Genomic DNA, 57,671 nt, shown 5'->3' with positions numbered 1-57,671 from the left:
GGTCGATGAACTGCCCTCCCGCCATGCCCAGGCTGCCGGATGCGCGCGCCAACACCTGCACGGACTGCACGATCAGGGCCGGCGCAATGGGCATGCCTGCCAGGGTCTCGAAAGCCAGGGGTTGCAGCGCATCGCCCGCCAGCAGGGCGGCAGCCTCGCCATAGGCTACGTGCGTCGTCGGCTTGCCACGACGCAGGGTGTCATTATCCATGCAAGGCAGGTCGTCATGCACCAGCGAATAGCCATGGATCATTTCCACTGCGGCCGCGGCACTTTCCAGCGCCGTGACAATGGCCACCGGCTTGCCCGCCGGCTGGCAGGCATGGCCCGCAGCCAGCACCAGCAGCGCACGCACGCGCTTGCCCCCTCCAAGCACCGCATAGCGCATGGCGCCGTGCAAATGGGCCGGGGCTTCATCATCCTGGGGCAGCAACGCCCCCAGGCGCCGCTCCACCTGTTCCGCACAGGTCCGCATCCAGGCGGGAAAATCCATGGCAGTGCGCGCCTTCATCGCTGATCCTCTCCCAGGGTCGAAGCATCCAGGGGCCGCAGCAACTCGCCTTCCAGCACCTGAATCTGCTGCTCGGCCGCAGCCAGGCGCTGCTGGCAGATGCGCGACAACGCCACGCCACGCTGATACGAAGCCAGGGACTGCTCCAGCGGCAGCGACGCATTTTCCATGGCAGACACCAGGGCTTCGAGCTCTGCCAGCGCGGATTCAAAATCCTGCGGCAGGCCAGTGGCTTCCTGCGCAGCGCTGGCGGCGGCATCGGCCGAATCGGGGCCAAGTTTTCTAGTCATAGGGGGAACAACCATTGCACAATAGGTCCAAGGGCGCATTGTACGGGAACTGACCCCCATCAGGCATTTCCCCAGAGGCTCGGGGCGGGCTACAATCAATCCTTCGACTGGATTACAGACGCGCGCGCAGTGCGCGGACGCGTCCATTGCCTGCCGGCACGCCACGATGATGCTATCGCAGGAGCGCCGGTTTTTTCTTCGTCGCGCCGCCCACAGGCCCGGCGCTCTTGTCCGCGCGGAGGGAACCATGGCTGCCAGCCAACACACCCGCCTGCCCATGCGCTCCTGCCGCATGATATGGCCGGAACTCCCGGACGCCGACGCAGCGCCGTCGCCAGGGCGACAGGAATCCGCAATATGAGCCAAACCCTACTTCTGGCCGCCGAACGCAGCCAGCTGTCCGTCAGCGCCTACTTCGACGAGGCCCGCTTCGCTCGCGAGCAGGCCGCCATCTTCAAGAACTCCGCCATCTACGTGGGCCACGAAAAGCTCGTCCCCGAACCCGGCGACTGGCGCGCACTGGCGCAGGAACGCGGTGGCCGCATCCTGCTGCGCGACCGGGGCGGTGCCGTGTCATTGCTGTCGAACGTCTGCCGCCACCGCCAGGCCCTCATCCTGGGCGGCTCGGCGGGCAACGTCACCACCGGAGAACCACGCGAGGGCAATCTCAAGCAGACCGGCGGCAATCTGGTATGCCCGCTGCACCGCTGGACCTACGACGACCAGGGCACGCTCATCGGCGCGCCGCAGTTCGAAACCACACCCTGTATGAATCTGCAGCGCTTTCCGCTGAAGCCATGCAACGGCCTGCTGTTCGAAGGGCCGCGCAATCCGGCGGACGATCTCGGCGCCCTGTTCCAGCGCCCTGAATTCGATTTCTCGGATTATGTCCTGGATCACGTGGAAGTCCATGAGTGCAACTACAACTGGAAGACCTTCATCGAGGTCTATCTGGAGGATTACCACGTTGGCCCCTTCCACCCGGGCCTGGGACACTTCGTCACCTGCGACGACCTGAACTGGGAATTCTCCGACTGGTTCAGCCTTCAGCGCGTCGGCGTACACCAGGCGCTGGCGCAGCCCGGTTCCGATGTGTACCGCCAGTGGCATGACAACCTGATGCAGTTCCGCGAGGGCCAGGCCCCGGATTTCGGCGCCATCTGGGTCACTTACTTCCCGACCCACATGATCGAGATCTACCCGCACGTGCTGGTGCTGTCCACGCTCTACCCGGTTTCACCGCAGCGCACGGTCAACATCGTCGAGTTCTACTACCCGGAAGAAATCGCAGCGTTCGAACGCGAATTTGTCGAAGCCCAGCAGGCCGCCTACATGGAAACCGCCATTGAGGACGATGAAATCGCCGAACGTATGGATGCCGGTCGCCGCGCCCTGATGGAACGCGGTGTCAGCGAGGCGGGCCCCTATCAGTCACCGATGGAAGATGGCATGAAACACTTCCACGAATGGTATCGCCGCATCATGGGCGAACCGGCGCCCGAATAAACGGCGCACGGCTTGCAAGCCCAACAGCCCCGCCGGCTCAGCCTGGCGGGGCTTTTTTCGCAATGACGCCAGCGCTGCAAGCATCCGTCCTGCGCCAAGGTGCGCCGGGATCGGACCGCCCCCCGCACGCGTGGGCAACGCCATGCCGCACACGGCGACGCCGCCCCTATGCGTCGTCTCCGATAAAGGCTGGCACGCCGCTGGCATGTGTTTACGAGGACAGTTTCATCAGCACCAGGCCGCCCACGATCAGCCCTGCCGCCAGAATGCGCATCGGGCTGGCCACTTCGCCCAGCATGAGAATGCCGACGACAAAGGCGCCGACAGCGCCGATGCCTGTCCAGATGGTATAGGCCGTGCCCAGGGGAAGGGATTTCATCGCCACCGCCAGCAGACCGAAGCTGGCAATCATGGCAACAAGGGTGATGAATGAGTAATTGAGGCGGGTGAAGCCGTCCGACAGCTTCATCGTATAGGCCCAGATGACCTCGAGCAGACCCGCGACGACCAGATAAATCCAAGCCATATGGCTCTCCTGTATCAAAAGAGCCGGGTCGTCCCGGACGGCAGGGAAGCCCGCAGGCCGAGGTCGTCCTCAGCTTCTGATTATATCCGTGTTAACGCCCTGAGCGCAGAGGAACAAACCACTCCGCTGGCATCGTGCGCGCCGGCCCTGTGCAACTGCGCCATGCAGATGCGTTGCCTTGCCCGCGGTCGCTGCCGCGCTTTCCAATGGCTAGGCCGTATGCATCGCGGCAACGACGGCAGCCTCGCTGACAGGCGCAGTTGCTGGACTAAGGTGGAAGGTCGAGGCGCCTGTCCGCCAGAAATCCCGCTTTGCCTCCGAGCCAAAATTGATTTCCCAAAAGAAATTAAATATGTAGAATAAAGGCATATTTAACCGAATAAGATTGCCTTCAAGAAATCTATAAGCGCCATGCCCACCCTAACTCAATCCACCGAAGAACCCGGAGCATTGGAGAATGCGCTCTCACACCTCCAATGCATCCTTGTCGCGCGGCGCACCCGCTATACCCCGGAGGCGGTGAGCTGGGCCCAGTACGACATTCTTGAACTCCTGCGCTTGCAAGGCCCCATGACGCCGTCCCTGCTGGGTGAAAGACTGGGTGCAGCGCGCACGGGCATCTCCAAGTCGCTGCGCGTGCTCAAGGACCTCAACCTGGTGGAGCAGATACAGGGCGATGGCGATCGCCGCGCACAGGTCACCACGCTGACGCGCCAAGGGCGGGATTTCCTTGTGCGTGCGGCCACAGGCAGGCGTGATGCTGCACAGTGCGTCATGGCCACGCTGACGCCCGGCGAACAGGCCATGTTCACCGAACTCTGCGAGAAGGTCAGCGCGGCATTGGGCGCGCATGACGCCGAATAAGAGAGATGCTCATGCCCCCCTCACATTCCCCGTACCGCGACATGGAGATCATCGGGGCGCGTAACAACAATCTGCGCAACGTCACCTTGAGGATTCCCAAGCATTGCATCACGGTGTTCACCGGCGTGTCGGGTTCAGGCAAGTCATCATTGGTATTCGACACGATCGCCGCCGAATCCCAGCGCCAGCTCAATGAAAGCCACAGTGCCTTTGTCCGGCACCGGCTGCCGCATTACGGCCAGCCGCAGGCCGACGCCTTGCGCAATCTGCCAGCATCCATCGTTGTCGATCAAAAGCCCCTGGGCGGCAATGTCCGTTCAACGGTTGGAACGGCGACCGACATCCAGCCTTTGCTGCGATTGCTGTTCTCCCGTATCGGCGCGCCATTCGTAGGTTATTCCAATGTGTTCTCCTTCAATCACCCGCAAGGCATGTGCCCCAAATGCCAAGGGCTGGGCGTGGTGGACGAGCTGGACCTTGATCTCCTGTTTGACCGCAGCAAATCCCTGAACCAAGGAGCGATCCTGTTCCCCACATTTGCTCGCGACACGTTCCGCTGGAAGCGCTACGCCTGCTCCGGCCTGTTCGATTGCGACAAGCCCTTGGCCGACTACAGCCCGGACGAATGGCAGACCTTGTTATATGCAGACGATCTGACCGTGACCAACCCCCTGCCCGGATGGCCGGCATCGGCGCGATTTCAAGGTGTCGTGCCGCGCTTTCGGCGCGCCTATCTGGATCATGAACCCAGTCGCCTGACCCAGGCCGAACGCGACGGGCTCGCCCGCGTCATCACGCGCCAGCGGTGCCCGGATTGTGGCGGCGCACGCCTCAACCCAGGCATCCTGTCCTGCAAGATCAACGGGCTCTCCATCGCCGATTCTGCCAGCCTGGAGATTTCCGAGCTCCTGGAATTTATTTGGGCAATCCGCGCCGAACCCGTCGCAACAGTGCTGGCCGCCATCATCGAAAGGCTGGAGCAGATGCGTGCCATCGGCTTGGATTACCTTAACCTGGGCCGCGAGACCGCCAGCCTGTCGGGCGGCGAATCCCAGCGCGTGAAGATGGTCCGCCATCTGGGCAGCAGCCTGGCCGACATTGCCTATATCTTCGACGAGCCCAGCGTGGGGCTGCATCCGCGCGACGTCCACCAGCTCAACACCTTGCTGCGTGAACTGCGCGACAAGGGCAACACCGTGCTGGTGGTGGAGCACGACCCGGACGTCATAGGCATTGCCGATCATGTCGTGGACATGGGGCCGGGCGCCGGGACGGACGGCGGTCATGTGGTGTACCAGGGCGATGTGGCCGGCCTGCAGCAGGCCGACAGCTTGACGGGACGCTGCCTGCGGCGAGCAGTGCCCATACGGCGCGAGCCACGCCCCGCGATAGGGCAGATCACCTTGCAAGGCCTTTCGCTGCACAACCTGCACAATATCAGCGTCAGCATACCGACAGGCGTACTGACCGTCGTGACGGGCGTCGCCGGTTCCGGTAAAAGCACACTGGTCAACCGCCTGCTGCCCCGCCACTGCCCGCACGCCATCCTGATCGACCAGAAAGGTCTGGGAGGAACACGGCGTTCGTCCGTCGCAAGCTATATCGGCGTACTGGACGAGATTCGCGCGGGCTTTGCAAAGGCCAGCAACGAGCCGGCCAGTCTGTTCAGCAGCAACGCCCAGGGGGCTTGCCCAGCCTGCAAGGGACTGGGAGCCATCCAAACCGATCTGGCCTTCATGGACAGCGTGGAGACGCCCTGCGATGCCTGCGGCGCCACGGGATTCAACAAGACGGCGCGAGGGATCACCTGGATGGGCTGCAATATTGCCCAGGCGCTGGCCCTCTCGGTGGAACAAGCGCAGCGCCACTTCCTGCCCTGCCCGGCCATCGCCAGGCCATTGGATAGGCTCGCCAAGGTGGGATTGGGCTATCTATCGCTAGGACAGCGCTTGAGCACATTGTCCGGCGGCGAGCGCCAGCGCTTGAAATTGGCATCCAGATTGGCCGAGGAAGGCCAGTTGTATGTTTTCGATGAACCGACATCTGGCTTGCATATGTCCGATGTCGACCGGCTGCTTGCCATTTTCGATAGCCTCACACAGCGAGGCGCGACCGTCATCGTGGTCGAGCACAACCTGGATGTCATGGCCCATGCCGACTGGCTGATCGAGATGGGGCCTGGCGCAGGAAAACGAGGCGGAAGAATTATTTTCGCAGGCCCGCCCTCTGCCATGATGAACGCACCGGAATCAGTCACAGGGCCATTCCTTCGGCGCCATCTATCCGGGCGTATGTAAGGCTGGACATGGCGTTCAGGCAACTCTGCTATGCCGGATTCACACCGTCCGGCATGGGCGATGGCTTGTTTGCCATACCTGCATGGCGAGATCCGCAGGTTGTCCCGGTTCCGGCCCCGCATCCCCTACTGCCCCATACGCGCATACCGCCAAAGAAAAACGCGCAGCTGGCTGGCTGCGCGTTTTCATTCATGCTACCGCCCGCTTGCCAAGCCAGGCTGGCAACAGGATACGGTGCTTACTTCTTGGCTTCCGACTTGCCGTCGTAGCGGCGGGCCCATTCGGCCAGGATGCGCTCGCGGTTTTCAGCGGCCCAGGTGAAGTCGTTGTCGATCAGGCGCTCCTGGAAGTCAGCGGGCAGGCCCGGCAGTTCTGCCTTGACATCAGGGATAGCCAGCACAGCAAAGCCCTTCTTGTAAAGCTCGTTGGCTTCGCGCGAGGCCGAGAAGTCGGCCAGCTTCTTGGCGGCGTCCAGGTTCTTCGTGCCCTTGACGATGGCCATGGCTTCGATTTCCCAGCCCAGGCCTTCTTCCGGCAGCACGACTTCAACCGGTGCGCCGTCATCCTTCAGCTTGAGAGCGCGGTATTCAAAGGACACGCCGATCGGGTATTCGCCGGCAGCCGCCAGGTTGCAAGGCTTGGAACCCGAGTGAGTGTAGGTGCCGATATTCTTGTGCAGGGCGTCCATGAACTCCCAGCCTTGCTTCTCACCGAAGATCTGCAGCCAGGCGCTGACATCCAGGTAGCCGGTGCCCGAGGAATTCGGGTTGGGCATCACGACCTTGCCTTCATAGACCGGCTTGGTCAAATCCTTCCAGGTCTTGGGAACCGGCAGGTTGTGTTTGGCGGCCTCGACCGTGTTGAAACACAGTGCGGCGGCAAAGCCGTCCATGCCGACCCAGGCGGGCGGGTTGGCGCCGTCGCGCATCTTGGGAGCAATCTGCTCCAGGCCCTGGGGAGCATACGGTTCCAGCATGCCCTGCCCGGCCAGGACGCCCAGCGAGGAACCTGCCAGGCCCCAGATGGCATCGGCCTGGGGACGATCCTTCTCGGCCAGCAGCTTTGCCGTGATGATGCCGGTGGAATCACGCACCCACTGGATGCGGATGTCGGGGTTGGCCTCTTCGAACGCGGCCTGGTAGGCACGCAATTGGTCAGCCTCCAGCGCCGTGTAGACCGTCAGGGTCACGGGTGCGGCCTGGGCACCGAAAGCGGCAGCGGCCAGCGCCAGCGCGGCGGAAATGCGGAACTTGGACATGAGGATCTCCGGATACGACTTGCTTGCAGTTGTGCCGTGGCGGCCTGATGCCGGCAGCGGCTGGAAAAAGGAAGACGGGTAAAACATGGCCATCAATCGCCAGCTGGACGGCGCCAGGCCTGGGTGCGGGCCATCACGGCGCGGCTGGCGCCGTACAGCAGCAGCGATACGACGGCGCAGGTAATCATGATCAGGGTGCACATGGCGGCCGCAGCGCCAGGGAAACCGGCGTCATCCATGTTGAGAACGGCCACGGATGCCAGCACGGTATCGGGGCGGTAGAGGAACACCACGGCAGATACCGTCGTCATCGCAGAAACAAACAGATAGCGGGCCACGTCCAGCGCGGTCGGCAGGCTCATCGGGAACACGACCTTGAGCCCGGTACGCAGCCGGGCTACGCCCAGCGAGGCAGACACCGATTCGAACTCGCGGTCCAACTGCCCCAGCGCGGAAGTCGCAGCCAGGTGGGCGCTGGTATAGAAGTGCGCCACGGTGCACAGCACCAGCAGGCCCATCGTGCCGTACCAGCCATTGAGCGGATTGCCCGGATGGTTGAAGAAGAAGATGTATCCCAGGCCCAGCACCAGGCCGGGCACCGCCATCGGGATCAGCGCCGCGGCATGCAACAGCGCCACGCCGGAGCGCGCCAGCCGGCCCAGGGGCGCCAGGCGCTCTGTCAGCCATGCGCCCAGGAATACCGTGATGGTTCCCGCCAGCGCCGTCCAGAAGCCCAGTTGCACGCTGTTGCGCCAGGCCAGCCAGCCGCCGCCGTCCATATTCGCAAAGTCATAGGAACGCAGCGACAGCGACAGGTTGTATGGCCACATGCGGATGAAGGAAGCCCAGACCGCAGTACCGGCAATCAGCAGCAGGCCCAGGCAGATCACGACGGCCAGCATCAGGAATGCGTTGTCGCGCACCCGGGACGGCTGCGGCTGGTAGGGCTGGATGCGGCCATCCAGGAAGGAATGCTGGCGCCGGCGCAACCAGGTATCCACCGTGAACGTCAGGATGGCGGGAATCAGCAGCAGCATGGCGAATGCCGCGCCGCGCGGAAAATTCTGCTGCCCGACCACCGCCTTGTAGACCTCCACGGCCAGCACGTTGTAATCGCCGCCGACGACCTTGGGCACGCCGAAATCAGTGATGACCAGCGTGAAGGACAGGCAGCAGGCAGCGAAGATGGCATGGCGCGTTCCGGGCAGAGTCACGGTCATGAACGTGCGCCACGGCCCCGCCCCCATGGCACGCGCGGCGTCATGCAAACGGCCGTCCGACAGCGCCAGGCTGCTGGTCAGCACCATCAGGAGGTGGGGAAAGATATAGAAGGCCTCGCCAATGACGATGCCCCAGAAGCCATAGACCGTTCCTGCGCCCAGCCAGTCACGCAGCAGACCCTGATTGCCAGCCAGGTAGATCAGTGCGATACCGGGCAGCAGCGACGGCGCCAGCAAGGGAATGAGAGCGAGCGAACGCCACAGGCGCTTGGCCGGCATGCGCGTCTGCGCCAGGCCATAGGCAAAGGCATAGGCAGCCGGCACCGCCAGCAGGGTCGTGGTCAGCGCCACGGCCATGCTGCGCCAGAGCATCGAGCCAAAGCCGGGAATATCGAGCGCCTGTTGCAGCGGCGCCAGGCCGGCCCACTGGCCGTTGGTATCCTGCACGGCTCGCAGCAGCACAGCGCCGACCGGCAGCACGAGCGCAATCAGCATGAAGGCCAGCAAGGCCAGTTGCAGGCTGCTCAGGCCCAGCATTTCCAGGCGTGGCGACGAAGGCCGGCGGGCAAATGGAATGGGGGAAGGCGCCGCAGCAGGGGCGGCATCCGGGCGCTGCGCCACGTCCTGTTGCGGACCGGCTTGAATGATGGAAGATCCCACGCTCATGTCCTATGACTCGTAGGCGCGCAAGGCGGAAGGAGCAATACTCAGCCAGCAACGGCGCGCCGCCGTGCGGGCCAGCAACGCATCGCCCTGCTCGGCATTGACGAAGGCATGCAGATCGACGCCAGGCACGCCTTCCAGCGCCAGCCTCAAGCGGTACTGGCGCCCCAGGAAAATGCCGTCCTGGATCTCGGCGGCGAACACGTTGTCGCCGGACGGCAGCGTGCCGCCCGGCAGGATGCGGACCGCTTCGGGACGCGCGAACAGGCGCCCGCGCGGCAATTCCAGATCATTCGCGGTTTGCGCGGTCCAGCGGCCGATGGACACGCGCCCGTCGGTCAGCCGTTCGTACGGCAACCAGTTGGCTTCGCCGATGAAGCCCGCAATAAAGCTGGAGGCCGGGTGCCGGTACAGTTCACGCGGCGTGCCGACCTGTTCCAGGTTACCCCGGTTCATGACGGCAATGCGGTCGGCCATGGACATCGCTTCTTCCTGGTCGTGCGTCACCATGATGGTCGTCACCGACAGGCGGCGCTGCAGGCTGCGCAGTTCGCTGCGCAGGTGTTCGCGCACCTTGGCATCCAGCGCAGACATAGGCTCGTCGAGCAACAGCAGCATGGGCGCCGGTGCCAGGGCGCGCGCCAGGGCAACGCGCTGTTGCTGGCCGCCGGACAACTGGCCGGGATACTTGCGGCCCGAACCGGGCAGACCGACCAGATCCAGCATTTCCTCGACACGGCGCGCCACGGCATCCCGATCGCCATGGCGCGAGCTGAGCCCATAGGCCACGTTGGCGGCCACGGTCAGGTTGGGGAACAGCGCATAGGACTGGAACACAATGCCGTAGTTGCGTTCCTGGGGCGCGGCGCGGGAAATATCCCTACCTGCCAGCTTGAGACTGCCCTGGTCCTGGCGCGCCAGACCGGCGATCACCCGCAGCAACGTCGTTTTGCCGCAACCGGATGGTCCCAGCAGGCAAAGCATTTCACCTGCCGTAACATCCAGGGACACATCGTTGAGCACCCGCGTGGGTCCATAGGACAGACTGATGTCCCGCAGCGAAAGAAAGCTCGGCGGCGGTTCGTTCTGGGAATGTTTCGGCGTATTCATGAGGGTGCAGTATGGGCAGCCCAGGTGTAAAGAATGTGACACCAAATAGAAATACGCTGATAAGCCCATCGCATTTTTTCTTGCCGGACTGGCCCGATGGCGCTAGCCGGGCCGGAATCAGCGGCGCCAGCGCTACACTGTCGGCCAAACTGGCTGCATTTCCGCAGCCCTGGCACCGCCTTAGGGCCTGTAGACATGCTCATTACGGAACTCAAGTCTTTTTATGCCGTCGCCCGCGCCGGCAATGTCACGCGCGCCGCGCAACAGCTTGGCGTCAGCCAGCCGACGGTCACCGGCCAGTTGAAGTCGCTGGAAGCACGCTACGGACTGGAATTGTTCCACCGCCGCGGCCGGGCGCTGCAACTCAGCGAAGACGGCAGGCGGCTGCTGCCCATGGCCGAGCAACTGGTGCAAAAGGAACTGGAAATCGCCTTCCACCTGCGTGACGCCAGTGCGCTCAGCCACGGTTCTCTGCGGCTCGGACTGACCGGCCCCTACTACCTGATGCCCGTCATTGCGCGCTACCGCTCCCAGTTTCCCGGCATCTCGCTCAGCCTGAGCGTCGCCAACTCGCAATCGGTGCTGCAGGCGCTGCGCGACTACCAGTTGGAACTGGCCAGTTCCTCCGTGCGCGCCGAAGGCCCGGAGCTGCATCGCGTCACCCTGGCGCGCGACGACCTGCGCCTGGCCGTGCGGCGCGACCACCGCCTGGCGCGGCGCGGCAACGTACATCTGGCCGATATGGCGCCGGAAACGCTGCTGCAGCGCGAACCGGGCTCCATGACACGCAAGGTATCCGAGCGCCTGCTGGAACGCGCTGGCGTGCAGCCGGCGGAGATCCTGGAAATTGCCAATCGCGAAGCCATCATCCAGGCAGTCGTGCACGGCCTGGGCTGCTGCCTGATCCCGGCGCACGAAGCGCCGCCCCATCCGGATCTGGTCTGTCTGGATATCGCCGATGCCGATATCCAGACCGAGGAATACCTGTACTGCCTCAAGGAACGCATGCAGGTGCAGAGCATCGCGCGCTTCCTGGAACTGGTCACGCCGCTGCCCGATCACTGAGCCTGACTGGCCAGCTATCGCCAGTCGTGGCGCTCAGGCTGCGGCGCTGCCGGTTCAGACAGCTGGAAATGTTGCATTTCCACGACAGTCATATGATACGGCCAGTTGCCCGGCAATGGCCTGGCAAGCGCCCTCTCCCCTCTGCCTGGCCTGCACCAGGAGGCCATAGCCACAAAATCCCGATCAGATGATCGGGATTTTTGTTTGTCCCGTCATGGGGGCTTCATCCCCAGGGGCGAGCATTGCTCCCCGTACAGGCCTTTCTCGGGTCTGTGATTGGAGATGACGAAATGCCCCTCGCACACATGAAGAAGCTGGTTTACTGCCTGGTCGCCGCGTTCGCGCTGGCGGGTTGCGGTTCCAGCAACGATTCGGACCCCGCCCAGCCTACCGACCCGGAAACGCCGCAAGAGCCGCGCCAGCCCAAGACCCTGGTCATCGGCATGGACGGCGTACGCTACGACGCCTTGCTGGCCGGGATCGAGCAGAATCGCCTGCCCAATCTGGCGTCGCTGACGCTGAGCCGCGCCTGGACCGGTGGCACCCTGGAAACCGGCACGCAGCAACCCACGCTGCTCACCCCGGGTTGGGCCACGCTGCTGACGGGCTCCTGGGCCACCGTGCATGAGGTGCGATCCGACGCCCAGAACCAGCAAAGCCGCGCCACCACCCTGTTCGAACAGGTCAAGAACACCCTGCCCGGCAGCAAGACCGGCAGCGCCGTGCACAGCGCCAGCCTGGCCAGCCTGCTGAGCGCCGAGCGCAGCGCGGGCTACCTGGATACACTCACGGACTGCGCGCAGATCGACGCCTGTGTTACCGATGCCGCCGGCCAGATGATTTCCTCCGGCTACGATGTCGTGCTGGCCCAGTTCGCCGCGCCGCTGGCCAATCTGCGCGGCCCGGCCAGCAGCGCCACCTACAAGGCCACTGTCGAGCAGACCGACAAGGCGCTGGGCAGCTTGCTGGACGCCGTGCGCGAACGCCAGCGCCAGCACAGCGGCGAAGACTGGCAAGTCATCGTGACCTCGGCTGCCGGCCTGGGGGACGGCGGCAATTACGATGGCCTGCCGCGCACCAGCAGCAAGACCACCTTCTACGCCACCAGCCTGCCCACCATCCTGGGTGCTGACCAGCAGGCCGTGGACCTGAATGCCGCCTGGGACAACGCCTGGGAAACTCTGCCGTCGGCAGCCGACCTCGCGCCTACCGTCCTGGCCCACCTCGATGCCGCCAGCGGCATGCCTGCCCTGTCGGGCAGCAACCTTGCCGCGCCGGGTGCGCTGCGCCGCCCCCGCGCCACGCCGGCGGAAGACTACAAGAGCGTCACCATCTCCTGGACGACCGTAGGCCAGCCCGCCGGCAATGTCACCCTCCTGCGCGACGGCGAAGTGCTGGCCACGCTCGAGTCCGGCACCAGCGAGTACACCGACGACAGCTTCGCCTTCGAGGAAGATGGCCTGCATACCTTGAACTACGAAATCCGCGCCGACGACAGCTCGCTGTCCATCAGCACGCAGATTCCGTACACCAAGCCCGTGCTGCTCATGCCCAGCCTGAAGGTAGGCGTGCTGATGCATTACTCGTTCGACCAGAACATCAACGACATCGGCGGCCAGACCCAGATCGTGCCGTTCGATGGTTCACAGCAACCGGTGTTCCTGGATGACGGCCCCTTCGGCAAGGCTTTCCGTGCCGAGCGCAAGGACCGCCGCAGCGAGAACATCAATCTGGGCGGCTACAAGCTCGAATACCCGGCCGGCAGCCTGGACTCGCTGGATGCCGTCACCATCGGCCTGTGGTACCGCTCCAAGGGCGATGCCAACGACAAGCCCATCGTCGCGAACAAGGACTACAACAGTGGCGGCAACGCCGGCATCACCATCGCCCAGTGGAACGGCAATGAAGTCCGCTTCAACATCGGCGGCAGCGGCCGCGCCGACCTGAACGGCTTCTACTTCACGCCCAACGAATGGGCTTACCTGCTGTTCAGCATCGACAAGACCAGCAAGAAAATGACGGCAGCGGTCTTTGACCCGACCAACGGCCTGAGCGTGCGCTCGACGTCCACCGGCGCGGTCGACCTGAGCAAGCTGGCGGGTGTCCTGGGCGCCCACTTCGGCCTGAACGAAGACGGCAAGGGTACCTACAACGTGCTGGGCAGCTATGAAAAAGGCGCCTACACCATGGACTTCTCCGACCTGACGTTCTGGGGCCGCGCCCTGAGCGAGGAAGAAATCCGTTCCCTGGCCCTGTCCGGCAAATCCGTGCGCGAACTCCTGCAATAAAGCGAGCAAAGATCATGACCCTCTCTACCCACACTCCTGCCTGGCTGCGCCGGGTTCCCATGGCACTGGCTTCCGCGGCACTGATCACCCTGCTGGCCGCCTGCGGCGGTGGCGGCAGCGACGACGATAACGGCAATGGCAATGGCAACGGCGGCGACCCCGAAACGCCCACCAACCCCACCGATCCGGAAACGCCGCGCCCCGAACTGCGTTGCGCCCCCTGAGCGAGCGGCCACAGCTGAATACGATGACCATGGCAAAGAACAACGCCCCCACTTCCGCTCCCAAGCGGCACTTCCTGCGCAGCGCCCTGTACGGCGCAGGCGGCAGCGCGGCCCTGGCCGCCTTCCCGCCCGCGATCCGCAAGGCGCTGGCCATTCCGGCCAACAACCGCACCGGCACCATCAATGACGTCGAATACGTCGTCATCCTGATGCAGGAAAACCGGTCTTTCGACAACTACTTCGGCACGCTTCCCGGCGTGCGCGGCTTTGCCGACCGCATCACCATTCCGCTGCCCGAAGGCCGCAGCGTCTGGGAGCAGTCCAATGGCAGCCGCATCGTCCTGCCTTATCACCTGAATAGCGAGCAAGGCAACGCCCAGCGCGTCAGCGGCACGCCGCACAACTACCCGGATGCCCAGAAGGCCTGGGACAGCGGCCGCATGGAACAATGGCCACGTCACAAGACCAACACCTCCATGGGTTACTTCAAGGAACAGGAAGTTGCGTTCCAGGTTGCCCTGGCCGATGCCTTCACGATCTGTGATGCCTATCACTGTTCCACCCACGGCGGCACCAACACCAACCGCCTGTTCCTGTGGACCGGCACCAACGATCCGCAAGGCACGCACGGCGGCCCCTCGACCCAGAACCAGGACGACTCGCTGGGTTCATCCAGCAGCGGCTGGACCTGGACCACCTACCCCGAGCGCCTGCAGGAAGCGGGCGTCAGCTGGAAGCTCTACCAGAACCTGCCGGACAACTTCACCGACAACTCGCTGGCCGGTTTCCGCCAGTACCGCCGTGCCAATGAGCAGCACGGCAACCAGAGCAACGGCAGCCCCTACCCCGCCTGGGAACCCGCCTTCGACGCGGCCAACCCGCTCTACAAGGGTGTGGCCAACACCATGCCCGATGGCGGCTTCCTGCAATCCCTGCGCGACGACGTCGCCAACGGCACGCTGCCGCAGGTATCCTGGATCGTCGCGCCGGCCACGTATTCCGAACACCCCGGGCCTTCCAGCCCGATCCAGGGCGCGTGGTATATCTCCGAAGTCCTGGATGCGCTGACCGCCAACCCCGAGGTATGGAGCAAGACCGTCCTGCTCATCAACTTCGACGAGAACGATGGCTTCTTCGACCACGTGCCGCCGCCTGCGGCGCCTTCCATGGATGCCGACGGCAACCTGATCGGCGATACCACCGTGGATTCCACGCTGGACCACCACCTGGTCGCGTCGCGCCAGGATGGCCCGGACGGCAAGGTCTACGGCCCCGGCCCGCGCGTGCCCATGTATGTCGTGTCGCCCTGGAGCCGCGGCGGCTGGGTCAACTCCCAGGCATTCGACCACACTTCCGTGCTGCGCTTCCTGGAAGCACGCTTCGGTGTGCCGGAAACCAATATCAGCCCGTGGCGTCGCGCCGTGCTGGGTGACTTGAGCAGCTGCTTTGATTTCTCCACTCCCAACAACGGCCCGCTACCGGAACTGGTCAAGCTGGAAAAGCAGGCAGTCGATCAAATTCGCGCCGCCCAGGGCAGTCTGTCCCAGGTGCCCGTGCCCAGCGTCAACAACCAATCGCTACCGGTACAACCGCTGGCCATCCGCCCGTCGCGCGCGCTGCCCTATGAAATGCACACCAGCGCCCGCGCCGATGTCTCGGCTGGCGGCATCTGGCTGATGTTCTCCAACACAGGCACCCAGGCCGGCGTCTTCCACGTTTATGACAAGCTGCACCTGGATCGCGTGCCGCGTCGCTACACCGTGGAACCGGGCAAACAGCTCAACGGCTTCTGGAATACGGTGGAACAGGACAGTGGCGCCTACGACCTCTGGGTGCTGGGCCCCAACGGCTTCCATCGCCACTTCCAGGGCAATGTGAACGAACTGGCGCTGCCTGAGGCCGTCAACCCGGAAGTCCGTGTGTGCTACGACATCGCCAACGGTAATGTCTATCTGCAAGTCCTCAACCGCGGCAACACCGATTTCCGCGCACGCATCCAGGCCAATGCCTATTTCGCCGATGCGTCGTGGGAGCTGGACGTCGCTGCGCTGAGCCTGGCAGAGCAGCATTGGGACCTGTCGGACTGCGGCCACTGGTATGACTTCACGGTCACCGTGGATGGCGCCGCCGGCTGGAGCCGCCGCTACGCCGGCCGTGTCGAAACCGGCCGCGACGCCATCAGCGACCCGGCCATGGGCCACGCCTGATCCGCCAGCCCATCCCTTCAAAGTTTATTCGTCCCCTTCCGCCGTCGCCCGAAAGGCACCCGCCAAACTGGCGGCGGCGGCTTTGCAGGCAGCCTCCCGTCCCCTCTGGCCGGGCTGGCTGCCTGCTTTTTTTATTCTGGCACATTGAAAAATACTTGATTAGACGATCAGGATTTTTGCCTTCGCCGTCATGCCTGCTTCACCCGTGACGCCGACCATATGCCCTGACTCCAGACCTTTGCGACGAAACGATGAAACACGAAGCATCCCAGGCATTCTCCCGCCACAAGCGCAGCTTCCTGCGCAACACGCTGTATGGTGCGGGCGGCAGCGCCGCCCTGGCCGCCTTTCCCCCCGCCATCCGCAAGGCGCTGGCCATTCCGGCCAACAACCGCACCGGCACCATCCGCGACGTCGAGCACGTGGTCATCCTGATGCAGGAAAACCGCTCCTTCGACCACTACTTCGGCACGCTTCCCGGCGTGCGCGGCTTTGCCGACCGCATCACCATTCCGCTGCCCGAAGGCCGCAGCGTCTGGGAACAGTCCAACGGCAAGCGCATCGTCATGCCCTATCACCTGGACAGCGAGAAAGGCAATGCCCAGCGCGTACTGGGCACACCGCACGATTACCCGGATGCCCAAAAGGCCTGGGACGGCGGACGCATGACGCAATGGCCAGCCGAGAAAACCGACCGTTCCATGGGCTATTACCAGGAGCAGGAAGTCGAATTCCAGGCTGCCCTGGCCGACGCCTTCACAATTTGCGACGCCTACCATTGCGCCTTCCACGGCGGCACCAACACCAACCGCCTGTTTCACTGGAGCGGCACCAACGACCCCTACGGCCAGGGCAATGGCCCATCCACCCGCAACCGTTTCGATTCGCTGGACTCCCCGCGCAGCGGCTGGACCTGGAAAACCTATCCCGAACGGCTGCAGGAAGCCGGTGTCAGCTGGAAGCTCTACCAGAACCTGCCGGACAACTTCACCGACAACCCGCTGGCTGGATTCCAGCAGTACCGCCAGGCCAACAAGGACCATGGCAACCTGAACGGCGGCCTTCCCTACCCCGCCTGGCAGCCTGCCTTCGACGCCGGCAATCCGCTCTACAAGGGCGTGGCCAACACCATGCCCGACGGCGGATTCCTGCAATCCCTGCGTGAGGATATCGCCAGCGGCATGCTGCCCCAGGTATCGTGGATCGTCGCCCCCGCGTTCTATTCCGAACACCCCTTGCCTTCCAGTCCGATCCAGGGCGCCTGGTACATCTCTGAAGTCCTGGATGCCCTGACCGCCAACCCTGAGGTATGGAGCAAGACCGTCCTGATCATCAACTTCGACGAGAACGACGGTTTCTTCGACCACGTGCCTTCCCCCGCCGCGCCCTCATTGAACCCGGATGGCAGCGTGGCCGGCGACTCGACTGAAGATACCTCCGCCGAATACCACCGCGTCGACTCCGCGCACGACAAGGCCGATGGCAAAGTCTACGGCCCAGGCCCGCGCGTACCCATGTATGTCGTATCGCCCTGGAGCCGTGGTGGCTGGGTAAACTCTCAGGCCTTCGACCACACTTCCGTGCTGCGCTTCCTGGAAGCACGCTTCGGCGTTGCCGAAAGCAACATCAGCCCGTGGCGCCGCGCCGTCATGGGCGACCTGAGCGGCTGCTTTGATTTCAGCAGCCCCAATACCGGCCCCCTGCCGGAACTGGTGAAACTGGAAAAAGAAGCAGCCGACCGCATTCGCCTGTCGCAGGCGCTAAAACTGCCGGTTCCCGTGCCATCGGTCAGTGCGCAGTCGGCACCGGTACAACCGCTGGCCATCCGGCCATCGCGCGCGCTGCCCTATGAAATGCATACCAGCGCCAGGGCTGAACCTGCCGCCGGCGGCATCTGGCTGCTGTTCTCCAATACCGGTACCCAGGCCGGCGTCTTCCACGTTTATGACAAGCTGCACCTGGATCGCGTGCCGCGCCGCTATACCGTGGGCGCAAACCGGCAGCTCAACGGTTTCTGGAATACCGTGGACCAGGACAACGGCCGCTACGACCTCTGGGTACTGGGCCCCAACGGCTTCCACCGCCATTTCCAGGGCAATACCAACCAGCAGATGCTGCCCGGCGTGGCGGCGCCGGAGATTCGTGTCTGCTACGACATCGCCAGCGGCGACGTCTACCTGGAATTGCTCAACCGGGGCAGTGAACCGTATCGCGCAACCGTGCGCGCCAATGCCTATCTCGGAGACGAAGCCACGCGGGAAATCGACGTTCCCGCCGGGGACACACCCGCGCAACTGCACTGGGACTTGTCAGGCTGTGGCCACTGGTATGACTTCAGCGTCACCGTGGAAGGCCTGGAAGGCTGGACGCGACGTTTTGCCGGCCGGGTGGAAACGGGCAAGGATGCCATCAGCGATCCCGCCATGGGCCATGCCGGGGAATAACAGCAGGCGGTGACAGGACGGACGCCAGGCAAGGCCGGCGATCCGTCTGCCTGTTGCCCGGCGCAGCGGCCCAAGCCAGCACCCAGCCAGCAAGCCAGCCAGTTTAAGGCGCGGACACTCGCGCCGCCGGTGCGCCCGGCTCTGCCTCGGCAATCGACACCGTGGACGTTTCCACGACCTCCGCCGCCAGCGCTGCGGCAGCGGAGGCCTCGGCTTCGGCATCGGCCCGGGCCAGGGCCCGCTTGCTTTCCACCATGGTGCGCCAAGCCGACAGCAAGCCGGCGGCAATGATGCCCAGCATACCGGCCCAGGCCATGGCATCCGGAACGTCATGCCACAGCGCCATGCCAGTCAAGGCGGAAAAAATGATCGTGGTGTATTGCAGGGCTGCCGTCAGCAATGCAGCGCCCGCGCCGAAGGCGCGCGTCATGGCCAATTGCCCGACCAGTCCGCTGCTGCCGACCCCCAGCAGCATCAACCAGCCCTTCCAGTCGGTTTCACCCCAGCCGGTGATCCAGAACCCGACTACGCTGCTCAGGCACACCGCACAGGAAAAAAACAGCACAGTACGCCATTCAGCCTCCCCTTCCCGGCCCAACTGGCGGATCTGCAACATGGCGATGGCCGCCAGTGCACCAGAGGCCATGCCGGCGCCAGCGGCCACCAACTGTTGTGGCCCGATGCTGGGGCGCAACACCGCCAAGACGCCCACGAAGCCCAGCAGCACTGCCACTATCCGCATCCAGTCGCGGCTCTTGCCATCCGATACCATCAGGAATACGGCAATGAACAGCGGTGCGGTGTAGCTGAGGCTGGTCGCCGTGGCCAATGGCAATTGCGACAGCGCATAGAACCCCAACCACATGGAGGTCACCCCGGCGAGATTGCGCAGGATATGCGGCTTCCAGCGCTTGGGAGCAATGCTGTAGTGATTGATGTTGGCCCAGATCAACAGAAAGACCACCGAGGGCAGCCCACGCAGCAGCACAACCTGGGCCAGTGATGCGCCATGTTCCGAGGACAGTTTGACGAACGCCCCCATCAGGGCAAACATGGCCGAGGCCAGCAGCATCCACAAGGCCTGCATATTGCGGCGTAATCCAGAAAAATGAGGGGCAGCGGCCCTAAAAATGCGACATATGACCATTGCAAAATGGCATAACGACCCTACTATACTCTTGCTCCGTGTCGAGCGTGAAGCACTCCGATCCAGGAAACGGCGCATGGCTGCCATCGCGCCACAGATGCCCTACCGCCACGCCACGGAACACCTCCAGCCGTAACAGGTCCAACGCGGGAACCTGTCCGACTCAAGCAAAACAGAAAACATGCCATGAAACGAATCGCTCTATTCCTCCTGACCAACCTGGCGGTCATCGTCGTGCTCAGCATCACCTTGCGCTTGCTGGGCGTAGACCGCTACATGACTCAGCAAGGCCTGGATTTCGGCGCGCTGCTGGTCTTTTCGCTGGTTGTCGGCTTCACCGGCGCCATCATTTCGCTGCTGATCAGCAAGCCCATGGCCAAATTCAGCACTGGCGCGCGCGTCATCGACCCGATGGCCCCTGCCAACGGCCGCGAGGCATGGCTGGTCGAAACCGTGCACCAACTGGCTGACCGAGCCGGCATCGGCCGCCCCGAGGTCGCCATCTACGAGGGCGCACCGAATGCCTTCGCCACTGGCGCATTCCGCAACGACTCCCTGGTCGCCGTATCCACCGGCCTGCTGCAAAGCATGACGGAAGAAGAAGTCGCGGCCGTGCTGGCCCATGAAGTCGCGCATATTGCCAATGGCGACATGGTGACGCTGACCCTGATTCAGGGCGTGGTCAATACTTTCGTGGTTTTCTTCGCCCGCATCGTGGCCTATTTCGTGGACCGCGTGTTGCTGAAGAATGACCGAGAGGGTGGCGGCATCGGTTATTTCGCCACCACCATCGTCTGTGAGATCCTGTTCGGCATCCTGGCCTCTATCATCGTGGCCTGGTTCTCGCGCCAACGCGAATTCCGTGCCGACGCTGGTTCCGCCCGCCTGCTGGGCGGACGCGAACCCATGATTCGTGCGCTGCGCCGCCTGGGCGGCGTCGAGGCTGGTGAATTGCCCAAGAACTTCGAAGCTTCGGGTATCACTGGCGGCAAGGGCATCGCTGCCCTGTTCGCCACCCACCCGCCCATCCCCGAGCGGATCGAGGCCCTGCAACAAAACAACCAACCCTGACGCAACTGTCCTGGCGCCAGAACTTGCAAAAAAGCCGGTTCCCCGCTTTTTTGGGGACCCGGCTTTTTCATATGCAGCGGCCAGGCGATGAGCAGGCACGACAAGGCCAGACACACGCCTGGCCCCAGGCACGAAGACTCAGTGCGCGTGTTCCCAATCCTGCCCGGCGCCCACTTCGGCCACCAGCGGCACGGCCAGCGTCGCCACATCGCACATCAGGCCCGGCAATTGCTGGCGCACCCGCTCCAGTTCGGCCTCAGGCACTTCCAGCACCAGTTCGTCATGCACCTGCATGATCAGCAGGCTGTCGAGCTTTTCCTGAACCAGCCAATCCTGTACCGCAACCATCGCCTTCTTGATCAGGTCTGCCGCAGTGCCTTGCATGGGCGCATTGATGGCCGCCCGTTCGGCAGCCTGACGACGTGGACCAGAGCCGCCACGAATTTCCGGCAGCCAAAGACGGCGGCCGAACACCGTTTCCACATAACCCTGTTCACGCGCCTGCTGGCGGATTTCGTCCATGTAGCGGGCGACACCGGGATAGCGATGGAAATAGCGGTCGATATACGATTGCGCGGCGTCGCGGGTAATACCCAGGTTGCCCGCCAGCCCGAAGGCGCTCATGCCATAGATCAGGCCAAAATTGATCGCCTTGGCGGCGCGCCGCTGCTCGGCCGACACCGCTTCGAGCGGCACCCCGAACACTTCCGAGGCCGTGGCACGGTGAATGTCCTTGCCGTCGGCAAACGCCTGCTGCAGGTTCTTGTCGCCAGAAATATGCGCCATGACGCGCAATTCGATCTGTGAATAGTCAGCCGACAGAATGACGCGCCCGGCCGGCGCGATGAACGCCCGCCGCACCCGCCGTCCGGCTTCGGTACGCACGGGAATATTCTGCAGGTTGGGGTCGGACGAGGCCAACCTGCCTGTGATGACGGCAGCCTGGGCATAGTTGGTATGCACACGCCCGGTGGCCGGGTTGATCATGCGCGGCAACTTGTCGGTGTAGGTGGATTTCAGCTTGGCCAGGCCACGGTATTCCAGCAGCACTTGCGGCAGCGGATAGTCCTGCGCCAGCTTGGTCAGCACTTCTTCGTCCGTCGACGGGGCGCCGCCTGCCGTCTTGCGCACCACGGGCAGTTGCATGCGGCCAAACAGGATTTCCCCCAGTTGCTTGGGTGAGTTGAGGTTGAACGGCTGGCCGGCAATTTCATAGGCCCGCTGCTCGAGCGTCACCAGTTGCTGGCCGATTTCGTGGCTCTGGCGCCCCAGTTCGGCGGCGTCTATCAGCACACCGTTGCGCTCCACCTGCCACAACACGTGGAACACCAGCATTTCCAGTTCGTAGATGGCCAACAGGCCCTTCTGCTCGCACACCTTCGGATACAGCGCTTCATGCAGGGCGTAAGTGAAATCCGCATCTTCGCTGGCATAGTGCGCGGCCTGTTCCAGCGGCACCTCGTCGAAACCGATCTGCTTGGCACCTTTGCCGCACAGGTCTTCGTAGGCCACGCCCGAACGTCCCAGCCAGCGCTGCGCCAGCTCGTTCATGCCGACGCTGCGATGTGATTCCAGCGCATAGGCCTGCAGCATGGTGTCGTGCCTGACGCCCAGCAAGCGGACGCCTTCATTGGCCAGCACATGGGTATCGTACTTGGCATGGTGCAGCAGCTTGGCCTTGGACGGGTCTTCCAGCCAGGGACGCAGAGCACCGAGCACCTGTGCCAACGGCAATTGTTCAGGTTGGTCAGGGCCTCGGTGCGCCACCGGAATGTAGCAAGCCTGGCCCGGCCGCACCGCCAGCGAAAGACCAACCAGCCGGGCCTGCATCGCATCCAGCGAGGTGGTTTCCGTGTCCAGGGCCACCAGTTCCGCCTGGTTGATGCGGTCCACCCAGGCCTGCAACTGCTCGGGCGTCGTCACGGTTTCGTACTCGGCCTGCACGGCGGACGGGGCCACCGATTCAACGGCAATGCGGCTATCACCCTCCGGAATGCGTGCCTGGTCGCCGCTGAGGTCGCGCAGCCAGGTACGGAACCCGTAGCGGTCATACAGGGAGATCAGCTTGTCGGTATCCGGCGCACGCATTTTCAGCGCGTCCAGGCTGGCGATGGCCGGGTCCAGCGCACAATCCGTTTTCACCGTCAGCAGTTCTCGGGTCATGCCGAACTGGTCGATGGCCTGCCGCAGGTTCTCGCCGGCCACGCCTTTGATCGTGGCCGCCGCTGCAACCAGCCCGGCGATGTCGCCATGCGCGTCCAGCCACTTCACGGCCGTCTTGGGCCCGACCTTGGTCACGCCCGGCACGTTGTCGACGGTATCGCCGATCAGCATCAGGTAATCGACGATGTGGTCTGGATCGACGCCGAACTTCTGCTTCACGCCTTCCGGGTCCAGCACTTCGCCGCTCATGGTGTTGACCAGCGTGACCTTGGGCGTCACCAACTGCGCCAGGTCTTTGTCACCAGTTGAAACCACCACATCCATGCCGGCCTGCTCACCCTGCAAGGCCAGCGTGCCGATCACGTCATCGGCTTCGACGCCCCCTATGCTGAGCACCGGCCAGCCCAGCGCCCGCACGGTTTCGTGAATCGCCTCGATCTGGGCGGCGAGGTCCTCCGGCATGGAAGGACGCTGCGCCTTGTACTCGGGATAAAGGTCGTCGCGGAAGGTTTTTCCTTTCGCATCGAATATACAAGCCGCATAATCCGCCTGATAATCCTGAGTCAACCGCCGCAGCATATTGATCACCCCATACAATGCCCCTGTGGGCTCGCCCTGGGCGTTGCGCAGATCCGGCATGGCGTGATAGGCGCGGTAGAGATAGCTCGATCCATCGACCAGCAACAAGGTTTTATTCATGACCACTCAAAAAAAACAGACGGCTACACCGGTCGGCCGGCAAACACCCGGCATTATGTCAGAGATAGAAACAGCAGCTGAAGCCCTGGCCCACGTAGGGCCGGCTGTCAGCATTTTTGGCAGTGCCCGCATTCACCGGGACTCCTCCTACTATGCCATGGCCGAAGATATCAGCCAGCGGCTGGCCAAGGCGGGTTTCGCCATTATCGCCGGTGGCGGCCCCGGCATCATGGAAGCCGCAAACAAAGGCGCCATCGAAGCCAATGGCACCAGTATCGGCCTGAACATCGTGCTGCCGCATGAGCAGCATCACAACGGCTACCAGACCATCGCGCTGACCTTCGAGTATTTCAACTCGCGCAAGGCCACGTTTTTCATGCATAGCGCCGCATATATCACGCTGCCCGGCGGCTTTGGCACGCTTGACGAATTGTTCGAGGCCCTGACGCTGATCCAGACCAACAAGATCCCCAAGGGCCCGATCGTGCTGATGGGCAGCGAATACTGGGCCGGCATGATCGAATGGGTCCGCACCAAGATGGTGGAAACCGGCACCATCCGCCAGGAAGAAGCCGATCTGCTGTTCTTGGCCGACGACCCGGAACAGGTAGTCAAGCACATCACCGAATGCTGCAACTGCCTGCCTTCCAGCGTCGACTACGCCCCGACCATGCCCACCTGAGAGGCCCTGCCGCCGCCACGGCAGCAGTCCGCTGCCGTGGCGGCGCCTGCTGCCCTCATTACACCTCGGCCTGTTCCTCGGTCAGGAAGCCGCCGCTCTGGTGCTTCCACAGCCGGGCATAGATGCCGCCCTGGACCAGCAATTCAGCATGTGATCCCATTTCCACGATCCTGCCACGCTCCAGCACGATCAGCCGGTCCATGGCAGCGATGGTCGACAGGCGGTGGGCAATTGCAATCACCGTCTTGCCTTCCATCAGGGTATCCAGGCTGGACTGGATCGCCTGCTCCACCTCAGAATCCAGCGCGCTGGTGGCTTCGTCCAGCAGGAGAATCGGCGCGTTCTTCAGCATGACACGCGCAATGGCAATACGCTGGCGCTGCCCACCGGACAGCTTCACGCCGCGTTCCCCCACTTGCACATCGTAGCCGGTGCGGCCCTGCGCATCGCGCAGCGTCATGATGAAATCATGGGCCTCGGCCTGGCGCGCCGCAGCCATCATTTCCTCGTCGCTGGCATGCGGACGGCCATACAGGATGTTTTCGCGGATACTGCGATGCAGCAAGGACGTATCCTGCGTCACCATACCGATCTGCGCCCGCAGGCTTTCCTGGGTAACGGACGCAATATCCTGGCCGTCGATCAGAATGCGGCCCGCGCTGACATCGTGAAAGCGCAGCAACAGATTCACCAGCGTCGACTTGCCTGCCCCGGAACGGCCGACCAGGCCGATTTTTTCACCGGGCCGGATATCCAGGCTGAGATCGTCCAGCACCAGGCGGCCCGAATAGGGCTCACCGCCCTGCTTCTTGCCAGACTCGTGATCATGCCGGGCATCATAGGCGAAGGACACGGACTCGATCTGCACGTGCCCGCGTGCGATGCGCAGTGGCTGGGCGTCTTTGGCATCGCGGATGCTTTGCTCCCTGGCAATGGTATTCAGACCATCCTGCACCGTTCCCAGGTGTTCGAACAAGGCCGCCACTTCCCACAGAATCCAGTGCGACAGGCCGATCAGGCGCAAGGCCATCGCCGTGGCCGCCGCCACTGCCCCCGGGCCGACCTGACCCTGCACCCACAGCCACAACGCCATGCCGGCGGTAGACAGGATCAGCAGCACCATCAGCGAGTGATTGACGATCTCGAAACCGCTGACCAGGCGCATCTGCCGGTACACCGTAGACAGGAACTCCGTCATTGCCGAACGCGCATATCCCGCCTCGCGACCGGCGTGGGAAAACAGCTTGACCGTCGCAATATTGGTATAGGCATCGGTAATCCGGCCCGTCATCAGCGAACGGGCGCTGGCCTGCGCCGACGCCGTGCGCGCCAGCCGCGGCACGAACCACACGATGCAACTGAGATACAGCAGCGCCCATAGCCCGAAGGGCAACAGCAATATCGCATCGAAGCCGCCGATCACATAGGCCATGGTCGTGGCGGTGATCAACATGAACACCAGCACGTCGCCGATGATGATGCAGATATCCCGCACGGCCAGCGCCGTTTGCATGACCTTGGCCGACACTCGTCCGGCGAATTCGTCCTGGAAGAATGCCAGGCTCTGGTCCAGCAGCCAGCGATGGAAGCGCCAGCGCAGCATCATGGGGAAATTGCCGGCCAACACCTGATGCTTGATGACCGTCTGCAAGGCGATCAGCACAATGCTGCCGAGGATCACCGCCCCCAGCAACAGCAGTGTCCCGCCCTCGTCAGGCCAGAGCCGGTCGGGCTGGACCTTGGCGATCCAGTCCACCAGATTGCCGAGCATTGCATACAGTGCAGCTTCGAAGGCGCCGCAAAGCGCCGTGAACAGCACCATCAACAACAGCCAGCCCCGCGCACCTGCCGTGCAAGCCCATATGAACGACATCACGCCGGTTGGCAAGGGCCGGCCACTGGCCTGCGCCGCAGCGGATTCCGCCGCACTGAAAGGCGGCAGCTTCTTCTCGAACCATCGAAACATGTAACCCCGCTAAAAAAGACCGCGCCCTGTTGGAACCGGCTGTCCGGCCGTGCCGACAGCTTGCCCCAGGATAGTGCCCGGCGACAGGAAAAACCACGCCAGCCGCAGGGACTGGCGAAGAAAACGAAACCGGGCGCCTGTACGGGCGCCCGGTTTCGGATACGGCTGCCGGACGTCCCTGACGGGACTGTCCTGGCATGAGCTCAGCGCGACTGCGCGCGTAACGGCAGCTTAACTCGCGGCCGCTTAATTCGCGCCTTCGCGCGCCATGCGGCGACGCTCATGCTCTTGCAGGTAACGCTTGCGCAGACGGATCGACTTCGGCGTCACTTCCACCAGCTCGTCGTCGTCGATGAACTCGACTGCATATTCCAGCGTCAGCTTGATCGTCGGCACCAGGTCGATGTGTTCGTCCTTACCGGAAGCACGCACGTTGGTGAGCTTCTTTTCGCGCACGGGGTTGACCACCAGGTCATTCTCTCGGCTATGGATACCGATGATCATGCCTTCATACAGGGGATCGCCCGGGTTCACGAACATACGACCGCGATCCTGCAGCTTCCAGAGGGCGTAGGCCACGGCCTCGCCATCGTCCTGGCTGATCAGCACGCCATTGCGACGCTCACCCACGCTACCTTCGCGCACGACGTCATAGCTGTCGAAAATGTGGCTCATCAGGCCGGTGCCGCGGGTCAGGGTCAGGAACTCGCTCTGGAAGCCGATCAGGCCACGGGCCGGAATACGGTATTCCAGGCGCGTACGGCCACGGCCGTCCGGCACCATGTTCTGCAGGTCACCCTTGCGGCGGCCAAGCTCTTCCATGACGCTGCCCTGATGGCCGTCTTCCAGGTCCACCGTCAGCATTTCGAACGGCTCGTGACGCACGCCGTCGATTTCCTTGAACACCACACGCGGGCGCGAAACCGCCAGCTCGTAACCTTCGCGGCGCATGTTTTCCAGCAGAATGGTCAGGTGCAATTCGCCCCGGCCCGCCACTTCGAACACGGTATCGTCGTCGGTATCACGCACGCGCAGCGCGACGTTGGACTTCAGTTCGCGGTCCAGGCGCTCGCGGATCTGGCGGCTGGTGACGAACTTGCCTTCGCGACCTGCCAGCGGCGAGGTATTGACCATGAAGTTCATGACCAGCGTCGGCTCGTCGATGCGCAGCAGCGGCAGCGGTTCCTGGTTCAGCGGGTCCACGACCGTGCAGCCGATACCCAGCTCTTCGATACCGTTGATCAGTACGATGTCGCCAGCTTCGGCCTCATCCACCAGCACGCGGTCCAGACCACGGAACTTCAGCACCTGGTTGATACGGCCCTTGCCCGTTTCGCCGTCGGGGCCGAAACGATAAACCACATCCATCCCGGGACGCACGCGGCCGCGATTGATGCGGCCCACGCCGATCTTGCCGACGTAGCTGCTGTAGTCCAGCGACACGATCTGCAGTTGCAGCGGGCCGTTGGGGTCATCGTTACGTTGCGGCACGTACTTTAGGATGGCGTCGTACAGCGGACGCATGTCGCCGTCGCGCACGTCTTCGGTCAGGCCGGCATAGCCCGACAGGCCCGATGCGTAGATCACCGGGAAGTCCAGCTGCTCTTCGGTCGCGCCCAGCTTGTCGAACAGGTCGAACGTTGCGTTGATGGCGAAATCCGGACGCGCGCCCGGACGGTCGATCTTGTTGACCACCACGATGGGCTTCAGGCCCAGTTCCAGCGCCTTGCGCGTCACGAAACGGGTTTGCGGCATGGGGCCTTCGACCGCGTCCACCAGCAGCAGCACGCCATCGACCATGGACAGCACGCGTTCGACTTCGCCACCGAAGTCCGCGTGCCCCGGGGTGTCGACGATGTTGATATGCGTCCCTTCGTACTCCACCGCACAGTTCTTGGCCAGAATCGTGATGCCACGTTCTTTTTCGATATCGCCGGAGTCCATCACACGCTCATCGAGGTGCTGGTTCTCACGGAACGTGCCCGATTGGCGCAACAGTTGATCGACGAGCGTGGTCTTGCCGTGATCGACGTGAGCGATGATGGCAACATTACGCAATGCGCGGGTCATAGAAAGTCCTTTAGGTTCGAGACGCGGGGGATAGGCCCGCGGGTAATTCTTCCAGGCCGATCAGGGCCTGCTTGGGATCGTCCATGGACTGCAATGCTTCCAGTTCCACGGCACGATCCAGTGTGAAAGGCCCCGCCTGGGTCCGGCGCAATGCCGTCAGGTGAGCGCCGCAGCCCAACTCCCGGCCGATATCCTGGGCCAGTGTGCGGATATAGGTGCCCTTGCTGCAGGCCACCTCGATGACGGCGCTGCGACCGTCGAATTCCAGCAACTCCAGCCGGTGAATCGTGACGGTGCGCGGAGGACGTTCAATTTCAACCCCCGCACGCGCATACTCATACAACGGCTTGCCGTCCTTCTTCAGGGCGGAATACATAGGCGGTATTTGCTGCAATGTGCCACGGAATCGTGACAACACTTCGTCCAGCGCCGCCGCTTCAACACCGCTGAACGACTCGGGCGCCTGGCTGACGATATTGCCAGTCAGGTCGCCACTGTCGGTTTCCTCGCCAAAAGCGAGGGTTGCCACATAGGTCTTGTCGGCATCCAGCATGGCACCGGCAATTTTGGTCGCCTTGCCCATGCAGCAGATCAACAAGCCCGTGGCAAAGGGATCCAGCGTGCCGGTATGACCGGCCTTGGCCGCATCCAGCGCACGCTTGGCGCGCTGCAAGGCGTGGTTGCTGGACAGGCCCACGGGTTTGTCCAGCAACAGCACTCCATCGAGCATCTGCCCGCGTCGTCTGGCCATCTTGTTTGTCCGGAAAGTTTGGAAATGCAAACGACGGCCGCTCAGGCCTTGTCGTCAGGCTCGTCAGGCACGCCGCTGTCGGGACCCGAGCGCATGGCACGGTCGATCAGCTGGGACATTTCCAGGCCGCGGACGATCTGGTCGTCATGCAGGAAATGCAGCGTCGGCACGGTGTGGATGTGCAGCATGCGATACAGCTGCGAGTGCAGCCAGCCAGCCTTCTCGTTGAGCAGGACCTGGGTGGCGTCGGGTTCGGCGCCCAGCACGGTGAAATACACCTTGGCATGGGCGTAGTCCGGCGTCAGCTCGACACCGGACAGCGTGATCAGGCCGACGCGAGATACGTCGAACTCGCGCTGGATCAGGCCGGCCAGATCCTTCTGGATCTGTTCGGCCAGCCTGAGGTTGCGGCCTGGGATGGACTTGCTTTTATGTCGGCTCATTCGTTCTTACAGCGTCCGGGCAATTTCCTTGATCTCGAAGACTTCGAGCTGGTCGCCCACTTCAATATCGTTGTAACCACGCAGCGTCAGACCGCAATCGAAGCCAGACTTGACTTCCTTGACGTCGTCCTTGAAGCGGCGCAGCGAATCCAGCTGGCCGGTCCATTGAACCACGTTGCGGCGCAACAGGCGCACTTGCGAATCGCGGCGCACCAGGCCTTCCAGCACCATACAACCGGCGATGTTGCCCACTCGCGACACACTGAAGATCTCGCGGATCTCGACCAGGCCGATGATCTCTTCGCGCTTTTCCGGTGCCAGCATGCCGGACATGGCAGCCTTCACCTCATCCACGGCGTCGTAGATGATGTTGTAGTAGCGCACGTCCACATCGTTGCTTTCGGCCAGCTTCTTGGCGCTCTGGTCGGCACGGACATTGAAGCCGATGACGACGGCGCCGGAGGCGATGGCCAGGTTGATGTCGCTTTCGCTGATGCCACCCACGCCGGCGTGGACCACCTGCACTCGGACCTCGTCGGTTGCCAGCTTGAGCAGCGACTGCGCCAGTGCTTCCTGCGAACCCTGCACGTCGGTCTTGATGATGAGCGACAGAGTCTGCGTGCCTTCGCGCATGTTGTCGAACATGGATTCCAGCTTGGCAGCCTGCTGACGCGCCAGTTTGACGTCACGGAACTTGCCTTGGCGGAACAGCGCGATTTCACGCGCCTTGCGCTCGTCGTTCAGCACCATCAGTTCATCGCCAGCGGCAGGAACTTCGGTCAGGCCCTGGATTTCCACCGGGATGGCGGGACCGGCCGAGTTGGTCGGCTTGCCCGTATCATCGAGCATGGCGCGGACACGGCCGTAGCTGGCACCTGCCAACACGGCGTCACCACGATGCAGGGTGCCGCTCAGCACCAGGATGGTTGCCACGGCGCCACGGCCCTTGTCCAGGCGGGCTTCGATGACCAGGCCCTTGGCCGGTGCATCGACCGGCGCCTTGAGCTCCAGCATTTCTGCCTGCAGCAGCACGTTTTCCAGCAGGTCGTCGATGCCCTGGCCGGTCTTGGCAGACACAGGCACGAACGGGATATCGCCGCCGTATTCTTCCGGCACGACTTCCTCTGCCACCAACTCCTGCTTGACGCGCTCGGGGTTGGCTTCGGGTTTGTCGACCTTGTTGATCGCCACGACGATGGGCACGCCCGCCGCCTTGGCGTGGTGAATGGCTTCGCGGGTCTGCGGCATCACGCCGTCGTCCGCCGCCACCACCAGGATGACGATGTCAGTGGCCTTGGCGCCACGGGCACGCATTGCGGTAAAGGCTTCGTGGCCCGGGGTGTCCAGGAAGGTCACCATGCCACGTTCCGTATCCACGCTGTACGCGCCGATATGCTGGGTGATGCCGCCGGCTTCGCCAGTGGCAACCTTGGTGCGGCGGATGTAATCCAGCAGCGAGGTCTTGCCGTGGTCGACGTGGCCCATGACGGTCACGACCGGCGCACGCGGCAGCTCGATCACTTCGGATTGTTCCGCTTCCTGGTCGATCAGGAAGGCTTCCGGATCATCCAGCTTGGCGGCGATTGCCTTGTGGCCGAGCTCTTCGACCACGATCATCGCGGTTTCCTGATCCAGCACCTGGTTGATCGTCACCATCTGGCCCAGCTTCATCAATTGCTTGATGACCTCGGCTGCCTTCACGGCCATCTTGTGGGCCAGGTCGGCCACAGTGATGGTTTCCGGCACGTGGACTTCACGCGAAATGAATTCTGCCTGAGCGGGCTGCTGCGCCGAATTGCGGTCACCCTGACCACGACGGCCGCCCTTGCCACCCTTGCCGCCCTTGCCTGCCTTGCCACCGGCACGCCAGCCTTCGCGGGCGCCGGGAGCGGCCTTGTCGGCCGGCTTCTTGCGGGCGCTTTCATCGGACCAGGACGAAGACAGCTCGGCTGCCTTGACGACCTTCTTGCCACCGGTTTCTTCCTTGGCGGCCTTGTCCTTTTCCTTGCCCTTGCCAGCAGCAGGCTTGTGCAGCGTCGTCGCCGGCTTCGTTTCCGGTTCCGGCGCACGCAACACCTTGCGCGGACGGTTCAGCATCTCGCGCAGGGCGGCAGCTTCCGCTTCGGCGCGGCGGCGAGCCGCTTCGCGATCGGAATTGCCACCTTCGTTTTCAGTTGCAGCGGCACGCGGTGCGGAAGCAGGCGGCTCGCCACGGCGCAGATTGCGCAACGGGCTGAGCGCGGGCTTGCGGGCACCGGCCGGAGCGCCTGCCGCAGGCGCGGCAGGACGGCCCGCAGCAGGCTGTGCAGCCGCTGCAGGTTTCTTGTTTTCCTGCCGTGCCTGGGGCGCAGCAGCGCGGCCGGCTTCATGATCTTGCCTGGACGACTGGGTCTCGCCGCGATCCGCGACGGACGGCGCAACAATCTTATTCAAAGGAGCTTCCGGTTCCTGTTTCTCTTCTGGAACTACCGCTGCGGGCTCGGCAGCGGCACTTTCAACCACGGGCGCGGGCTCGGCCAGCACCTCGGGTTGCTTGACGACTTCGGGCGCCGCCGGTGCGGCTTCCACCGCAACGGGTTCGGGCGCCTGCGCCGGCGTCTGGACTTCAGGTTGAGCCACGGACTCAGCCACCGGCGTATCAACCGGTGCGGCCTGGACCGGAGCAGCGTCAGGCTTGGCCGCCACGACAGGTGCGGGAGCAGCCGATTCTGGCGCGACTACCGGTGTGGGAGCAACTGCCGCTTCGGCAGGCGCCGCCGACGTATCCAGCGTATCGCGCTTCACGAAAACCCGCTTCTTGCGGACTTCCACGGAAATCGTGCGCGAACGTCCGCTGGCATCGGCCTGGCGGATTTCGGAAGTCTGCCGACGGGTCAGCGTGATTTTCCGCCCCCCCTCCGCAGAACCTTCCTTGCGGCGCATCCAATCCGACCGCTTCGCCTTATCGCTATCAGTGACGGCATCGTCTACCGATTTGAGGTCAACACCTGCTCCCCTGAACTGCTCAAGCAGCACAGTTGCAGATATTTTCAGCTCACTAGCGAACTGGGCGACGGTATTACTCGACATTCGGCTCTCTCTCAACCTGATGACTTCTATTCTATCTATGGCTCATGACAGCAGACACGCGTCAATCAGCAGACGCGCTGCCCTCATCATTGAACCAGTGGGCCCGGGCGCGCATGATCAGCTCGCTGGCGGTCTCGGCGTCGATACCGGCCAGTTCGGCCAATTCGTCGGTCGCCAGTTCCGCAAGATCATCGCGGTCCTTCACACCATGCGCATCCAGAACTGCCAACAGTTCCGGCGTCACGCCTTCCAGCGTGTCCAGGGCCAGATCCGGCTCCTGGCTGGCGTTGCGCTCGGCTTCTTCTTGCAGCGCATTGCGGGCACGGGCACGCAATTCGTTGACGGTATCTTCGTCGAAGGCCTCAATTTCCAGCAGCTCGTGGATGGGCACATAGGCCACTTCCTCGAGGCCGGTAAAGCCTTCGTCGATCAGGATGTTGGCGATTTCCTCATCCACATCCAGCTTGCCCATGAAGATCTCACGCCAGGCCGCACGTTCGGTCTCGGCACGGTCCTGGCTTTCCTGCGGCGTCATGATATTGATCTGCCAGCCGGTCAGCTCGGAGGCCAGACGCACGTTCTGGCCCTTGGCGCCGATGGCCTTGGGCAGGTTTTCTTCGTCCACCACGACATCCATGGCATGGCGGTCTTCATCGACCACGATGGATTCGACATTGGCCGGCGCCAGGGCACCGATGACGAACTGCGCCGGATCTTCCGACCACAACACGATGTCGACCTGTTCTCCGCCCAGCTCGTTGCGCACGGCGGTCACGCGCGAACCGCGCATGCCAACGCAGGTACCGATGGGGTCGATGCGCTTGTCATAGGCGACCACCGCAATCTTGGCACGCATGCCGGCGTCACGCGCGGCCGCCTTGATTTCCAGCAGGCCCTGTTCGATTTCGGGCACTTCATTCTCGAACAGTTCCTTGATGAATTCGGGCGACGTGCGCGACAGAATGACCTGCTGGCCACGTGCAGCATGATCCACCGTCTTCACATAGGCACGCACGCGGTCGCCGATGCGCAGGTTTTCCTTGGGGATCATCTCGGAGCGCGGCAGGCGCGCCTCAATACGGCCCAGGTCGATGATGCAATCACCCTTGTCCATACGCTTGACCGCGCCGGACACGATGCTTTCACCGCGCTCTAGGAAGTCATTGAGCACCTGTTCGCGCTCTGCGTCGCGGATCTTCTGCAGAATAGCCTGCTTGGCTGCCTGGGCGCCGATGCGCCCGAACTCGACCGGCTCGAGCGGCTCTTCGATGTACTCGCCCACCTGAATGCCAGGCACGGCCTCTTCCGCGTCGGACAGCAGTTCTTCGCGATCCGGTGCCTGCAGGCCGGCCTCGTCGGGCACAACCAGCCACCGGCGGAAGCCTTCGTGCTCGCCCGTCGTACGATCAATCGACACGCGGATGTCCGCGTCGTCCTTGAAACGTTTCTTCATGGCCGAGGCCAAGGCGCCCTCGACGGCTTCGAAGACCACTTCACGGGCCACGTTCTTTTCACGCGCCAGCGCATCGACCAACAAAAGAATTTCGCGACTCATCGCTTTTTGCCCTTGAAATTCAGAAGCGGATCCAGCTTGGCGCGCTCGACGTCGTCGAACACGAACTTCAAGACCTGAACCTCGCCCTTCTTTGCCTCAAATTCCAGCTCAAACCCGGCGGCGTCGCCGCCCTCGGCTTCGGCCACTCGCAACACGCCAGAAAACACCTTGCGGTTCTCCAGCGGCTCGCGCAGTTTGATTTCGACCCGCTCGCCCGCAAAACGGACGAAATCCGCCTCACGGCGCAACGGCCGGTCGACGCCGGGAGAACTGACCTCCAGCCGCTGGTAGTCGATGTTCTCGACCTCGAAAACGCGCGAAAGCTGCCTGGATACCTGCTCGCAGTCTTCCAGGGTCACACCGCCTTCGCGGTCAATGGTTACTCGCAGCAACCCCTGGGCGGCACGTTCGACGTCGACCAATTCGACACCCATGCCCGCCAGGGCAGCTTCCGTCAATGCGTATAAATCTGCCATATTCAAAAAAAATGGGCTGTGATCGCCCAGCCCATATGTTGCGCCTGTGCCAGGCACCATCATTGCCGTTGAGAGCGACCAGGAATTACCTGGAGCCGGCAGCGGCGCGCCAGCCTGAAGGCCGGAGCACGCCGACGACCGGCGCTGCTCCTGCGCATGGCGCCTGCCGTCTGCCACGCCAACCAATGCAGCGCAGACAAAATCCGACAAGACCATGAAAACAGTGGATTTTAGCAGAAATCGCCACTGAACGCCTAAAGTAGGCGTTCGATGTACCAAAACCACAGAATCCGGCGGCCTGCAGCAGCAAGATGCCATCCACCGCGAAAGCATGAACGCTACGGCCCGCCGCAAGACACCTGCCTGCCATGGGCAGGCGCCTGCAACATCATCAGGCACTCCCGCCACGGGCCGCGGAAATGCTTAGCGCCCTTCGCGGCCGCCGGACAGGAAGCCCAGGCGCGACTCGTGCGCCGCCGGCCCCTTGGGCTGCCAATCATCACCCTTGTCGCGGGCGCGGCCTTGCGGCTTGCGGCCCTGGGACTGCGGCTTGGCGGCCTTCTGCTGGCGCGGTGCGGCGCCTGTCCCCGACTTGGCTGCCTGTTTGGCGGCCGGCTTGCCGCCGGCACCTGCGCGGCGACGCGGTTGCTGAGACTGGGTCGCCACGGCATCCCCCTCAGCGGCAGCACGCGGGCCACGCCCCTGACCTTGCCCCTGCGCCGGCTTGCCGGCCCGGCCACCCGGCTTGGCCACGCGACCGCCCCCCCCCTTGGGCTTGCCAGCACCTTGAGATTGCCCGGCCAGCGGATGCCCATTGGCATAACCACCGGAAATCATCAAACCCGACGTAAACGGATCCAGGCTGCCATCCTTGCGGCCACCCTGCAACTTGCCGCGCTTGCCTACCCGTGCGCCGCTCATGCCATTGCGCTCCATCGTGCCGAATCCCGGCGGCAGCGCACTGTCATGCGACAGAGGCTGGGCGGGGCGCCGCCCCTTGCCCGTTCCTTCTTCATCGCGCAGCAGCCCCATACTGACCAGCAAGGCCGTCACGACCTGCGCATCCAGCTCTTCCCAGCGACCACGCTTCAGATTGCGCGGGAGCACGACATCACCGAAGCGGGTGCGGATCAGCCGGCTGACGGTCACGCCGGCCTGCTCGAACATGCGCCGCACTTCGCGATTACGGCCCTCGTTGAGGGTGACGCGATACCAGCGATTGCTGCCTTCTCCACCGATGAATTCAAGGCTGTTGAATGCGGCACGCCCATCCTCGAGCTCAACCCCATCAAGCAGCGCCTGGCGCTGATCGTCGCCCAGATCACCAAGGACACGCACCGCATATTCACGTTCCGCACCATAGCGGGGGTGCATCAGGCGATTGGCCATATCGCCGGAAGTCGTCAGAATCAGCAGCCCTTCGGTATTCAGGTCCAGGCGACCAACGGACAGCCATTTGCCGACCTTCATTTTGGGCAGGCGCGCGAACACATTGGCGCGGCCAGCCGGATCATCATGACTGACGATTTCCCCTGCGGGCTTGTGATACAGGATGACGCGCGGCGGCTTCTTGGCGTTGGGGCGCGTGATCAGCTTGCCATTCACACGCACCAGGTCATCAGGCTTGACGCGCTGGCCGATGTGCGCCGGCTCGCCATTGACGGACACACGGCCGGCAACGATCAACTCTTCCATGTCGCGGCGAGAACCGATGCCCGCATCCGCCAGCACCTTGTGCAGCTTGGGCATCACGGCATCGCTGGACATGAACTTGCCCAGCCGTTGAGCCGTCTGCGCAGAGCTCTCCAGATAGGCCAGCGCTTCCTGGGCTTCTTTTTCAGTGCCGGCAACCACTGCCTTGCCTTCCGCCGGCGCCGCCTGAGCCCCCGCCTTCGAGCGGGCTGCCCCACCCTTGCCCGCCGAGCGGGCCCGAGGCTGGCGGCGCGGGGCAGCAGGAGCCCCCCCCTCTGCAGCGGGCGCAGCCGTGCCGTCCTGAGCAACTGCAGTCACGCCGCCCTCAGCACTTTCGGCACCCTCACCAGGCTGCGAGGACGCCCCCTTATCCGTGCGGCGACGGCGGAACGGCGTGCGCAATTTTCGCCCCCGAGTACGCGCCACGCCTTCGGGCGCATCGCCAGACCCGGCTTCGGCTACCACGCCGTCCTGCTGCAAGTCATTGTCCATATCGACCCAAACTCCGTATTTCAATTATCTTGTTTATTGTCAGCCCCGGCAGCATCGGCTGCTGTTGCAGCGCCATCCGCTTCGGCGACGCCCGTTGCTTCGGGCGCCTCATGCATTTCCATTTCGTGCTGCAGGGGCAACTGGCCGGCAGCTTGCGCACGGCTCATGCCATCAGCTTCTGCCTGATGCGCAGAATTGATTCCTGCCGGCAAACCGGGATCTCCGGTTTCCGATGCGCCAACAGCCTGGCTGGGCACATCGTCCTGCTGTCCTGCTTCAGCCATTTCCACGCTGCCCGCCGCTTCCGGCGCCGCGTCCAGCAAACCTTGCCCTATGGCAGCCAGTTCGGCATCATCCAGCGCACGCAGATCCGGCAATTCGTCCAGCGCACGCAGGCCAAGATCGTCCAGAAACTGCCGCGTGGTCGCCAGCAGTGCTGGCCGCCCCGGCGCCTCACGATGACCCACGACCTCTATCCAGCCGCGTTCTTCCAGCACCCGGATAATCTGCGTCGACACCGTCACGCCGCGAATATCTTCAATATCACCCCGGGTGACTGGCTGGCGCCATGCAATGATGGCCAGGGTTTCCATCACGGCCCGCGAGTACCGGGGCGAACGCTCGGGGTTCAGCCGCTCAAGGAAAGGCTGCATCGCCGGCGTGGACTGGAAGCGCCAACCCGAAGCCAGCTCCGTCAGGACCAGACCCCGCCCCTCCCAACGCACCTGCAAATGCTCCAGCCAGGCACGCACCTGGGCACTCTCGACCAATGGCGCACCGAATAGCTTGCGCAATTCAGCAAGCGACATAGGCGCCTCTGCGCATAACAGCGCCGCCTCGAGCACTACTACAGCCTCGTCGTCGTTCATGAAATCCCAATGCGTAAGGCAACGCATGTACCGTCGCAACCTCCCCGCAGGACGGGGAAGAACGGCACAAACCTGGACGCAAAACTTTATCTATCGGCAGGTGCAGACCACTTCCATTCTGCCGTTAAGGCAGATGTCGGAGTAGTTGCTACTTTCAATTACCGGAATTCAGACCCGTCAAGAACCCTGCTGAAACTGCTCAGGGGCGGCGCCTGGAAAACAGCAGGACGATGCATGGATACACCGCCGGCGGCGTCCGATGGACGCAGCTACCGGCAAGCGGCGCATACAGAAACCCTGCTTTCTATGGGCGAATTATAACGGCAATGCCTCAAGCTGTGTGCAACCCATTCATCCAACGCCCAACAGCTGTTGCAGGCGCCTTCAAAACCGTTTCTATTTCCCTTGCGGTAATAAGCTAACACCCTATCGGAAACACACCGCCCAGATACAATAAAAACGCATTTCCTCATCACACAGATCGAGACAGGACACACTCTCCATGAGCACACCTCTGCCGCAGGATGCCATCGCGCAATTGTTCACTGATGCGCACAGCATCCATCAGTTCACCAGCCAGCCCGTCACTGACGACACCCTGCACCAGCTTTATGAACTGCTGAAGTGGGGCCCCACCGCGTTCAACGCGCAGCCCGGCCGCTATGTCTTCGTACGCAGCCAGGAAGCCAAGCAACGTCTCGCGCCAGCGCTGGCCGCAGGCAACCTGGACAAGACGCTGGCCGCACCGGTCACCGTCATCATCGCCCAGGACTCCGCGTTCCACGAACAACTGCCGACCCAGTTCCCCGGCTACGACGCGCGCAGCCTGTTCATCAACAATCCCGGCCTGCTCGACCCGACGGCTTTCCGCAACAGCTCGCTGCAAGGCGCCTATCTGATCATCGCCGCCCGCGCCCTGGGCCTGTCGGTCGGCGCCATGAGCGGCTTCGATGCAGCCAAGCTGGACGCCGAATTCTTCCCCGACGGCAAATGGAAAAGCAACTTCCTGGTCAACCTCGGCTATGCCGCTCCTGGTGCGGGCTTCCCGCGCGGCCCCCGCTTGCCCTTCGACGAAGCCGCCCGCATCCTCTGAGTCCCATCACTTAAGACCCACTATCGCAGCCCACATCTATCGGGATATGCGACTCACCATCGCCCGCAGCAACTCTGCTGCGGGACACCAGAGGGCGGCGTCTCGGCGCCTGCCCCTGAGCTGCAGCATGCCTGCCATCCACATGCCAGGCCTTTCTCTTCAGGCATAGCTCGGACGTCCGCCACATGCCGGCCGCGAGCACCGCCCCGCCCAACGCTGCCACCTAGCCTGGCAACGCCTCCCACGCGCCCCATCCGCTCCCACCCAAACCAGTACGCCACGCGTATTCCATGGCTTCCTGCCGCGCACGCAAATCGGCTATCTTTCATCGGATGGCACATAAGCAAACCCATAACAATATATACTTCAATATATAATTTATTTATAAACTTATCCCATCCCATTTCCCATGCCCGCCACACTTTCTCCGACTCGTCAGCGCAATGTCGCCGTGCTTACCGGCGCCCAGGCGCTGGGCGCCGCCAGCCCCGCCATCATCATTTCACTGGGAGGATTAGTCGGCCAGAACCTCTCCGCCAACCCGGCGCTCGCCACGCTGCCCGTCAGCACTTTCCAGGCGGGACTGGCGCTCGGCACATTGCCCGCCGCCTACCTGATGCACCGATTGGGCCGCAGGAATGCCTACCTCATCGGCGCCTGCATGGGCATCATCAGCGGACTGCTTGCCGCCTATGCCATTCTGTCCGGCTGGTTCGCGCTATTCTGCCTGGGCACCATCATTGCCGGACTCTATAGCGCCTACGTGCAAAGCTACCGTTTTGCCGCCACCGACGGACTCGATGCCATCCAACGTCCGCGCGCCATTTCATGGATCATGGTAGGCGGCCTGGCCGCGGCCATCATCGGCCCGCAGATCGTCATCCTGACCCGTGACATCTGGCCTGACACCCCTTTTGCCGCCAGCTTCATCGGCCAATCGGTATTGGCCCTGTTGGCGCTGCCCCTGCTCGCCATATTGCGGGCCCCGGAAAAAAACAAAATCCACCCGACCGAGGACGCGCCAGCCGCCAGGCCGCTGCGCGAAATCGCCAGCTCGCTGCCATTCATTACTGCCATCGCCACAGGTGTCGCCTCCTACGGCCTGATGAGCTTCCTGATGACGGCCGCGCCCATGGCGATGGTCGGTCACGACCATTCCCTGAAAGATGCTTCGCTGGGCATCCAGTGGCATATCCTGGCCATGTTTGGCCCCAGCTTCTTCACAGGTAAATTGATACAGCGCTTCGGCAGCGTCAACATCGCCGCACTGGGGCTGATCCTGATTGGCGCTTCTGCAGCCACGGCCCTCAACGGCATGAGCGTGTCTCACTTCTGGCTGGCGCTGGTACTGCTGGGCGTAGGCTGGAATTTCAGTTTCATCGGCGCCACCGACATGATCACCGCCACGCATACCCATGCGGAACGCGCCAAAGTCCAGGCCGCCAACGACTTCATTATGTTCGGCGTGGTCGCCATTGCGTCGTTCTCGTCCGGCCAGTTGCTCAGTACCTCCGGATGGGACAGCCTCAACCTGCTGGTCTTTCCGCTGGTAGGCGGAGTGCTGCTGCTCATGCTCGCCAATCATTACCGCGCGCGCCGCTGGCACTGAACCCACCTACCGCCGTGCATGCTCCTGCATGGACGGCGGCGGCGCAACACGCTCCGGCTTCTGCCTGCGGCCTGCCACGCCCCAGGGCACTGCAGGCATGACTGGCCTAGACATTCCCCAGCCCATCAAACAGGACCGTCAGCGCACCTTCCAGCGCATGGGGTCCAACTTTCTCAGGCAAAAGCAGCCCATCCATACTGAGCAAGGCCAAGCCATGCACCATCGCCCAGCATGCCGCCACCTGGGCGCGTACGTCGCCTGGACGCAATTGCCCGTCGGCCTGGCCGCGCTCCAGTAAATCCACCAAAACGCCCAGCGTGGAAAGCGCCCGCTCGCTCAAATGAATCTCCGTCCCGGAGCCGGCATCCGCACTGAACATCAGACGGTACAGGCCTGGGTTAGTGGTGGCAAAACAAATATAGCCTTGTGCCATCGCGAAAATCGCTGCACGCAAAGAGGCCTCTCCGGCATCGGTCGCACGAGCCAGGGCCGCCCGCAACTGATCGAAACCGATGAGCGAGACCTCTTTCAGCAACGCGGCTTTATCCGCAAAATGCTTGTAGGGCGCGGCATGACTGACTTGCGCTCGACGCGCCACCTCACGCAGGATGAATTGCCAATTTTTGTCCTCATGCAACATCGTCATGGCGGTGTCAATCAGCGCACGCTTCAGATCTCCGTGGTGATAAGGACGATCGACAATATTCGACATGGTTTCCTTGATGACTATCTCCTGACAACTCGATGTTGACACAAGTCACTTTCAAGCGCTTAGGCCCCACAATGTTGTCACTGTCAACATAAGAATCCGCCATGAATGAAAATGACGATGCCCTTCAGCTCGAACGTACCCTCATGCGGCAGCGCACAGCCTTCCTGCGTGACCATGCCCCATCACTGGAACGTCGCCGAGCCGACCTGACAAAGCTGCGCAGCGCCATCCTGGCCAACAAGGACGAGATCGCCACAGCGATCAGCAGCGACTTCGGGCATCGCTCTCGACACGAGACTGCCATCATGGAGTTGATGACGCTCATCATGGGAATCGACTATCTACACAAGCACCTGCGCCGCTTCATGCGACCGACGCGCCGCCGCGTGGCGCTGGCCATGCGCCTGGGCAGCGCCCGCATCGAGTATCAGCCACTCGGCGTAATAGGCATCATGGCACCGTGGAACTACCCGTTCTCGCTGGCTGTGATGCCACTGGCAACAGCCATCGCCGCAGGCAACCGGGCACTGATCAAACCTTCCGAATTCACACCAGCCACCAGCGCCCTGCTGGCCAGGCTACTGGCCGACATTTTTCCGGAAGAGCAGGTGGCAGTGATACAAGGCGATGCACGAACGGGCGCTGCCTTTTCGGCGCTGCCATTCGATCACCTGGTGTTTACCGGCAGCACGGCAGTTGGCCGCGCAGTCATGAAAGCAGCCAGCGCACACCTCGTGCCCGTCACTCTGGAATTGGGCGGCAAATCGCCAGTCATCGTCGCCAGCAACTTCGATCTGGACCGGGCAGCAATAGGCACGGCCTATGGCAAGCTCGCGAATGCAGGCCAGACCTGCATCGCACCGGACTATGCCCTGGTTCCCGAAAAAGCACTGGATCGCTTCATCGGCGCCTTCGACAAAGCCGTCCACGCGCTATACCCGGACGGCCCCACCAGTGCGGATTACACCTCGATCATCAACGAGAGGCATCATGCTCGCCTGACCGGGCTAATCGAGGATGCGCGCGCCCAAGGCGCTCGTATCCTCGAAATCGGAGCCAAGCCAAAAGATGCATCCTTGCGCGCACACACGCTAGCACCGACCCTCATTCTGAACGTGACCGATGACATGAAAATCATGCAGGAAGAGATATTCGGACCGGTCCTGCCAATCAAGACCTACCATTCGCTCGATGAGGCAATCGCTTATGTCAATTCACATCCGCGCCCTCTTGCCCTCTATTACTTTGGCCATGACGACGACGATCGGCGCAAAGTACTGTCGCGCACGACCTCTGGCAATGTCACGGTCAATGGATCGCTCACGCACTACGCGCAGGAAGACCTGCCTTTTGGCGGCGTCGGCCCAAGCGGCATAGGGGCCTACCACGGGAGACAGGATTCTTGGATTGTTCCTGCGATAACCCGCTTCGCGCGTGTCTCGCGTACGGTTTCAAGCCTTATGCCATCGGCACCAAAGACTTGAAACCGAAACTCTGTATTCTGGCACCATGAAAACGCCAGAATACGTGTTTCAGATCAGCGAACCAGCATGTTCCAGCACCTGATCGCACGCCTTTCGGGTCAGCTCTTCCTTGAAACCGCCACCGCTAAGATCAACGCTGCCATCACTACCCAGCACCTTGCCTTGCAGGCCGCTCAGGAAATCCGGATTGCTCTCGGCTTTCTTCTGCCCCCCAAGCGAACCCAGCAGTTTCTCCTGGACATTTTCGACGGCATTGCCGGACAGATAGTTATTCTTGACGCAGAACTGCAGCAGGCCGGCCACATTGCCCGTACCGGCAGACGCCAGCGAAGGCAGGCCCAAACCGGCAGCATCTCCGGCCAGATTGCCGACGGACCCCAGATTGCCCAGCCCGGACAGCCCGCTGCCACCGGAAGACGCCGCCGGCGCCTCTTGCGCGGAGCCGGACGAAGAACCACCCAAGGCGCCCTTCACGCTATCGAGCAATTGCGCCTGCGCGGCACCCGATGCGAATGCCAGCGCGGCAGCCAGACCCAGGGCCAGACGGAATGATTTTTTCATGCTGATTTCTCCTTGAATGCCAGGACAATGCGACAGACAGAACCCTGCCGGCCACATCCAGTACGCCAGAAAGCACGGCGATAGACCCATCGTAGCCGCTTGAACCCACCACACTCGCCCAGCCCGAATCAAGAAGCGTCAAAAATCGTGTCTCATTCAAGCGAGAACCGGAAACGCCAGGCCATTCATGCGCGTGCTGCGTACTAATCAGAACGTCTGCCTGCATGACTGGCAAATCAGCCGTTGGCAGGGCTGCCCCAAGGCAAGCGGCGGCAAACATCAGCCCGGTGCCAGCAAGCTGCGCGTGGCACGCTGATCCGACAGCCATTCGCCCGCCTGACGGGCGCGCTCTTCGTGGGCGGACTCCCTCAAGGTCTCGGAAAGCGCCTCCACATACCAGATCCGCATCGACGCCAGCGCCCGCAAACGGGCCGCATACTCATCCGCCCGTGCCGAACGCAGGCTCAATCCGTAAGTCTGCAGGCTGAATGCCAGCGGTGCATAGCAGGCATCCACCGCACCGAAGCGGGGCCCGGCCAGGAACGGCCCCCCAAAGCGGTCCAAGCCCTCGCACCACAACTCTGTGATACGCGCCAGATCCTGCTCCAGGCCTTCGCCCATCTGCCCCAAACGCACTTTGATGCCGCAATTGAACGGGCAGGCTTCCTTCATTGCAACGAACTCCGCGTGCATCTCGGCAGCGGCGCAGCGGGCCCAGGTGCGAGCTTCCAGCCCATGCGGCCAGACATCCGGATGGCGCTCCGCCAGGAATTCAATAATCCCCATCGAATCCCAAACAACCAGATCGTCATCCACCAGGCAGGGCACCTTCCCCGTCGGTGAAAAAACGCGGAACGCATCATAGCTGTGAACGCCGGAAAACGGCGCCTGCCGCTCTTCGAACGGGATGCGCAACTCGCGCATCAGCAGCCACGGCCGCAGAGACCAGGAGGAATAATTTTTGTTGGCAATATATAGCTGGTACATAGTCGCCCACGCTTCGCTGCATTGCAGCATAAAGGGCTTCCATTATGTCACCAGCACGAATTTTCTACTGTTGGGGCGAACGCGACTTGCACTTTATAAAAAAAGCATGCTATTATCTTTTTCTCAATTCCCCGATAGCTCAGTCGGTAGAGCGACGGACTGTTAATCCGCAGGTCCCTGGTTCGAGCCCAGGTCGGGGAGCCAAATTCGAAAAGCCCTTTGCAGCCACTGCAAAGGGCTTTTTCTTTGCCCCCTATCAATGAGAAACGCGGCACCATTCAGCGGAGGGCAAGGCATCGCCCACCACGCCGTGCCCTCCCCGCCAGCAATGGCGTACCATCAGATGGATGGGATCAAAAAAAACGGCTCACACCTGGCAAAAAAACGAGAGTCGTGCTAATATCGTTTTCTTCAATTCCCCGATAGCTCAGTCGGTAGAGCGACGGACTGTTAATCCGCAGGTCCCTGGTTCGAGCCCAGGTCGGGGAGCCAAATTCGAAAAGCCCTTTGCAGCCACTGCAAAGGGCTTTTTCTTTGCCCGTCCAGCGTTCGGCAGCGTACAAGCGCTACGTCACACAACAGGAATCAGCGGCATGCCTGCGCGACTGCATGGCTATCCTCAAAGAGACGCACGCGCGTAATGAGGCCACGCTCGACCGTGAAATCGAAAATGAATTCCGACTCGATCAGTTTTCCTGTGCGCTTCACTCGGGACGCCAACTCACCAATGCCCAGCACCCGCGTCCCCTGCGCCAGGGTGTCTTTCAGCTCGAAACGCTCGGAACTGATCTGGGTGCGCAGTTGCGCATAGAAGGCTGCCACACTGGTGGAACTGACGGCAGCCGCCGGCATCGCACCGCCCAGCTTCTACGCGGCATTCGGCTCGAAAGCCGCCGCATTCTGCGAAGCCGTCGACCACTGTGGGCAAATCCCCCCATGCTGGCCCTGGAAAACGCACCGGATTTGCGCCTGGGACTCCAGGGCATGCTCGAGGGCAGTATAGAAGTTGCCCTTTCCCGGCGGCCTGGTGGCTATCTGCTTGTCCTCGGCGCCGTCGATGATCTGCCGGACAATACTATCGCCAGACAGCACCTGTTAGACGCACGCCGCCAAACCCGCGAACTCATCAACACCCGGCTCAAACGTGGCCAGGCAGAAGGCGAGCTTGACCCCGATACCGACACAGAGCAAATGGCAATGTTTCTGCACGGCGTAATGCAGGCCATTTCATTCCAGGCACGTGATGGCGCATCCAAACAGGCATTGAATTCATTGATCGAACCCGCCCTCAGGGCCTGGCTATCAGTGGGACGCTCCGGAAAACCGTAAGTGACATGCAGGGCATCACGGAAGCAAGTTGGCGGGCAGGTGTCGAAAGCGGAGAACTGATTGGCCTGATCGCCTGGGCTGGCACACGCATGGCCGGTTACTGCTTTGCTGACAGAAGCACAGGCGAAATCATGGTACTGGCTTTGCTACCGGAAGACGAAGGCCATGGCCTGGGTCGTTTGCTGCTGAGTCAGGTCGTGGAGGCCTTGCGGCACCTGGGCAGGCAAACCCTGTTCCTGTCCTGTTCCAGTGATCCCAAGGTACGTTCCTACGGTTTTTACCGTCATCTGGGCTGGGTGCATGACGGCGGCACCGATGAAGCCGAGGATCACATTCTGGTGCTGAAGCCCGCAGGCTGAGGCAGGCAGGCGCCCCGATGACGTGGGCGCTGCATTCAGGCTGTCTTTATGTATTCCCCGACCCAACGTCGTAGCAGATTGGCGTTCAATCCGTGGGCCAACGCGATCGAGGCAATCGACACATGCGACTGCAGACACTGTATCGCCAAGTCACTTTTGTATTCCGCCGTGTACCGCCGACGGCGTCTCGGGCCAGCCCCGATCTGTTCCGCAGAGTGCATACTGCTCCGCCGGCACAAGGTGGGTTCGCCGGACGGCTACTCTGGAGACACACGCCACCCGATGTTCGCTGCGATGGAGAATTCCGGTTCCCCAAAGACAAAACCCCTCTCTGCGTGTGCAGAGAGGGGTTCTGAGGATAAGAGCTTGACGATGACCTACTTTCACAGACGTCCGTCCACTATCATCGGCGCGAAGGCGTTTCACTGTCCTGTTCGGGATGGGAAGGAGTGGTACCACCTTGCTATGGTCGTCAAGCGTAACTGTTTGGCTGGGATGGGGTTTAGCCATCCTGGCCCAATTCGGAAGAAACACACGGTGCGAGAGTATAACTCATCGCACACTTGAGGTTGTAATTTATTTCGTTGGCCTGGCTGCTGACGGAGCAGCCAGGTTTTGAGTTTTGAACGGCACTTGTCATACAGACGTTAGCAGGTTTATTAACCGCCATCGTTATAGGATCAAGCCGCACGGGCAATTAGTACTGGTTAGCTTAATGCATTACTGCACTTCCACACCCAGCCTATCAACGTCCTGGTCTCGAACGACCCTTCAGGGGGGTCAAGCCCCCGGGATACCTTATCTTCAGACGAGTTTCCCGCTTAGATGCTTTCAGCGGTTATCTCTTCCGTACTTAGCTACCCGGCAATGCCATTGGCATGACAACCGGTACACCAGAGGTACGTCCACTCCGGTCCTCTCGTACTAGGAGCAGGCTCCGTCAAGTATCCAACGCCCACGGCAGATAGGGACCAAACTGTCTCACGACGTTTTAAACCCAGCTCACGTACCACTTTAAATGGCGAACAGCCATACCCTTGGGACCGGCTACAGCCCCAGGATGTGATGAGCCGACATCGAGGTGCCAAACACCGCCGTCGATATGAACTCTTGGGCGGTATCAGCCTGTTATCCCCAGAGTACCTTTTATCCGTTGAGCGATGGCCCTTCCATTCAGAACCACCGGATCACTATGTCCTGCTTTCGCACCTGCTCGACTTGTCAGTCTCGCAGTTAAGCACGCTTATGCCATTGCACTATCAAGACGATTTCCGACCGTCTCTAGCGTACCTTCGAACTCCTCCGTTACACTTTGGGAGGAGACCGCCCCAGTCAAACTGCCCACCATGCACTGTCCCCGACCCGGATAACGGGCCAAGGTTAGAACCGCAAACAAACCAGGGTGGTATTTCAAGGTTGGCTCCGGCGAATCTGGCGACTCGCTTTCAACGCCTCCCACCTATCCTACACAGATTTGTTCACAGTCCAATGCAAAGCTACAGTAAAGGTTCATGGGGTCTTTCCGTCTAGCCGCGGGTAGATTGCATCATCACAACCACTTCAACTTCGCTGAGTCTCGGGATGAGACAGTGTGGCCATCGTTACGCCATTCGTGCAGGTCGGAACTTACCCGACAAGGAATTTCGCTACCTTAGGACCGTTATAGTTACGGCCGCCGTTTACCGGGGCTTCGATCAAGAGCTTGCACCCCATCACTTAACCTTCCGGCACCGGGCAGGCGTCACACCCTATACGTCCACTTTCGTGTTTGCAGAGTGCTGTGTTTTTAATAAACAGTCGCAGCCACCGATTCTCTGAGACCCCTTCACGCTTTGCACGCAGGTGCATCACGCTACAAGGGCATACCTTCTCCCGAAGTTACGGTATCAATTTGCCGAGTTCCTTATCCCGAGTTCTCTCAAGCGCCTTGGAATATTCATCCCGTCCACCTGTGTCGGTTTGCGGTACGGTCTCGTATAGCTGAAGCTTAGAGGCTTTTCTTGGAACCACTTCCAATCACTTCGTGAAACAAGTTTCACTCGATCCACACCCTTGAATTACGCGCCCGGATTTGCCTAAGCGCCTTCTTCGATGCAGAAACAGGGACTTCCAACACCCTGATGACCTTCCGCGATCCGTCCCCCCATCGCACTATACGACGGTACTGGAATATTAACCAGTTTCCCATCAGCTACGCATCTCTGCCTCGCCTTAGGGGCCGACTCACCCTGCGCCGATGAACGTTGCGCAGGAAACCTTGGACTTACGGCGAGGGGGCTTTTCACCCCCTTTATCGCTACTCATGTCAGCATTCGCACTTCTGATACCTCCAGCAGCCTTTACAAGCCACCTTCGCAGGCTTACAGAACGCTCTCCTACCGCGTATATCTAAGATATACACCCGCAGCTTCGGTTTATTGCTTAGCCCCGTTACATCTTCCGCGCAGGACGACTCGATCAGTGAGCTATTACGCTTTCTTTAAAGGGTGGCTGCTTCTAAGCCAACCTCCTGACTGTCTATGCCTTCCCACTTCGTTTCCCACTTAGCAATAATTCGGGACCTTAGCTGGCGGTCTGGGTTGTTTCCCTCTTGAGTCCGGACGTTAGCACCCGGTGCTCTGTCTCCCGCGCTGTACTTGCCGGTATTCGGAGTTTGCCATGGTTTGGTAAGTCGCCATGACCCCCTAGCCATAACAGTGCTCTACCCCCGGCAGTAATACGCGAGGCACTACCTAAATAGTTTTCGGAGAGAACCAGCTATTTCCAAGTTTGTTTAGCCTTTCACCCCTATCCACAGCTCATCCCCTAATTTTTCAACATTAGTGGGTTCGGTCCTCCAGTACCTGTTACGGTACCTTCAACCTGGCCATGGATAGATCACTTGGTTTCGGGTCTACACCCAGCGACTGAACGCCCTATTCGGACTCGCTTTCGCTACGCCTCCCCTATTCGGTTAAGCTTGCCACTGAATGTAAGTCGCTGACCCATTATACAAAAGGTACGCAGTCACCCCACAAGGAGGCTCCTACTGTTTGTATGCACACGGTTTCAGGATCTATTTCACTCCCCTTCCGGGGTTCTTTTCGCCTTTCCCTCACGGTACTGGTTCACTATCGGTCGATTACGAGTATTTAGCCTTGGAGGATGGTCCCCCCATCTTCAGACAGGATTTCACGTGTCCCGCCCTACTTGTCGTACGCTTAGTTCCACAGTATTGATTTCGTGTACAGGGCTATCACCTGCTACGGCTGGAGTTTCCAATCCATTCCACTATCATTACCGCTAAATCGTACAGGCTCTTCCGATTTCGCTCGCCGCTACTTTCGGAATCTCGGTTGATTTCTTTTCCTCGAGCTACTGAGATGTTTCAGTTCACCCGGTTCGCTTCTCTGCACCTATGTATTCAGTGCAGGATACTCCTTGCGGAGTGGGTTTCCCCATTCGGACATCTACGGATCAATGCTTGTTTGCCAGCTCCCCGTAGCTTTTCGCAGGCTACCACGTCCTTCATCGCCTGTAATCGCCAAGGCATCCACCATGTGCACTTAGTCGCTTGATCCTATAACCATGTCGGCTATAGGCTATGCTGTATGCGATTGTGCCGTTCATTCAAAGCAACTTCGATTTCTCGAAGTCTTGAGAATTGAACTTTTCGATTTTGCAATCACAACCCGTATCTAAAATTTCATCGCTTGCGCGATTCCATGTTAAACACTTCTCGTTGTGCTTCTTCCAAATTGTTAAAGAACAAAACAGCCGTCAGGTCTAAACCCAACGATCAACACACTCGCGTGCGCTCACCGTTGAACTCAAATCCGATAAGTTTGTTGTTTCCAGGGCAAACCAAGGTTTGGTGGAGGATGACGGGATCGAACCGACGACCCCCTGCTTGCAAAGCAGGTGCTCTCCCAGCTGAGCTAATCCCCCAATCCACAGCATCTTCATACTGCAAAACCGTTGGTGGGTCTGGTTGGATTCGAACCAACGACCCCCGCCTTATCAAGACGGTGCTCTAACCGACTGAGCTACAGACCCTAAACCTTAGAGTCTGTACCGGAGCAGAACCAGGAAGGTGACTTCCCATTCCTCTCCTGCTACCGACTCATCCTAAACAACAACCGATAAGCGTGGACGCTTTCGCTTCGTGTACATATGCTCTTAAAGGAGGTGATCCAGCCGCACCTTCCGATACGGCTACCTTGTTACGACTTCACCCCAGTCATGAATCCTACCGTGGTAATCGCCCTCCTTGCGGTTAGGCTAACTACTTCTGGTAGAACCCACTCCCATGGTGTGACGGGCGGTGTGTACAAGACCCGGGAACGTATTCACCGCGACATTCTGATCCGCGATTACTAGCGATTCCGACTTCATGTAGTCGAGTTGCAGACTACAATCCGGACTACGATCGGGTTTCTGAGATTAGCTCCACCTCGCGGTTTGGCAACCCTCTGTCCCGACCATTGTATGACGTGTGAAGCCCTACCCATAAGGGCCATGAGGACTTGACGTCATCCCCACCTTCCTCCGGTTTGTCACCGGCAGTCTCATTAGAGTGCCCTTTCGTAGCAACTAATGACAAGGGTTGCGCTCGTTGCGGGACTTAACCCAACATCTCACGACACGAGCTGACGACAGCCATGCAGCACCTGTGTTCCGGTTCTCTTGCGAGCACTCCCAAATCTCTTCGGGATTCCAGACATGTCAAGGGTAGGTAAGGTTTTTCGCGTTGCATCGAATTAATCCACATCATCCACCGCTTGTGCGGGTCCCCGTCAATTCCTTTGAGTTTTAATCTTGCGACCGTACTCCCCAGGCGGTCAACTTCACGCGTTAGCTGCGCTACTAAGGCCCGAAGGCCCCAACAGCTAGTTGACATCGTTTAGGGCGTGGACTACCAGGGTATCTAATCCTGTTTGCTCCCCACGCTTTCGTGCATGAGCGTCAGTGTTATCCCAGGGGGCTGCCTTCGCCATCGGTGTTCCTCCGCATATCTACGCATTTCACTGCTACACGCGGAATTCCACCCCCCTCTGACACACTCTAGCCCGGTAGTTAAAAATGCAGTTCCAAGGTTAAGCCCTGGGATTTCACATCTTTCTTTCCGAACCGCCTGCGCACGCTTTACGCCCAGTAATTCCGATTAACGCTTGCACCCTACGTATTACCGCGGCTGCTGGCACGTAGTTAGCCGGTGCTTATTCTTCAGGTACCGTCATCCACCCGAGGTATTATCCCGGGCGATTTCTTTCCTGACAAAAGTGCTTTACAACCCGAAGGCCTTCATCGCACACGCGGGATGGCTGGATCAGGGTTTCCCCCATTGTCCAAAATTCCCCACTGCTGCCTCCCGTAGGAGTCTGGGCCGTGTCTCAGTCCCAGTGTGGCTGGTCGTCCTCTCAAACCAGCTACGGATCGTCGCCTTGGTAGGCCTTTACCCCACCAACTAGCTAATCCGATATCGGCCACTCCAATAGTGCAAGGCCCGAAGGTCCCCTGCTTTCTCCCGTAGGACGTATGCGGTATTAGCCACTCTTTCGAGTAGTTATCCCCCGCTACTGGGCATGTTCCGATATATTACTCACCCGTTCGCCACTCGCCACCAAGGAGCAAGCTCCTCGTGCTGCCGTTCGACTTGCATGTGTAAAGCATCCCGCTAGCGTTCAATCTGAGCCAGGATCAAACTCTTCAGTTCAATCTCTGTTGTTTACATATACCTTCCCGTTTCCGGGACGGAAATATGTCGCTTTGCTTTCAAAGGAAGTGAGGTATAAAACCTTACTTCTTTCGTAGGCACTTGATAATTTTGGCATTCCCATTGCTGGGATCGCACACTCATTCCAAGCGCCCACACTTATCGGCTGTTAAGTTGTTAAAGAGCAGTTACTGCAAATTCGGTACTGAACTACTGAACTTCCTACTGCATCGCTTTCGCGTTTCGCTGATTTGCATCAGCAGAGAAACGAGATTATGAAGCAGTTTTTCAGGTTTGTCAACTCAGTTTCGTTTGCCACTTAACGGCTATCCACTGAATCCCCACTTGAAAAACGCCGCCTGGGTAAACCCACCAGACCTCGTTTCCGGCCGCTTATCAGAACCACCCGCTAGGGTTAACCCTGAGTTACTAAGCAACCGAGCTAGAAACTTTAACATGAAGTTTTGAAGCTTGTCAACACTTGCTGAACCCTTCTTCAAAACCCTGCCGAACCTGCTTCCCGCACCGCCTGGCCGTCCTCAAGGATCAAACCTCAGCGCCTGAAAACAAACTCCGTTTCCGCCCCCGTCGAACTCCGCTTCGCTTTCCGAAGAATTTGTTGCGTCGCTCAACAGAAAACGAAATATAGCACGCTTTTCATCACCGTGTAAAACTTTTCGAAGAAAATCTTTCTCCTCCCGCTGAAAACGGGAAAATCTCTGCGTTTATATCTACCAAGAGCGGCTCGCCAGCCCGTCGCGCCCTGGATTCCGGAGCTTTACGCCGAGACTCAGACGGTCGAGCATCCTCTGCGGCCAACACTGGCCACGACTTCATTATGCGCATGTGCTTGTTCGAGAACCATGCGAGAAAACCCAAAGACACCGGACAAGGGCTTACCCTCGTTCCAACCGTAGCCACCGGCGTCGCGACACCACGCCCTCCTGCCCGGCCATACATACGCAAATCCGCCATCGGGCATAGAATGCTTGCATCCATTGTTATTGAACCATCAGGATCGCAGGCCTCGCCGTGGATTGAACCCGGCGTCCGGCATCTCTATATATAGAAGGCAGTCCTGGCGGGCGCGCCCGCCAGGAACAAGGACAGGACAATGATGCGGCGGATATGGTCAGCGCCACGCCCCATGCACTGCCTGCCTTCTCTATATATATGCAGGCGCCCGCCGTTCGGCATCGCCGGAGCCGCCTCACCAGCGGCGCCGGGATTTCCCACCGCGCAGCCCCAGGCCACACCCGAGCTTGCCCATGACTGAAGACATTCTTATCAACGTTACGCCTTTCGAAACCCGAGTTGCCATCGTCGAACAAGGTGCCGTGCAAGAACTGCACGTCGAACGCAGTATCCAGCGCGGCCATGTCGGCAATATTTACCTGGGGCGGGTCAACCGCGTCCTGCCGGGCATGCAAAGCGCATTCGTGGACATCGGACTGGAGCGCGCTGCCTTCCTGCATATTGCGGACCTGCGCGAGAACCGCCAGGAACGCACCCAGGGCCAGACCATCACCCCCATAGAGAAAATCCTGTTCGAGGGCCAGACCATCATGGTCCAGGTCATCAAGGACCCGCTGGGAACCAAGGGCGCCAGGCTGTCCTCTCAGATCAGCCTGGCCGGCCGCATGCTGGTGCACCTGCCGCATGATCCGCACATTGGCATTTCCCAGAAAATCGAATCACAGGAGGAACGCAAGCGCCTCAAGCAGCAACTGACGGCGCTGCTGCCCGAAGACCCCCATGGCGGTTTCATTCTGCGCACACAGGCCGAAGGGGCAACCGATGAAGAACTGGCCGCCGACGTGGAATACCTGTTGAAGCTCTGGCAAGGCATCCAGCAATCGGCCCGCAAGCAGGGCGTGCCTTCGCTGTTGCACCAGGACCTGACACTGGCTGAGCGGGTACTGCGCGATATCGTTACCCCAAATACCGGCAAGATTCTGGTGGACTCCCGCAGCACCAAGGCAGCGATGACCGACTGGGCGCAGGTCTACACGCCCGCGCTGACCGACCGCATCCAGCATTACAGCGGTGAACGCCCCCTGTTCGATACCGCCAATGTCGATGAAGAAATCGCCAGGGCGCTTTCGCGCCGGGTAGACCTGAAGTCCGGCGGCTACCTGATCATCGACCAGACCGAGGCACTGACCACGGTGGACGTCAATACCGGCAGCTTCATCGGCGGCCGGAACTTCGACGACACGGTATTCAAGACCAACCTGGAAGCCGCACGCGCCATTGCCCGGCAATTGCGGCTGCGCAACCTGGGCGGCATCATCATCATCGACTTCATCGACATGGATGATCCTTCGCACCGTGACATGGTGCTGCAGGAACTGCAAAAAGCCTTGTCGCGCGACCGCACTCGCATGACCATCAACGGCTATACCCAACTGGGCCTGGTGGAAATGACCCGCAAGCGCACGCGCGACTCGCTTGCGCACCAGCTCTGCGAACCCTGCCCGGTTTGCGAAGCCCGGGGGTCCGTGCGGACGGCCCGCACCATCTGCTATGAAATCCTGCGTGAGATCCTGCGCGAGGCGCGCCAATTCAACCCCAAGGAATTCCGCATCGTGGCCTCACAGGCCGTGATCGACCTGCTGCTGGAAGAAGAGAGCCAGCACATGGCTATGCTGGGTGATTTTGTCACCAAGCCGATCTCCATGGAGGTCGAACCCATCTACCCCCAGGAAAAGTACGACATCATCCTGCTCTGACGCGACCGGCGGCCAAGCAGCTGCCGCCGCTGCCCTGCCGCCCCCAACACAGCGGCGGCAGGAAGCGTGCATGAACCGTCGTACAGCCTAGCCCACCATCCACCCGGAACAACCTGGCTGCCCGCCGTCCGGATATCCACCCGGAGCAAAGTGATGCCGGTGATTTTTTGAAATCCACGGAATCACTTCATCGCAATTCGGAAATGGTCCGTTCCTATAATCCGGCGCACCAACCAAAGGAATCCCACATGAAATCAACCTTGCTGGCCGCATCCGGCCTCGCCTGCCTGCTGCTGACCGCGCCTGTGATGGCCAGGGATGGCGCCTGCATGATCGAGGGTTCTTTCAACCTCCTGGGCCAGGTCATCAAATCCAAGGACTGCGTGCAGTCGGACCCGGCAGAAGACGAAGCGGCATTCAAGACCTCTTGCGAGCAACTGGCCAACACATCGGCCGCCATGGGCGGCGAGGCAGGAAAAATCACCTATCTGGAACAGTGCCCGACGCCCGCGCAAGGCATCTGCCAGGACCTGGCCGGACTGAAACGCGGCGCCTATTACTATGAGCGCGCCGCCGACGACCTGGCTTCCCTGCCTGCCAGCTGCGCGCAACTGGGCGGCCGCTGGAAAAGTGGCAAGTAAGGCCAGCGTATCTCCTTACCGGCAATAAGAACGGGCCGGGCAGTGATTCACTGCCCGGCCCGTTCTTTTGGGAGTCTCGGTGCAACAGCTGCTTGCCGGACAAGCCGGGCCATGCTGCGCCCGGCCGCCCATTTCTATCAGCTCCCCCTGAACTGCATCTGGTACAGCGCGTGGTACAGGCCGTCCGGGCTGCGCATCAGCTCGTCGTGGCTGCCGCGCTCGACAATACGGCCTTCATCCAGGACCAGGATGATGTCGGCGTTCTGGACAGTTGACAGCCGGTGTGCGATCACCAGCGTGGTGCGGTTGCGCATCAAGCGCTCCAGCGACGCCTGCACCTGGCGTTCTGCTTCGTTGTCCAGCGCCGAGGTTGCTTCGTCCAGGATGAGGATGGGCGCATCCTTGATCAAGGCGCGCGCAATTGCCAGACGCTGGCGCTGGCCGCCAGACAACCGTACCGCATTGACGCCAACCTGGGTATGGATGCCATTGGGCAGGCGCTCGACAAAGTCCAGCAGGCTGGCCGATCGCAAGGCTTCGCGCACGGTTTCATCGGTACTGGAAGATGCCACTGCACCGTAGGCCACGTTCTCGGCAATGCTGCCATCGAACAGCACCACATCCTGGCTGACCAGGGAAATCTGGCGCCGCAGGCTGGCCAGCGTCAGGTCGTGGATTTCCTCGCCATCGAGCAGGACGCTGCCGCCAGTGGGTTCGATAAAGCGCGGCAGCATGTTCACCAGGGTAGTCTTGCCGCTACCGGAACGGCCGACCAGCGCAATGGTCTTGCCGGGCTCGGCCACAAAGGAAATATCCTGCAGGGTTTCACGATCGGTATCGGAGAACCGGTGCGACACGCCACGGAATTCAACCCGGCCGCGCGCCTGTTCCATGACTTTCTTGCCCTGGTCCTGCTCGACCGGTTCGTCGATCATCTGGAATACGCTTTCCGCCGAGGCCAGCATTTTCTGCATACCGCCAGAGACACGCGTCAGCCGGCGCACCGGATCGAAAATCTGGGCCAGGGCCGTGATGAAGGCGGCAAAGCTACCGACAGTCAAAGTGCCCTGGTTGGCCTGGTGCAGCGCCACGGCTATCGCCCCAGCCACGGCAACCGCCACGCACATCTGCGTGACCGGGGTCATGGCGCTGTCTGCGGTTGCCGAACGCATCGCAAAACGGCGCAGGCGGCCATTCACATAACCGAAGCCCTGGCGGGCGCGCTCATAGCCATCAAACAGCTTGACGACACGCTGGCCGGCAATGGTTTCGCTGACCACATGGGTCAGCTCGGCATTCATGTTGACGGTATCGCGGTTGATATGGCGCAGGCGGCGGATGAAGGCACGCGACACCTGCACGGCTACCGGCAACATGACCAGCACGATCAGCGACAACTGCCAGGACATGTAGAACAGCACACCTATCATGGACAGCACGATCAGCGATTCGCGGATCAACACTGTCATGACACTGGTGGCATAGCCCGTGACGTTGCCGGCGTCGATCGTGAAACGGTTGAGCAGACGGCCGTTCTCGCCTGCGCGGAAAGCTTCGTCCGGCAAGCCCAGCAGACGCTCGAACATGTCGCGCCGCAGCCCCAGCAGCACGTTATTGGCCACCCAGGCCAGCAAATAGTCGCTGAAGAAGCTGAGCACCCCGCGCACGGCGATCATCGCAATGACCAGCAGAGGGAAAATCCAGATATAGTCAGGATTGCCACCACTGAAACCGTCGTCGAGCAAAGGTTTCATGATGAGCGCCAGCGCCGGCTGCGTCAGCGCTGCGCCTGTCATCAGCGCGATCGCCAGCGCCAGCCCCTTCCAGTATTGGCCGACCCTCGCGTAGATCCGTCCCCATAACATGCGCTCTTGAGACACGGTTTTACCGGCACGCGCGGGTTTTTCTTTCGATTTCAATGCAGACTCGCTTCCAAGGCTGAATACAATGTTGGAAGATTGTACCGTCACCACCTGTTTTTCCTGATGCGCACTTTTCCGAAACCGACCAGAATCTATCTCCGCCTGCCAAACTGGGTCGGAGATACCTGCATGGCACTGCCCTCGCTGGAGCTTCTCAACCAGACCGGCATCCCTGTCGTGGCGTGCGGGCGCGCCTGGGGCGCCAACCTGCTGGCGCACATGCCGCTTGAGGACTATCTGCCCTTCGGGCGAAAGATCCTGCAGAACCGGCAAGTGGTGCAGGCCCACATGAAGGCCCACCCCCAGCCTGGCGGACGCAGCGTGGGGCTGTTGCTGCCCGACTCCCTTTCCAGCGCGCTCAGTTTCCGGCTGGCCGGCCTGCCCTGCGCCGGCTACCGCGACGATGGCCGCAGCTTTCTGCTGCGCTGGCCGATCCAGAAACCGCCCCAGGCCATGCACGCAGTTGAATCCTGGTACGAAGTAACCCGTCAGGCCTTGCGCCTCTGGGGTTTGCCGCACGGTTCCGTCACACCGCCGCCCAAGTCCCCGCTGCGCCTGGGCCAGGAAGACCACCAGCAGGCCCGCGAATGCCTGGAACAGGCCGGGCTGCAGGATCAGCCGTTCATCATGATCGCGCCCACGGCTACCGGCCTGCATCGCGGCAAGGTCAAAGTCTGGCCACACTATGAAGCTCTGACCCGGGCCTTGCAGGCCAAAGGCTGGGCAGTCGTCATGGCGCCGCCCCCTGATGAAACAGAGATTGCCCGGCAGAACGCGCCCAGCGCCCTGCTGCTGCCTCCCATGCCCCTGCGCGCCTTCGCCGCCCTGACGACGCGCGCAGCGCTGGTGGTATGCAACGATTCCGGGGTATCCCATATTGCCGCTGCGGCTTCCGCGCGCCAGCTCACCCTGTTCGGCGTGTCCGACCC

At 61.5% G+C, this 57,671-nt stretch carries 41 protein-coding genes, 4 tRNA genes and 3 rRNA genes (2 of these 48 only partly in view); 20 read left to right on the top strand and 28 right to left on the bottom strand.

Annotated features, from left to right (window positions below):
* Both ACEW7X_RS05530 and ACEW7X_RS05525 read right to left on the bottom strand, forming a co-directional pair.
* On the bottom strand, positions 1–511 hold the 5' portion of the coding sequence (locus ACEW7X_RS05530) for a polyprenyl synthetase family protein (RefSeq protein ID WP_068369105.1). 404 nt of this gene lie to the left of the window's left edge; the window shows 511 of its 915 coding nt (coding positions 1–511); its start codon is at positions 509–511; its stop codon lies off the left edge, out of view.
* A complete protein-coding gene (locus tag ACEW7X_RS05525; RefSeq protein WP_130486804.1) occupies positions 508–801 on the bottom strand; it encodes an exodeoxyribonuclease VII small subunit in 294 nt (97 codons plus the stop codon). Before ACEW7X_RS05525 ends, ACEW7X_RS05530 begins: the two co-directional genes overlap by 4 nt.
* Positions 802–1,158: 357 nt before the next feature.
* Here ACEW7X_RS05525 and ACEW7X_RS05520 point away from each other — a divergent pair, with 357 nt between their 5' ends.
* Complete coding sequence (locus tag ACEW7X_RS05520; protein ID WP_068369114.1) at positions 1,159–2,307, top strand: aromatic ring-hydroxylating oxygenase subunit alpha; 1,149 nt, start codon at positions 1,159–1,161, stop codon at positions 2,305–2,307.
* A gap of 211 nt (positions 2,308–2,518) precedes the next feature.
* Here ACEW7X_RS05520 and sugE read toward each other — a convergent pair whose 3' ends face one another.
* A complete protein-coding gene (sugE, locus tag ACEW7X_RS05515) occupies positions 2,519–2,833 on the bottom strand; it encodes a quaternary ammonium compound efflux SMR transporter SugE (protein ID WP_068369117.1) in 315 nt (104 codons plus the stop codon).
* A 411-nt stretch (positions 2,834–3,244) separates the two neighbouring features.
* On the opposite strand from sugE, the gene ACEW7X_RS05510 reads away from it, so the two are divergent.
* Positions 3,245–3,697, top strand: a complete 453-nt coding sequence (locus tag ACEW7X_RS05510) for a MarR family winged helix-turn-helix transcriptional regulator (protein ID WP_068369120.1) — start codon at positions 3,245–3,247, stop codon at positions 3,695–3,697.
* An 11-nt stretch (positions 3,698–3,708) separates the two neighbouring features.
* Positions 3,709–5,994 carry an ATP-binding cassette domain-containing protein gene (locus ACEW7X_RS05505; protein ID WP_420177715.1) on the top strand — a complete coding sequence of 762 codons (2,286 nt, stop codon included), beginning with the start codon at positions 3,709–3,711 and terminating at the stop codon, positions 5,992–5,994.
* 238 nt (positions 5,995–6,232) lie between these two features.
* Here ACEW7X_RS05505 and ACEW7X_RS05500 read toward each other — a convergent pair whose 3' ends face one another.
* The 3 genes from ACEW7X_RS05500 to ACEW7X_RS05490 all read right to left on the bottom strand — a co-directional run bounded on the left by ACEW7X_RS05500 (position 6,233) and on the right by ACEW7X_RS05490 (position 10,245).
* A complete protein-coding gene (locus tag ACEW7X_RS05500; protein ID WP_130486801.1) occupies positions 6,233–7,252 on the bottom strand; it encodes a putative 2-aminoethylphosphonate ABC transporter substrate-binding protein in 1,020 nt (339 codons plus the stop codon).
* A gap of 92 nt (positions 7,253–7,344) precedes the next feature.
* Positions 7,345–9,009: a putative 2-aminoethylphosphonate ABC transporter permease subunit gene (locus ACEW7X_RS05495; RefSeq protein ID WP_127775560.1), complete on the bottom strand. Its 1,665-nt coding sequence runs from the start codon at positions 9,007–9,009 to the stop codon at positions 7,345–7,347.
* 132 nt (positions 9,010–9,141) lie between these two features.
* Positions 9,142–10,245 carry a putative 2-aminoethylphosphonate ABC transporter ATP-binding protein gene (locus ACEW7X_RS05490; protein WP_068369123.1) on the bottom strand — a complete coding sequence of 368 codons (1,104 nt, stop codon included), beginning with the start codon at positions 10,243–10,245 and terminating at the stop codon, positions 9,142–9,144.
* Between the two features lie 195 nt (positions 10,246–10,440).
* Between ACEW7X_RS05490 and ACEW7X_RS05485 the strand changes: the two genes are divergently transcribed.
* The 5 genes from ACEW7X_RS05485 (at position 10,441) to ACEW7X_RS05465 (ending at position 18,473) form a co-directional block, all read left to right on the top strand.
* A complete protein-coding gene (locus ACEW7X_RS05485; protein WP_253103048.1) occupies positions 10,441–11,310 on the top strand; it encodes a LysR substrate-binding domain-containing protein in 870 nt (289 codons plus the stop codon).
* Positions 11,311–11,600: 290 nt separating this feature from the next.
* Positions 11,601–13,598, top strand: coding sequence for a nucleotide pyrophosphatase (locus ACEW7X_RS05480; RefSeq protein ID WP_420177714.1), 1,998 nt, complete (start codon positions 11,601–11,603; stop codon positions 13,596–13,598).
* A gap of 14 nt (positions 13,599–13,612) precedes the next feature.
* Positions 13,613–13,822: a hypothetical protein gene (locus tag ACEW7X_RS05475; RefSeq protein ID WP_127773496.1), complete on the top strand. Its 210-nt coding sequence runs from the start codon at positions 13,613–13,615 to the stop codon at positions 13,820–13,822.
* 29 nt (positions 13,823–13,851) lie between these two features.
* Complete coding sequence (locus ACEW7X_RS05470) at positions 13,852–16,029, top strand: phosphocholine-specific phospholipase C (protein WP_068369467.1); 2,178 nt, start codon at positions 13,852–13,854, stop codon at positions 16,027–16,029.
* Between the two features lie 251 nt (positions 16,030–16,280).
* A complete protein-coding gene (locus ACEW7X_RS05465; protein ID WP_253103049.1) occupies positions 16,281–18,473 on the top strand; it encodes a phosphocholine-specific phospholipase C in 2,193 nt (730 codons plus the stop codon).
* 103 nt (positions 18,474–18,576) lie between these two features.
* Here the strand turns inward: ACEW7X_RS05465 and ACEW7X_RS05460 are convergent, their stop codons facing one another.
* Positions 18,577–19,560 (bottom strand): DMT family transporter, encoded by a 984-nt coding sequence (locus ACEW7X_RS05460; RefSeq protein ID WP_130486797.1) that lies wholly within the window; start codon positions 19,558–19,560, stop codon positions 18,577–18,579.
* A gap of 246 nt (positions 19,561–19,806) precedes the next feature.
* Between ACEW7X_RS05460 and htpX the strand changes: the two genes are divergently transcribed.
* Positions 19,807–20,691, top strand: a complete 885-nt coding sequence (gene htpX / locus ACEW7X_RS05455) for a protease HtpX (protein WP_068369137.1) — start codon at positions 19,807–19,809, stop codon at positions 20,689–20,691.
* Positions 20,692–20,829: 138 nt separating this feature from the next.
* Here htpX and polA read toward each other — a convergent pair whose 3' ends face one another.
* Positions 20,830–23,553: a DNA polymerase I gene (gene polA / locus ACEW7X_RS05450; RefSeq protein ID WP_068369139.1), complete on the bottom strand. Its 2,724-nt coding sequence runs from the start codon at positions 23,551–23,553 to the stop codon at positions 20,830–20,832.
* A gap of 55 nt (positions 23,554–23,608) precedes the next feature.
* On the opposite strand from polA, the gene ACEW7X_RS05445 reads away from it, so the two are divergent.
* Positions 23,609–24,235 carry a TIGR00730 family Rossman fold protein gene (locus ACEW7X_RS05445; RefSeq protein WP_420177912.1) on the top strand — a complete coding sequence of 209 codons (627 nt, stop codon included), beginning with the start codon at positions 23,609–23,611 and terminating at the stop codon, positions 24,233–24,235.
* 58 nt (positions 24,236–24,293) lie between these two features.
* Here the strand turns inward: ACEW7X_RS05445 and ACEW7X_RS05440 are convergent, their stop codons facing one another.
* The 9 genes from ACEW7X_RS05440 to scpB all read right to left on the bottom strand — a co-directional run bounded on the left by ACEW7X_RS05440 (position 24,294) and on the right by scpB (position 37,618).
* A complete protein-coding gene (locus ACEW7X_RS05440) occupies positions 24,294–26,201 on the bottom strand; it encodes an ABC transporter ATP-binding protein (protein ID WP_068369146.1) in 1,908 nt (635 codons plus the stop codon).
* 246 nt (positions 26,202–26,447) lie between these two features.
* Positions 26,448–28,271 (bottom strand): translational GTPase TypA, encoded by a 1,824-nt coding sequence (typA, locus tag ACEW7X_RS05435; protein ID WP_068369149.1) that lies wholly within the window; start codon positions 28,269–28,271, stop codon positions 26,448–26,450.
* A 10-nt stretch (positions 28,272–28,281) separates the two neighbouring features.
* Entirely contained in the window at positions 28,282–29,022 is a 741-nt protein-coding gene (gene truB, locus ACEW7X_RS05430) for a tRNA pseudouridine(55) synthase TruB (RefSeq protein ID WP_068369151.1), read from the bottom strand.
* Between the two features lie 41 nt (positions 29,023–29,063).
* A complete protein-coding gene (gene rbfA, locus ACEW7X_RS05425; RefSeq protein ID WP_068369155.1) occupies positions 29,064–29,465 on the bottom strand; it encodes a 30S ribosome-binding factor RbfA in 402 nt (133 codons plus the stop codon).
* A gap of 6 nt (positions 29,466–29,471) precedes the next feature.
* On the bottom strand, positions 29,472–32,534 hold the full coding sequence (gene infB / locus ACEW7X_RS05420) for a translation initiation factor IF-2 (protein ID WP_134838219.1): 3,063 nt from the start codon (positions 32,532–32,534) through the stop codon (positions 29,472–29,474).
* Between the two features lie 61 nt (positions 32,535–32,595).
* Complete coding sequence (gene nusA / locus ACEW7X_RS05415; RefSeq protein ID WP_127773487.1) at positions 32,596–34,089, bottom strand: transcription termination factor NusA; 1,494 nt, start codon at positions 34,087–34,089, stop codon at positions 32,596–32,598.
* A complete protein-coding gene (gene rimP / locus ACEW7X_RS05410) occupies positions 34,086–34,565 on the bottom strand; it encodes a ribosome maturation factor RimP (protein ID WP_068369469.1) in 480 nt (159 codons plus the stop codon). Before rimP ends, nusA begins: the two co-directional genes overlap by 4 nt.
* A 423-nt stretch (positions 34,566–34,988) precedes the next feature.
* Positions 34,989–36,749, bottom strand: coding sequence for a pseudouridine synthase (locus ACEW7X_RS05405; protein WP_420177713.1), 1,761 nt, complete (start codon positions 36,747–36,749; stop codon positions 34,989–34,991).
* A 20-nt stretch (positions 36,750–36,769) separates the two neighbouring features.
* A complete protein-coding gene (gene scpB, locus ACEW7X_RS05400) occupies positions 36,770–37,618 on the bottom strand; it encodes an SMC-Scp complex subunit ScpB (RefSeq protein WP_083969492.1) in 849 nt (282 codons plus the stop codon).
* Positions 37,619–38,120: 502 nt separating this feature from the next.
* On the opposite strand from scpB, the gene ACEW7X_RS05395 reads away from it, so the two are divergent.
* A complete protein-coding gene (locus ACEW7X_RS05395) occupies positions 38,121–38,711 on the top strand; it encodes a malonic semialdehyde reductase (protein WP_068369168.1) in 591 nt (196 codons plus the stop codon).
* A 409-nt stretch (positions 38,712–39,120) separates the two neighbouring features.
* Positions 39,121–40,320: an MFS transporter gene (locus ACEW7X_RS05390; RefSeq protein WP_068369171.1), complete on the top strand. Its 1,200-nt coding sequence runs from the start codon at positions 39,121–39,123 to the stop codon at positions 40,318–40,320.
* Between the two features lie 106 nt (positions 40,321–40,426).
* Here the strand turns inward: ACEW7X_RS05390 and ACEW7X_RS05385 are convergent, their stop codons facing one another.
* Positions 40,427–41,032 carry a TetR/AcrR family transcriptional regulator gene (locus tag ACEW7X_RS05385; protein WP_253595732.1) on the bottom strand — a complete coding sequence of 202 codons (606 nt, stop codon included), beginning with the start codon at positions 41,030–41,032 and terminating at the stop codon, positions 40,427–40,429.
* 101 nt (positions 41,033–41,133) lie between these two features.
* Between ACEW7X_RS05385 and ACEW7X_RS05380 the strand changes: the two genes are divergently transcribed.
* Entirely contained in the window at positions 41,134–42,516 is a 1,383-nt protein-coding gene (locus ACEW7X_RS05380) for a coniferyl aldehyde dehydrogenase (RefSeq protein ID WP_420177712.1), read from the top strand.
* A 48-nt stretch (positions 42,517–42,564) separates the two neighbouring features.
* Here ACEW7X_RS05380 and ACEW7X_RS05375 read toward each other — a convergent pair whose 3' ends face one another.
* On the bottom strand, positions 42,565–43,077 hold the full coding sequence (locus tag ACEW7X_RS05375; RefSeq protein WP_165389976.1) for a DUF2501 domain-containing protein: 513 nt from the start codon (positions 43,075–43,077) through the stop codon (positions 42,565–42,567).
* A 279-nt stretch (positions 43,078–43,356) separates the two neighbouring features.
* Complete coding sequence (locus tag ACEW7X_RS05370; protein WP_202969527.1) at positions 43,357–44,094, bottom strand: glutathione S-transferase; 738 nt, start codon at positions 44,092–44,094, stop codon at positions 43,357–43,359.
* A 98-nt stretch (positions 44,095–44,192) separates the two neighbouring features.
* Here ACEW7X_RS05370 and ACEW7X_RS05365 point away from each other — a divergent pair.
* A tRNA-Asn gene (locus ACEW7X_RS05365) sits at positions 44,193–44,268 on the top strand.
* 212 nt (positions 44,269–44,480) lie between these two features.
* Positions 44,481–44,556 (top strand) — tRNA-Asn (locus tag ACEW7X_RS05360).
* A 93-nt stretch (positions 44,557–44,649) separates the two neighbouring features.
* Here the strand turns inward: ACEW7X_RS05360 and ACEW7X_RS05355 are convergent.
* Positions 44,650–44,916, bottom strand: coding sequence for a nuclear transport factor 2 family protein (locus ACEW7X_RS05355; RefSeq protein ID WP_193755166.1), 267 nt, complete (start codon positions 44,914–44,916; stop codon positions 44,650–44,652).
* A gap of 84 nt (positions 44,917–45,000) precedes the next feature.
* Here ACEW7X_RS05355 and ACEW7X_RS05350 point away from each other — a divergent pair, with 84 nt between their 5' ends.
* Positions 45,001–45,393 (top strand): TetR family transcriptional regulator C-terminal domain-containing protein, encoded by a 393-nt coding sequence (locus ACEW7X_RS05350; RefSeq protein ID WP_130486792.1) that lies wholly within the window; start codon positions 45,001–45,003, stop codon positions 45,391–45,393.
* Positions 45,394–45,398: 5 nt separating this feature from the next.
* A complete protein-coding gene (locus ACEW7X_RS05345; protein ID WP_420177711.1) occupies positions 45,399–45,752 on the top strand; it encodes a GNAT family N-acetyltransferase in 354 nt (117 codons plus the stop codon).
* A 35-nt stretch (positions 45,753–45,787) separates the two neighbouring features.
* Here the strand turns inward: ACEW7X_RS05345 and ACEW7X_RS05340 are convergent, their stop codons facing one another.
* The 6 genes from ACEW7X_RS05340 to ACEW7X_RS05315 form a co-directional block, all read right to left on the bottom strand.
* Positions 45,788–45,973 carry a transposase gene (locus ACEW7X_RS05340; RefSeq protein WP_372726478.1) on the bottom strand — a complete coding sequence of 62 codons (186 nt, stop codon included), beginning with the start codon at positions 45,971–45,973 and terminating at the stop codon, positions 45,788–45,790.
* 143 nt (positions 45,974–46,116) lie between these two features.
* Positions 46,117–46,229: ribosomal RNA gene (rrf, locus tag ACEW7X_RS05335) — 5S ribosomal RNA — on the bottom strand.
* Positions 46,230–46,428: 199 nt separating this feature from the next.
* Positions 46,429–49,311, bottom strand: a 23S ribosomal RNA gene (locus ACEW7X_RS05330).
* A gap of 292 nt (positions 49,312–49,603) precedes the next feature.
* Positions 49,604–49,679: transfer RNA gene (locus tag ACEW7X_RS05325), tRNA-Ala, on the bottom strand.
* A 31-nt stretch (positions 49,680–49,710) separates the two neighbouring features.
* Positions 49,711–49,787: transfer RNA gene (locus tag ACEW7X_RS05320), tRNA-Ile, on the bottom strand.
* 125 nt (positions 49,788–49,912) lie between these two features.
* Positions 49,913–51,447 (bottom strand): 16S ribosomal RNA (locus ACEW7X_RS05315).
* The 16S, 23S and 5S rRNA genes sit together here with 2 tRNA genes alongside, the layout of an rRNA operon.
* Before the next feature lie 1,268 nt (positions 51,448–52,715).
* On the opposite strand from ACEW7X_RS05315, the gene rng reads away from it, so the two are divergent.
* Positions 52,716–54,179 (top strand): ribonuclease G, encoded by a 1,464-nt coding sequence (rng, locus tag ACEW7X_RS05310; protein ID WP_068373788.1) that lies wholly within the window; start codon positions 52,716–52,718, stop codon positions 54,177–54,179.
* 248 nt (positions 54,180–54,427) lie between these two features.
* Complete coding sequence (locus ACEW7X_RS05305; RefSeq protein WP_420177710.1) at positions 54,428–54,820, top strand: hypothetical protein; 393 nt, start codon at positions 54,428–54,430, stop codon at positions 54,818–54,820.
* A 137-nt stretch (positions 54,821–54,957) separates the two neighbouring features.
* Here ACEW7X_RS05305 and msbA read toward each other — a convergent pair whose 3' ends face one another.
* Positions 54,958–56,685, bottom strand: a complete 1,728-nt coding sequence (gene msbA / locus ACEW7X_RS05300; RefSeq protein WP_253596960.1) for a lipid A export permease/ATP-binding protein MsbA — start codon at positions 56,683–56,685, stop codon at positions 54,958–54,960.
* A 186-nt stretch (positions 56,686–56,871) separates the two neighbouring features.
* Here msbA and ACEW7X_RS05295 point away from each other — a divergent pair, with 186 nt between their 5' ends.
* Positions 56,872–57,671, top strand: partial view of a glycosyltransferase family 9 protein gene (locus ACEW7X_RS05295; protein WP_167731847.1) — the 5' portion only. Its footprint extends 115 nt past the window's final position; 800 of the gene's 915 nt are visible here — the first part of the coding sequence; its start codon is at positions 56,872–56,874; its stop codon lies off the right edge, out of view.

The sequence above is a fragment of the Kerstersia gyiorum genome, assembly GCF_048595715.1.
Lineage (GTDB): Bacteria > Pseudomonadota > Gammaproteobacteria > Burkholderiales > Burkholderiaceae_B > Kerstersia > Kerstersia gyiorum.
The sequence above is the reverse complement of the archived record's forward strand: the minus strand, read 5'-3'. Positions and strand labels throughout refer to the sequence as shown.

Coding starts and splice junctions, on each gene's coding strand:
- ACEW7X_RS05525 (WP_130486804.1), bottom strand. CDS start 801: ATGACTAGAAAACTTGGCCCCGATTCGGCCGATGCCGCCGCCAGCGCT.
- ACEW7X_RS05520 (WP_068369114.1), top strand. CDS start 1,159: ATGAGCCAAACCCTACTTCTGGCCGCCGAACGCAGCCAGCTGTCCGTC.
- sugE (WP_068369117.1), bottom strand. CDS start 2,833: ATGGCTTGGATTTATCTGGTCGTCGCGGGTCTGCTCGAGGTCATCTGG.
- ACEW7X_RS05510 (WP_068369120.1), top strand. CDS start 3,245: ATGCCCACCCTAACTCAATCCACCGAAGAACCCGGAGCATTGGAGAAT.
- ACEW7X_RS05505 (WP_420177715.1), top strand. CDS start 3,709: ATGCCCCCCTCACATTCCCCGTACCGCGACATGGAGATCATCGGGGCG.
- ACEW7X_RS05500 (WP_130486801.1), bottom strand. CDS start 7,252: ATGTCCAAGTTCCGCATTTCCGCCGCGCTGGCGCTGGCCGCTGCCGCT.
- ACEW7X_RS05495 (WP_127775560.1), bottom strand. CDS start 9,009: ATGCTGGGCCTGAGCAGCCTGCAACTGGCCTTGCTGGCCTTCATGCTG.
- ACEW7X_RS05490 (WP_068369123.1), bottom strand. CDS start 10,245: ATGAATACGCCGAAACATTCCCAGAACGAACCGCCGCCGAGCTTTCTT.
- ACEW7X_RS05485 (WP_253103048.1), top strand. CDS start 10,441: ATGCTCATTACGGAACTCAAGTCTTTTTATGCCGTCGCCCGCGCCGGC.
- ACEW7X_RS05480 (WP_420177714.1), top strand. CDS start 11,601: ATGCCCCTCGCACACATGAAGAAGCTGGTTTACTGCCTGGTCGCCGCG.
- ACEW7X_RS05475 (WP_127773496.1), top strand. CDS start 13,613: ATGACCCTCTCTACCCACACTCCTGCCTGGCTGCGCCGGGTTCCCATG.
- ACEW7X_RS05470 (WP_068369467.1), top strand. CDS start 13,852: ATGGCAAAGAACAACGCCCCCACTTCCGCTCCCAAGCGGCACTTCCTG.
- ACEW7X_RS05465 (WP_253103049.1), top strand. CDS start 16,281: ATGAAACACGAAGCATCCCAGGCATTCTCCCGCCACAAGCGCAGCTTC.
- ACEW7X_RS05460 (WP_130486797.1), bottom strand. CDS start 19,560: ATGCAGGCCTTGTGGATGCTGCTGGCCTCGGCCATGTTTGCCCTGATG.
- htpX (WP_068369137.1), top strand. CDS start 19,807: ATGAAACGAATCGCTCTATTCCTCCTGACCAACCTGGCGGTCATCGTC.
- polA (WP_068369139.1), bottom strand. CDS start 23,553: ATGAATAAAACCTTGTTGCTGGTCGATGGATCGAGCTATCTCTACCGC.
- ACEW7X_RS05445 (WP_420177912.1), top strand. CDS start 23,609: ATGTCAGAGATAGAAACAGCAGCTGAAGCCCTGGCCCACGTAGGGCCG.
- ACEW7X_RS05440 (WP_068369146.1), bottom strand. CDS start 26,201: ATGTTTCGATGGTTCGAGAAGAAGCTGCCGCCTTTCAGTGCGGCGGAA.
- typA (WP_068369149.1), bottom strand. CDS start 28,271: ATGACCCGCGCATTGCGTAATGTTGCCATCATCGCTCACGTCGATCAC.
- truB (WP_068369151.1), bottom strand. CDS start 29,022: ATGGCCAGACGACGCGGGCAGATGCTCGATGGAGTGCTGTTGCTGGAC.
- rbfA (WP_068369155.1), bottom strand. CDS start 29,465: ATGAGCCGACATAAAAGCAAGTCCATCCCAGGCCGCAACCTCAGGCTG.
- infB (WP_134838219.1), bottom strand. CDS start 32,534: ATGTCGAGTAATACCGTCGCCCAGTTCGCTAGTGAGCTGAAAATATCT.
- nusA (WP_127773487.1), bottom strand. CDS start 34,089: ATGAGTCGCGAAATTCTTTTGTTGGTCGATGCGCTGGCGCGTGAAAAG.
- rimP (WP_068369469.1), bottom strand. CDS start 34,565: ATGGCAGATTTATACGCATTGACGGAAGCTGCCCTGGCGGGCATGGGT.
- ACEW7X_RS05405 (WP_420177713.1), bottom strand. CDS start 36,749: ATGGACAATGACTTGCAGCAGGACGGCGTGGTAGCCGAAGCCGGGTCT.
- scpB (WP_083969492.1), bottom strand. CDS start 37,618: ATGAACGACGACGAGGCTGTAGTAGTGCTCGAGGCGGCGCTGTTATGC.
- ACEW7X_RS05395 (WP_068369168.1), top strand. CDS start 38,121: ATGAGCACACCTCTGCCGCAGGATGCCATCGCGCAATTGTTCACTGAT.
- ACEW7X_RS05390 (WP_068369171.1), top strand. CDS start 39,121: ATGCCCGCCACACTTTCTCCGACTCGTCAGCGCAATGTCGCCGTGCTT.
- ACEW7X_RS05385 (WP_253595732.1), bottom strand. CDS start 41,032: ATGTCGAATATTGTCGATCGTCCTTATCACCACGGAGATCTGAAGCGT.
- ACEW7X_RS05380 (WP_420177712.1), top strand. CDS start 41,134: ATGAATGAAAATGACGATGCCCTTCAGCTCGAACGTACCCTCATGCGG.
- ACEW7X_RS05375 (WP_165389976.1), bottom strand. CDS start 43,077: ATGAAAAAATCATTCCGTCTGGCCCTGGGTCTGGCTGCCGCGCTGGCA.
- ACEW7X_RS05370 (WP_202969527.1), bottom strand. CDS start 44,094: ATGCTGCAATGCAGCGAAGCGTGGGCGACTATGTACCAGCTATATATT.
- ACEW7X_RS05355 (WP_193755166.1), bottom strand. CDS start 44,916: ATGCCGGCGGCTGCCGTCAGTTCCACCAGTGTGGCAGCCTTCTATGCG.
- ACEW7X_RS05350 (WP_130486792.1), top strand. CDS start 45,001: ATGCTGGCCCTGGAAAACGCACCGGATTTGCGCCTGGGACTCCAGGGC.
- ACEW7X_RS05345 (WP_420177711.1), top strand. CDS start 45,399: ATGCAGGGCATCACGGAAGCAAGTTGGCGGGCAGGTGTCGAAAGCGGA.
- ACEW7X_RS05340 (WP_372726478.1), bottom strand. CDS start 45,973: ATGCACTCTGCGGAACAGATCGGGGCTGGCCCGAGACGCCGTCGGCGG.
- rng (WP_068373788.1), top strand. CDS start 52,716: ATGACTGAAGACATTCTTATCAACGTTACGCCTTTCGAAACCCGAGTT.
- ACEW7X_RS05305 (WP_420177710.1), top strand. CDS start 54,428: ATGAAATCAACCTTGCTGGCCGCATCCGGCCTCGCCTGCCTGCTGCTG.
- msbA (WP_253596960.1), bottom strand. CDS start 56,685: ATGTTATGGGGACGGATCTACGCGAGGGTCGGCCAATACTGGAAGGGG.